Annotated in this window: 51 protein-coding genes and 1 tRNA gene (1 of these 52 running past the window's edge); 30 read left to right on the top strand and 22 right to left on the bottom strand. The window is 64.0% G+C overall.

Annotated features, from left to right (window positions below):
* Positions 1-583, bottom strand: partial view of a DNA polymerase III subunit delta gene (gene holA, locus OHD62_RS00260; protein WP_263780198.1) — the 5' portion only. Its footprint begins 464 nt before the window's first position; 583 of the gene's 1,047 nt are visible here — the first part of the coding sequence; the start codon lies at positions 581-583; its stop codon lies off the left edge, out of view.
* Positions 584-1,062: 479 nt separating this feature from the next.
* On the opposite strand from holA, the gene OHD62_RS00255 reads away from it, so the two are divergent.
* From OHD62_RS00255 to lpdA, 4 genes are all read left to right on the top strand, one after another.
* On the top strand, positions 1,063-2,295 hold the full coding sequence (locus OHD62_RS00255; protein WP_263780197.1) for a 3-methyl-2-oxobutanoate dehydrogenase (2-methylpropanoyl-transferring) subunit alpha: 1,233 nt from the start codon (positions 1,063-1,065) through the stop codon (positions 2,293-2,295).
* Positions 2,296-2,297: 2 nt separating this feature from the next.
* Entirely contained in the window at positions 2,298-3,311 is a 1,014-nt protein-coding gene (locus tag OHD62_RS00250) for an alpha-ketoacid dehydrogenase subunit beta (protein ID WP_263780196.1), read from the top strand.
* Between the two features lies 1 nt (position 3,312).
* Positions 3,313-4,638, top strand: a complete 1,326-nt coding sequence (locus OHD62_RS00245; protein ID WP_263780195.1) for a dihydrolipoamide acetyltransferase family protein — start codon at positions 3,313-3,315, stop codon at positions 4,636-4,638.
* Positions 4,639-4,884: 246 nt separating this feature from the next.
* The gene (gene lpdA / locus OHD62_RS00240) at positions 4,885-6,282 is read left to right on the top strand and encodes a dihydrolipoyl dehydrogenase (protein WP_263780194.1); all 1,398 of its coding nucleotides are present in this window, start codon (positions 4,885-4,887) and stop codon (positions 6,280-6,282) included.
* A gap of 196 nt (positions 6,283-6,478) precedes the next feature.
* On the opposite strand, the gene OHD62_RS00235 is transcribed toward lpdA, so the two are convergent.
* A complete protein-coding gene (locus tag OHD62_RS00235; protein ID WP_263780193.1) occupies positions 6,479-7,582 on the bottom strand; it encodes a saccharopine dehydrogenase family protein in 1,104 nt (367 codons plus the stop codon).
* Positions 7,583-7,704: 122 nt separating this feature from the next.
* Here OHD62_RS00235 and OHD62_RS00230 point away from each other — a divergent pair, with 122 nt between their 5' ends.
* Positions 7,705-8,133, top strand: coding sequence for an Lrp/AsnC family transcriptional regulator (locus OHD62_RS00230; RefSeq protein ID WP_263782244.1), 429 nt, complete (start codon positions 7,705-7,707; stop codon positions 8,131-8,133).
* Positions 8,134-8,484: 351 nt separating this feature from the next.
* Here OHD62_RS00230 and OHD62_RS00225 read toward each other — a convergent pair whose 3' ends face one another.
* Positions 8,485-8,832 carry a lysozyme inhibitor LprI family protein gene (locus tag OHD62_RS00225; protein ID WP_263780192.1) on the bottom strand — a complete coding sequence of 116 codons (348 nt, stop codon included), beginning with the start codon at positions 8,830-8,832 and terminating at the stop codon, positions 8,485-8,487.
* A 266-nt stretch (positions 8,833-9,098) separates the two neighbouring features.
* On the opposite strand from OHD62_RS00225, the gene OHD62_RS00220 reads away from it, so the two are divergent.
* From OHD62_RS00220 to OHD62_RS00195, 6 genes are all read left to right on the top strand, one after another.
* The gene (locus OHD62_RS00220; protein ID WP_263780191.1) at positions 9,099-9,983 is read left to right on the top strand and encodes a dihydrodipicolinate synthase family protein; all 885 of its coding nucleotides are present in this window, start codon (positions 9,099-9,101) and stop codon (positions 9,981-9,983) included.
* A 27-nt stretch (positions 9,984-10,010) separates the two neighbouring features.
* Positions 10,011-10,670 carry a GntR family transcriptional regulator gene (locus OHD62_RS00215; RefSeq protein WP_263780190.1) on the top strand — a complete coding sequence of 220 codons (660 nt, stop codon included), beginning with the start codon at positions 10,011-10,013 and terminating at the stop codon, positions 10,668-10,670.
* Positions 10,671-10,733: 63 nt separating this feature from the next.
* Positions 10,734-12,071, top strand: a complete 1,338-nt coding sequence (locus tag OHD62_RS00210) for an ABC transporter substrate-binding protein (protein WP_263782243.1) — start codon at positions 10,734-10,736, stop codon at positions 12,069-12,071.
* A complete protein-coding gene (locus OHD62_RS00205) occupies positions 12,071-13,009 on the top strand; it encodes a carbohydrate ABC transporter permease (RefSeq protein WP_263780189.1) in 939 nt (312 codons plus the stop codon). The genes OHD62_RS00210 and OHD62_RS00205 overlap by 1 nt, the downstream gene beginning before the upstream one ends.
* Positions 13,010-13,831 (top strand): carbohydrate ABC transporter permease, encoded by an 822-nt coding sequence (locus OHD62_RS00200; protein WP_263780188.1) that lies wholly within the window; start codon positions 13,010-13,012, stop codon positions 13,829-13,831.
* Between the two features lie 41 nt (positions 13,832-13,872).
* Positions 13,873-14,937, top strand: coding sequence for an ABC transporter ATP-binding protein (locus OHD62_RS00195; RefSeq protein ID WP_263780187.1), 1,065 nt, complete (start codon positions 13,873-13,875; stop codon positions 14,935-14,937).
* Positions 14,938-14,943: 6 nt separating this feature from the next.
* On the opposite strand, the gene OHD62_RS00190 is transcribed toward OHD62_RS00195, so the two are convergent.
* Entirely contained in the window at positions 14,944-15,702 is a 759-nt protein-coding gene (locus tag OHD62_RS00190) for an SDR family NAD(P)-dependent oxidoreductase (protein ID WP_263780186.1), read from the bottom strand.
* A 262-nt stretch (positions 15,703-15,964) separates the two neighbouring features.
* Between OHD62_RS00190 and OHD62_RS00185 the strand changes: the two genes are divergently transcribed.
* From OHD62_RS00185 to OHD62_RS00175, 3 genes are all read left to right on the top strand, one after another.
* The gene (locus OHD62_RS00185) at positions 15,965-16,330 is read left to right on the top strand and encodes a RidA family protein (protein ID WP_263780185.1); all 366 of its coding nucleotides are present in this window, start codon (positions 15,965-15,967) and stop codon (positions 16,328-16,330) included.
* A gap of 49 nt (positions 16,331-16,379) precedes the next feature.
* Positions 16,380-17,873, top strand: a complete 1,494-nt coding sequence (locus OHD62_RS00180) for a M81 family metallopeptidase (protein WP_263780184.1) — start codon at positions 16,380-16,382, stop codon at positions 17,871-17,873.
* Between the two features lie 66 nt (positions 17,874-17,939).
* Complete coding sequence (locus tag OHD62_RS00175; protein WP_263780183.1) at positions 17,940-19,169, top strand: amidohydrolase/deacetylase family metallohydrolase; 1,230 nt, start codon at positions 17,940-17,942, stop codon at positions 19,167-19,169.
* A 154-nt stretch (positions 19,170-19,323) separates the two neighbouring features.
* Here OHD62_RS00175 and OHD62_RS00170 read toward each other — a convergent pair whose 3' ends face one another.
* Together OHD62_RS00170 and OHD62_RS00165 are read right to left on the bottom strand one after the other, a co-directional pair.
* Entirely contained in the window at positions 19,324-21,102 is a 1,779-nt protein-coding gene (locus tag OHD62_RS00170) for an NAD(P)/FAD-dependent oxidoreductase (protein WP_263780182.1), read from the bottom strand.
* A 198-nt stretch (positions 21,103-21,300) separates the two neighbouring features.
* Positions 21,301-22,251, bottom strand: coding sequence for a MurR/RpiR family transcriptional regulator (locus OHD62_RS00165; RefSeq protein ID WP_263780181.1), 951 nt, complete (start codon positions 22,249-22,251; stop codon positions 21,301-21,303).
* 306 nt (positions 22,252-22,557) lie between these two features.
* Between OHD62_RS00165 and OHD62_RS00160 the strand changes: the two genes are divergently transcribed.
* From OHD62_RS00160 to OHD62_RS00145, 4 genes are all read left to right on the top strand, one after another.
* Positions 22,558-23,385 carry an ABC transporter ATP-binding protein gene (locus OHD62_RS00160; protein ID WP_263780180.1) on the top strand — a complete coding sequence of 276 codons (828 nt, stop codon included), beginning with the start codon at positions 22,558-22,560 and terminating at the stop codon, positions 23,383-23,385.
* Positions 23,382-24,227, top strand: a complete 846-nt coding sequence (locus OHD62_RS00155) for an ABC transporter permease (protein ID WP_263780179.1) — start codon at positions 23,382-23,384, stop codon at positions 24,225-24,227. Before OHD62_RS00160 ends, OHD62_RS00155 begins: the two co-directional genes overlap by 4 nt.
* 68 nt (positions 24,228-24,295) lie before the next feature.
* Complete coding sequence (locus OHD62_RS00150) at positions 24,296-25,462, top strand: ABC transporter substrate-binding protein (RefSeq protein WP_263780178.1); 1,167 nt, start codon at positions 24,296-24,298, stop codon at positions 25,460-25,462.
* Positions 25,463-25,592: 130 nt separating this feature from the next.
* A complete protein-coding gene (locus OHD62_RS00145) occupies positions 25,593-26,684 on the top strand; it encodes a Gfo/Idh/MocA family protein (protein WP_263780177.1) in 1,092 nt (363 codons plus the stop codon).
* Positions 26,685-26,855: 171 nt separating this feature from the next.
* Here OHD62_RS00145 and OHD62_RS00140 read toward each other — a convergent pair whose 3' ends face one another.
* The 5 genes from OHD62_RS00140 to OHD62_RS00120 all read right to left on the bottom strand — a co-directional run bounded on the left by OHD62_RS00140 (position 26,856) and on the right by OHD62_RS00120 (position 33,280).
* Positions 26,856-28,901, bottom strand: a complete 2,046-nt coding sequence (locus tag OHD62_RS00140) for an aldo/keto reductase (RefSeq protein ID WP_263780176.1) — start codon at positions 28,899-28,901, stop codon at positions 26,856-26,858.
* 107 nt (positions 28,902-29,008) lie between these two features.
* Positions 29,009-30,094 carry an ABC transporter ATP-binding protein gene (locus OHD62_RS00135; RefSeq protein ID WP_263780175.1) on the bottom strand — a complete coding sequence of 362 codons (1,086 nt, stop codon included), beginning with the start codon at positions 30,092-30,094 and terminating at the stop codon, positions 29,009-29,011.
* Positions 30,095-30,102: 8 nt separating this feature from the next.
* On the bottom strand, positions 30,103-30,939 hold the full coding sequence (locus tag OHD62_RS00130) for a carbohydrate ABC transporter permease (RefSeq protein ID WP_263780174.1): 837 nt from the start codon (positions 30,937-30,939) through the stop codon (positions 30,103-30,105).
* Entirely contained in the window at positions 30,936-31,796 is an 861-nt protein-coding gene (locus OHD62_RS00125) for a carbohydrate ABC transporter permease (protein ID WP_263780173.1), read from the bottom strand. The genes OHD62_RS00130 and OHD62_RS00125 overlap by 4 nt, the downstream gene beginning before the upstream one ends.
* A gap of 212 nt (positions 31,797-32,008) precedes the next feature.
* Positions 32,009-33,280, bottom strand: a complete 1,272-nt coding sequence (locus tag OHD62_RS00120; RefSeq protein ID WP_263780172.1) for an ABC transporter substrate-binding protein — start codon at positions 33,278-33,280, stop codon at positions 32,009-32,011.
* A gap of 106 nt (positions 33,281-33,386) precedes the next feature.
* On the opposite strand from OHD62_RS00120, the gene OHD62_RS00115 reads away from it, so the two are divergent.
* Positions 33,387-34,256 (top strand): helix-turn-helix domain-containing protein, encoded by an 870-nt coding sequence (locus OHD62_RS00115; RefSeq protein WP_263780171.1) that lies wholly within the window; start codon positions 33,387-33,389, stop codon positions 34,254-34,256.
* A gap of 140 nt (positions 34,257-34,396) precedes the next feature.
* Here OHD62_RS00115 and OHD62_RS00110 read toward each other — a convergent pair whose 3' ends face one another.
* Entirely contained in the window at positions 34,397-35,332 is a 936-nt protein-coding gene (locus tag OHD62_RS00110) for a hypothetical protein (protein ID WP_263780170.1), read from the bottom strand.
* A 428-nt stretch (positions 35,333-35,760) separates the two neighbouring features.
* Positions 35,761-35,835 (bottom strand) — tRNA-Gly (locus OHD62_RS00105).
* Positions 35,836-36,055: 220 nt separating this feature from the next.
* Between OHD62_RS00105 and OHD62_RS00100 the strand changes: the two genes are divergently transcribed.
* From OHD62_RS00100 to OHD62_RS00085, 4 genes are all read left to right on the top strand, one after another.
* The gene (locus OHD62_RS00100) at positions 36,056-36,553 is read left to right on the top strand and encodes a prolyl-tRNA synthetase associated domain-containing protein (protein WP_263780169.1); all 498 of its coding nucleotides are present in this window, start codon (positions 36,056-36,058) and stop codon (positions 36,551-36,553) included.
* A gap of 104 nt (positions 36,554-36,657) precedes the next feature.
* A complete protein-coding gene (gene trxA, locus OHD62_RS00095) occupies positions 36,658-37,650 on the top strand; it encodes a thioredoxin (RefSeq protein ID WP_263780167.1) in 993 nt (330 codons plus the stop codon).
* A gap of 227 nt (positions 37,651-37,877) precedes the next feature.
* Positions 37,878-38,549: an LON peptidase substrate-binding domain-containing protein gene (locus tag OHD62_RS00090; protein WP_263780166.1), complete on the top strand. Its 672-nt coding sequence runs from the start codon at positions 37,878-37,880 to the stop codon at positions 38,547-38,549.
* Between the two features lie 84 nt (positions 38,550-38,633).
* Positions 38,634-38,882, top strand: coding sequence for a Trm112 family protein (locus OHD62_RS00085; RefSeq protein WP_263780165.1), 249 nt, complete (start codon positions 38,634-38,636; stop codon positions 38,880-38,882).
* A 223-nt stretch (positions 38,883-39,105) separates the two neighbouring features.
* Here the strand turns inward: OHD62_RS00085 and OHD62_RS00080 are convergent, their stop codons facing one another.
* The 3 genes from OHD62_RS00080 to OHD62_RS00070 are packed head-to-tail and all read right to left on the bottom strand — an operon-like array spanning position 39,106 to position 44,871.
* On the bottom strand, positions 39,106-42,390 hold the full coding sequence (locus OHD62_RS00080; protein ID WP_263780163.1) for an error-prone DNA polymerase: 3,285 nt from the start codon (positions 42,388-42,390) through the stop codon (positions 39,106-39,108).
* Entirely contained in the window at positions 42,387-43,874 is a 1,488-nt protein-coding gene (locus tag OHD62_RS00075; protein ID WP_263780162.1) for a DNA polymerase Y family protein, read from the bottom strand. The genes OHD62_RS00080 and OHD62_RS00075 overlap by 4 nt, the downstream gene beginning before the upstream one ends.
* Positions 43,816-44,871: an ImuA family protein gene (locus tag OHD62_RS00070; protein ID WP_263780161.1), complete on the bottom strand. Its 1,056-nt coding sequence runs from the start codon at positions 44,869-44,871 to the stop codon at positions 43,816-43,818. Before OHD62_RS00070 ends, OHD62_RS00075 begins: the two co-directional genes overlap by 59 nt.
* 182 nt (positions 44,872-45,053) lie before the next feature.
* On the opposite strand from OHD62_RS00070, the gene OHD62_RS00065 reads away from it, so the two are divergent.
* Complete coding sequence (locus tag OHD62_RS00065) at positions 45,054-45,476, top strand: metallopeptidase family protein (protein ID WP_263780160.1); 423 nt, start codon at positions 45,054-45,056, stop codon at positions 45,474-45,476.
* 293 nt (positions 45,477-45,769) lie between these two features.
* Here OHD62_RS00065 and OHD62_RS00060 read toward each other — a convergent pair whose 3' ends face one another.
* Positions 45,770-45,976, bottom strand: coding sequence for a DUF1737 domain-containing protein (locus tag OHD62_RS00060; protein WP_263780159.1), 207 nt, complete (start codon positions 45,974-45,976; stop codon positions 45,770-45,772).
* 45 nt (positions 45,977-46,021) lie between these two features.
* A complete protein-coding gene (locus tag OHD62_RS00055; RefSeq protein ID WP_263780158.1) occupies positions 46,022-46,900 on the bottom strand; it encodes an HpcH/HpaI aldolase/citrate lyase family protein in 879 nt (292 codons plus the stop codon).
* A gap of 542 nt (positions 46,901-47,442) precedes the next feature.
* Between OHD62_RS00055 and OHD62_RS00050 the strand changes: the two genes are divergently transcribed.
* Genes OHD62_RS00050 through OHD62_RS00035 form a run of 4 tightly spaced genes read left to right on the top strand, consistent with a single transcriptional unit; the run spans position 47,443 to position 52,478 of the window.
* Entirely contained in the window at positions 47,443-48,996 is a 1,554-nt protein-coding gene (locus OHD62_RS00050) for a DUF4173 domain-containing protein (protein WP_263780157.1), read from the top strand.
* A gap of 2 nt (positions 48,997-48,998) precedes the next feature.
* On the top strand, positions 48,999-49,691 hold the full coding sequence (locus tag OHD62_RS00045) for a response regulator transcription factor (RefSeq protein ID WP_263780156.1): 693 nt from the start codon (positions 48,999-49,001) through the stop codon (positions 49,689-49,691).
* Positions 49,679-51,283, top strand: a complete 1,605-nt coding sequence (locus tag OHD62_RS00040) for a sensor histidine kinase (RefSeq protein WP_263780155.1) — start codon at positions 49,679-49,681, stop codon at positions 51,281-51,283. The genes OHD62_RS00045 and OHD62_RS00040 overlap by 13 nt, the downstream gene beginning before the upstream one ends.
* Positions 51,284-51,311: 28 nt before the next feature.
* A complete protein-coding gene (locus OHD62_RS00035) occupies positions 51,312-52,478 on the top strand; it encodes an NAD(P)/FAD-dependent oxidoreductase (protein WP_263780154.1) in 1,167 nt (388 codons plus the stop codon).
* A 171-nt stretch (positions 52,479-52,649) separates the two neighbouring features.
* Here OHD62_RS00035 and OHD62_RS00030 read toward each other — a convergent pair whose 3' ends face one another.
* The 4 genes from OHD62_RS00030 to OHD62_RS00015 form a co-directional block, all read right to left on the bottom strand.
* Positions 52,650-53,210 carry an SRPBCC family protein gene (locus tag OHD62_RS00030; RefSeq protein ID WP_263780153.1) on the bottom strand — a complete coding sequence of 187 codons (561 nt, stop codon included), beginning with the start codon at positions 53,208-53,210 and terminating at the stop codon, positions 52,650-52,652.
* A gap of 43 nt (positions 53,211-53,253) precedes the next feature.
* On the bottom strand, positions 53,254-53,700 hold the full coding sequence (locus OHD62_RS00025; protein ID WP_263780152.1) for an SRPBCC family protein: 447 nt from the start codon (positions 53,698-53,700) through the stop codon (positions 53,254-53,256).
* Entirely contained in the window at positions 53,700-54,011 is a 312-nt protein-coding gene (locus OHD62_RS00020; protein WP_263782242.1) for an ArsR/SmtB family transcription factor, read from the bottom strand. The genes OHD62_RS00025 and OHD62_RS00020 overlap by 1 nt, the downstream gene beginning before the upstream one ends.
* Positions 54,012-54,120: 109 nt before the next feature.
* Positions 54,121-54,546 (bottom strand): GNAT family N-acetyltransferase, encoded by a 426-nt coding sequence (locus OHD62_RS00015; RefSeq protein ID WP_263780151.1) that lies wholly within the window; start codon positions 54,544-54,546, stop codon positions 54,121-54,123.
* A gap of 157 nt (positions 54,547-54,703) precedes the next feature.
* Between OHD62_RS00015 and leuD the strand changes: the two genes are divergently transcribed.
* On the top strand, positions 54,704-55,309 hold the full coding sequence (leuD, locus tag OHD62_RS00010) for a 3-isopropylmalate dehydratase small subunit (RefSeq protein ID WP_263780150.1): 606 nt from the start codon (positions 54,704-54,706) through the stop codon (positions 55,307-55,309).
* Positions 55,310-55,387: 78 nt separating this feature from the next.
* Complete coding sequence (locus tag OHD62_RS00005) at positions 55,388-56,323, top strand: hypothetical protein (RefSeq protein WP_263780149.1); 936 nt, start codon at positions 55,388-55,390, stop codon at positions 56,321-56,323.
* The last annotated feature ends 199 nt before the right edge of the window (positions 56,324-56,522 follow it).

The raw sequence follows: 56,522 nt of genomic DNA, 5'->3' as shown, positions 1-56,522 counted from the left end.
GGGCAAAGAGCACCAGCTTCTCGATCTCGCCGCGCGAGGCCAGCCGGTCGCCGCCGAGATTGCGGCGCAGAGCCTGCCTTGCGTCGAGCGCCATCGACATGCCGGCCTTGCGCAATTCGTCGTCGATGACCCCGTCGATGTCCCGTGCCTCGTCGGCATAGCAAGGCAGCGCCATGGCGCTGTCGGCCGCCTCGACGATTGAGCGCAGGCCGACGCCCTTCTTCAGGTCGCCGGCCTCGATGAGAATGATCGCGTCGCGCGCGGGCTCCGTGACAAGCGCCTTGACGTCTTCGGCCAGCGCCTTCTGGCCGCTGGCATTGCGCACCCATAACAGGCGGCGATCCGAAAACATCGGCACGGTGCGGGCCTCGTCGAGCAGGCGGCCCTCGTCGCGGTCGATCTCCGAGCCGTCGAGCCTGACCACCGAGAACGGATCGTCGAGCGGCAGGCCGGTCTTTTCAGCAAAGGCCTTGGCGCGCTCGGCGACCAACCCGCGATCGGGACCGTAGATGAGGACGATCGAGACGCGCGGATCGGGCTTCGCCAGCCAGGAATCGACCTCGTAAGCTTTCTTCTGTGCCATGGGGGATGGTTAGCATGGTGTGGAGGCGGGGTGAATGGAGGAGAGCGTGATCTTCCCCCTTGTGGGGGAGATGTCCGGCAGGACAGAGGGGGGCGCTGTCCCGCCGACCTCTCAACGATTGCGATGACGCCCTCAGGCAATGCTCGCGGCTGGTTGCAGGTGAACAAGGTTGGCGTTCCTTCACGCCCCCCTCTGCCCTGCCGGGCATCTCCCCCACAAGGGGGGAGATTGGCAGCTCCGGCCGCCCAACAGCCGCCAATTGTCTTATCTGGCGGGAAGCCCGGCGCAATCTTATGTCAAGTTGCGCCTCCCGGTGGAAGTTAGACAGGAAATTACGGGCACTTGTCTTCATTTTACGTCACTGAAGAGGGGTCTCGTCGGGCTGACGCTATCCGGCGGCATTTCGATCGAAGCATGCCAACGAATTGGCACTGGTCTGGCGGTGTGCGAAGATCGGGCAACAGTGGAGGACGAAGGTCATGGCCGATGCTGGAATGTTGCGCTTCCATGTGCCGGAACCGGAAGTGCGGCCGGGCGGAACGCCGGATTTCTCCAATGTGACGATACCCAAGGCCGGCTCGGTGCCGCGCCCGGAAATCGATGTCGATCCGCGCACCATCCGCGACATGGCGTTTTCGATCATCCGTGTCTTGAACCGCAATGGCGAGGCGGTCGGGCCGTGGGCCGGACTGCTTTCCGATGACGAGCTGCTGAAGGGGTTGCGCCACATGATGACGCTGCGCAGCTTCGACGCGCGCATGCAGATGGCGCAGCGCCAGGGCAAGACCTCTTTCTACATGCAGCATCTCGGCGAAGAGGCGGTAAGCTGCGCCTTCCGCAAGGCGCTGACCCCCGGCGACATGAATTTTCCGACCTATCGGCAGGCCGGCCTGCTCATCGCTGACGGCTATCCGATGGTCACGATGATGAACCAGATCTATTCGAACGAGGCCGATCCGCTGAAGGGAAGGCAATTGCCGATCATGTATTCGTCGAAGGAGCATGGCTTCTTCTCGATCTCCGGCAATCTGGCAACGCAGTATATCCAGGCGGTCGGCTGGGCGATGGCTTCGGCGATCTCCAATGATTCGCGTATCGCCGCCGCCTGGATCGGCGACGGTTCGACGGCCGAATCCGACTTCCATGCAGCACTTGTGTTCGCCTCGACCTACAAGGCACCGGTCGTGCTCAACGTGGTCAACAATCAGTGGGCGATCTCGACCTTCCAGGGCATTGCGCGTGGCGGCTCCGGCACCTTCGCCGCGCGCGGCCTCGGCTTCGGCATCCCCTCGCTGCGGGTCGACGGCAATGATTATCTCGCCGTGCATGCGGTGGCCAAATGGGCCGCGGAGCGGGCGCGCAGCAATCTCGGGCCGACGCTGGTCGAATATGTCACCTACCGCGTCGGTGCGCATTCGAGCTCCGACGATCCATCGGCCTACCGGCCGAAGGCCGAATCCGACGCCTGGCCGCTCGGCGACCCGATCGTCAGGCTGAAGAACCACCTCATCCAGCGCGGCGTCTGGTCGGACGAGCGCCACGCCCAGGCCGAAGCGGAAATCCTCGAGACGGTGATTGCGGCGCAAAAGGAGGCCGAGAGCCACGGCACGCTGCATGCCGGCGGCAAGCCGTCGACGCGCGACATGTTCGAAGGCGTCTATGCCGAAATGCCGCCGCATCTCAGGCGCCAGCGCCAGCAGGCAGGGGTCTGACCATGCCAAGACGGACCATGATCGAGGCGATCCGCGACGCCATGGACGTGTCGATGGCGCGTGACGAGCGCGTCATCGTGTTCGGCGAGGATGTCGGCTTTTTCGGCGGCGTCTTCCGCTGCACGCAGGGCCTGCAGGCGAAATACGGCAAGAGCCGCTGCTTCGACGCGCCGATCAGCGAGGCCGGCATTGTCGGCTCAGCCATCGGCATGGCGGCCTACGGCCTGAAGCCTTGCGTCGAGGTACAGTTTGCCGACTATGTTTATCCCGCCTACGATCAGATCGTCTCGGAGGCGGCGCGGCTGCGCTACCGCTCGAACGGCGATTTCACCTGCCCGATCGTGGTGCGCATGCCGACCGGCGGCGGGATCTTCGGCGGCCAGACGCACAGCCAGAGCCCGGAGGCGCTGTTCACCCATGTCTCCGGCCTGAAGGTCGTCGTGCCGTCCAATCCGCACGACGCCAAAGGCCTGTTGATCGCGGCGATCGAGGATCCCGACCCGGTGATCTTCCTGGAGCCGAAGCGGCTCTATAACGGTCCCTTCGACGGCCACCACGACCGCCCGGTAACGCCATGGTCCAAGCATGAACTCGGCGAGGTCGCCGACGGCCATTACACGGTCCCGCTCGGCAAGGCCGTCATCCGGCGGCCGGGCGCTGCCGTCACCGTGCTTGCCTATGGCACCATGGTCTATGTTGCCGAGGCCGCCGCCGCCGAAACCGGCATCGATGCGGAGATCATCGATCTGAGAACACTGCTGCCGCTCGATCTCGACGCAATAGTCGCCTCGGTGAAGAAAACGGGGCGCTGTGTGGTGGTGCATGAGGCGACGCTGACCTCCGGCTTCGGCGCCGAGCTGTCGGCGCTGGTGCAGGAGAGTTGTTTCTATCATCTCGAAGCACCGGTGGCTCGCGTCGCCGGCTGGGACACGCCCTATCCGCATGCGCAGGAATGGGACTATTTCCCTGGGCCCGCGCGGGTTGGCCGCGCTCTGCTTGAAACCATGGGAGCTTAAGATGGGCGAACACATCATCAAGCTGCCGGATGTCGGCGAAGGCGTCGCCGAGGCGGAACTGGTCGAGTGGCACGTCAAGGTCGGCGATCTCGTGCGCGAGGACGCCGTGCTTGCCGCCGTCATGACCGACAAGGCGACGGTCGAAATCCCCTCGCCGGTCGATGGTGAGGTCCTGTGGCTGGGTGCGGAGATCGGCGACACGGTGGCGATCGGCTCGCCGATCGTGCGGCTGAAAGTGGCGGGTGAGGGCAATGTCAAGGCCGGGAGCGAGCCGGCGGAAGAGGGCGTCCGAGCGGAGCCTCCGGCGAAGCTGGCAACGCCGAAACCCGAAGCCGTGCCGGCAACTGCGAAACCGGCGCCAAAGGCCGAAGAGGCAAAGGCGAAACCATCTCCTTCCATTGCGAACAGCGCGGCGCGGCCGTCCGTCTCCGGCGCGCCGCGTCCCGAGGGCGAAAAGCCGCTGGCCTCGCCCGCCATCCGGCTGAGGGCCAAGGAGGCCGGCATCGATCTCAGGCAGATCGCCGGCAGCGGCCCGGCCGGGCGCATAAGCCATGAGGACATCGACGCCTTCCTGGCGCGGGGACCGCAGGTCGCCAGGACATCCGGCCTCGCCCGCAACGAGACGATAGAAGACATCAAAGTGATCGGGCTCCGGCGCAAGATCGCCGAGAAGATGGCGCTCGCCAAATCGCGCATTCCGCACATCACCTATGTCGAGGAGATCGACGTCACCGCGCTGGAGGAACTGCGCGCCGCGCTCAACAAGGAGAAACGTCCGGCCGGCGCGGAAAGGCCGAAGCTGACGCTGCTGCCGTTCCTGATGCGGGCCATGGTCAAGGCGATCGCCGACCAGCCCCAGCTCAACGCGCTGTTCGACGACGAGGCCGGCATCATCCACCAGCATGGCGGCGTCCATATCGGCATTGCCGCGCAGACGCCATCGGGGCTGGTGGTGCCGGTGGTCAGGCATGCCGAGGCGCGCGACATCTGGGATTGCGCCGCCGAGCTCAACCGGCTGGCCGAGGCCGCCAAATCCGGCACCGCGACGCGCGACGAGCTGTCCGGCTCGACCATCACCATCACCTCGCTCGGCGCCATGGGCGGCGTGGCGACGACGCCGGTCATCAACCACCCGGAAGTGGCGATCGTCGGCGTCAACAAGATGATGGTGCGGCCGCTGTGGGACGGCACGCAGTTCATCCCGCGCAAGATGATGAACCTGTCGTCGAGCTTCGACCATCGCGTGATCGACGGTTGGGACGCTGCGGTGTTCATCCAGCGCATCAAGACGCTGCTGGAGACGCCGGCGATGATTTTCGTGGATTAGGGGAACGATCGAAATGATGGCGGGACAGCGCCCCCCTCTGCCTTGCCAGGCATCTCCCCCACAAGGGGGGAGATCGGACGTCACGCCGGCCTTCGCCGATCTTCACCGTTGGAGCAGTGAGCGGAGCGCCGAAGCTGCCAATCTCCCCCCATGTGGGGGAGATGTCCGGCAGGACAGAGGGGGGCGCGAAGGATCGCTACAGAACGTTCCTTCGGATCTAGTGCGGCGACGAGTTAGGGTCACACCATGAAAGAAATCTCCTGCAAGCTGCTCGTTATCGGTGCCGGCCCCGGCGGCTATGTCTGCGCCATCCGCGCCGGCCAGCTTGGCATAGATACGGTTATCGTCGAGTTCGGCAAACCGGGCGGCACTTGTCTCAATGTCGGCTGCATCCCGTCAAAGGCGCTTATCCATGCGGCCGAAGAGTTCGAGAAAGCGTCGCACATGGCCGGCGGCAAGAGCCTGCTCGGCATTTCAATCGCAACACTATCCATTGATCTCGAAACGACCGTTGCCTGGAAGGACGGCATTGTTAGCCGACTGAACAGCGGCGTCGCCGGCCTGCTGAAGAAAGCCGGGGTCAAGACCGTGCACGGCTGGGCGAAATTCCGAGACGGCAAGACCGTCGAGGTCGAGACGGAGACCGGCATGCAAGTCGTCCGCGCCGAGACGGTGGTGATCGCCACCGGCTCGGCGTCGGTCGAGCTGCCGTCGCTGCCGTTCGGTGGGCGGGTGATCTCGTCCACCGAAGCGCTGGCGCTGAGCGAAGTGCCGGAAAGGCTTGCCGTTGTCGGCGGCGGCTATATCGGGCTCGAGCTCGGCATTGCCTTCGCCAAGATGGGCGCCAGCGTGACCGTGGTCGAGGCGTTGCCACGCGTGCTGGCGCAATATGATGCCGAGCTGACCCGGCCAGTCGTGAAGCGGCTCACTGACCTCGGTATCGAGGTGCTTGTGGGCGCCAAGGCCAAGGGGTTGTCGACCAAGGGCGACGCGCTGCTGGTCGAGACGAAGGACGGCAAGAATACCAAGATCGCTGCCGACAGGATTCTGGTCACCGTCGGGCGCAAGCCAGTGACCGAAGGCTGGGGGCTCGAGCAGATCGACCTCGACATGGCAGGCAAATTCATCCGCATCGACGATCAGTGCCGCACCTCGATGCGCGGCGTCTTCGCCATCGGCGACGTCACCGGCGAGCCGATGCTGGCGCATCGGGCGATGGCGCAAGGCGAAATGGTCGCCGAGATCGTCGCCGGCCACAAAAGAAGCTGGGACAAGCGCTCAATCCCCGCCATCTGCTTCACCGATCCCGAGCTGGTCACCGCAGGCCTGTCGCCGGAGAAGGCGAAGGCGCTGGGCGGCGAGATCAAGGTCGGCCAGTTCCCGTTCGCCGCCAATGGCCGGGCGATGACGAAGCTGGGCGAGGAAGGGTTCGTTCGCGTCGTTGCCCGCGCCGACAACCACCTGGTGCTCGGCATCCAGGCGGTCGGGCAAGGTGTTTCGGAGCTGTCGGCGGCCTTTGGCCTAGCGCTGGAAATGGGGGCGCGGCTGGAAGACATCGCCGGCACCATCCACGCTCATCCGACGCAGGGTGAGGGTTTTCAGGAAGCGGCGCTGAAGGCGCTGGGGCACGCGCTGCATATCTAGGGATGGCGGTGTGATGGTGGGTGCCGCCCTCGGAGCGCGTGATCTCCCCCTTGAGGGGAGATAGCCGGCAGGCCAGAGGGGGTCGGTTCGACTGGACGCGACCTCCCTTGCGACAGATGGAGGTTGGCGCTCTACGCGAGGCGACCCCCTCTGTCGCCTTCGGCGACATCTCCCCCTCAAGGGGGGAGATAGGCGCTCAACTCGCCAGCCGGCTAACCATCTCGTGCTGCGCGTAGGCATTCCCAAAACGGTTGGCGAGGAAGGCGTCGAGCGCGATGTCCTCCTGCCTGATGAAGCCGGTCGCCGGCAGGCTGCCATCGGCCAGCATGTCGAGCACGGCGCAGATGGCGGAGGCCGTGGTGATCTGGATGGCGCTGCGCACGGTCTCACCGACGCGCTTCGAATAGATCTTGTTGGCGTAGGTCTCCTGCAGCAGGCGGCCGTTCTTCAGGCCGCTGACGGTGACGAAGACGATGACCACGTCCTGCAGCGTTGCCGGCAGGGCGCTTTCGAAAATGTCCTTCAGCACGTCGCGGCGGTGGCGCAGGCCGAGATCGTTGAGCAGCGCCTTCATGATCGCGGCATGGCCGGGGTAGCGGATGGTGCGGTAGTTCAGCGTGCGCACTTTGCCCTTCAGCGTCTCGGCCAAAGTACCCAACCCACCCGAGGTGTTGAAGGCCTCATAGGTGACGCCGTCGAGCGAGAATTCCTCGCGCTCCTCCAGCGGCGGCACTTCCACCAGCTCGCCTTCGACGATCGCCTCGCAAGGCTCGCAATACTCGTTGATGACGCCGTCGGTGCTCCAGGTCAGATTGTAGTTCAGCGCGTTGGACGGATATTGCGGCAGCGCGCCGACCCGCATGCGCACGCTCTCCAGCGTGTCGAAGCGGCTGGCGAGATCGTTGGCGACGATCGAGATGAAGCCCGGCGCCAGCCCGCATTGCGGGATGAAGGCGGTTTTGGCCGAACGGGCCAGCTCCTTGACGCGCCTGGTGGCGGCGACATCCTCGGTCAGGTCGAGATAGTGGACGCCGGCGGTTGCCGCAGCCTCGGCGATGCGCGTGGTCAGATGGAAGGGTGCAGCACTCAGCACCGCGAAACTGCCGGCGAGCGCCATTTCGAGGGCGCCGGCCTCCGCTATGTCGAGTTCCAGCGTTGCAACACTGGCCGGCAGTTCGGCCTGCCCAAGCTGCGCCACTGAACGATCGACAAGGGTGACATGATAGTCGCCGGTCGCGGCAAGCATGCCGGCGATGGTCGAGCCGATTTTGCCGGCGCCAACGATTACGATTTTCTTCATGACGGTTCCCTCGCCCAGACTTGGTTGAGCGCACAGAATCGCAGCTTGCCTGTCGAAAGGAAGCGTGGAATTGTTCGAAACGAAGTCACGAAATGGTCGATATGCCGACGGGGTTGGTCGAAATGCTCAGCGATGCCGAACAAGCTCTTCTCTCCCTCTTGCGCGACAATGCGCGGGCCTCAACGGCGGAACTGGCCCGGCGGCTCGGCGTGTCGCGCACCACCGTGCAGAGCCGGCTCGAGCGGCTCGAGCAGCGCGGCATCATCGCCGGCTATGGGGTGAGGCTTTCGCCGGATTATGAACGCGGCCTGGTGCGGGCGCATGTGCTGCTCACGGTCACGCCCAAGCTTGCCGACAAGGTGGTGCGCGCGCTGCAGGCGCTGCCGCCGGTGCGCACGCTGCATTCGGTCAGCGGCAATTTCGACATGATTGTCATCGTCGACGCGCCGTCGATCAGGGATCTCGACACGCTGCTCGACGAAATCGGCGCGATGGACGGGGTGGAGCGGACTTCGTCCTCGATCATTCTGTCGACGCGGATCGATCGGTGAGGGGGCACGGCGTCGCCATTCTCCAGCGCTGGTGGTTAGCGCCGACCACCATGGCTTCGTCATCCTAGGGCGGAGCGAACGCGAAGCGGAGCGCAGACCCTGGGATCCATCCCGTGACCTCGGCCGAAGAATGCAGCGGTTCCGAATGGCGCCTTTATCCGCTGCGACGAGCACTCGGTTCTGGCCCGCCGGAGCACTACCGCTAGGCTGCGGCATGGATCCTAGGGTCTGCGCCGCGTCGCTACGCTCCTTGCTTCGCCCTAGGATGACGAAGAGGGAGGTTTTCGGCCAATCTCACAAGGCTGCGACTTGCCCAAGGGAACTATCGCCGACCTTGACTGAGGATAAGACCTACTGCGCGGCGTTCTTCAGCCAGTCGTCGACGCTCTGCTTCAGGCTGTCGATGCGCGCCGTATAGTGGCTTTGCAGGCACTGGACGTTCGGCCCGCATTTCGTGCGGCCATCGAGGAACGTTTTGGCGTCGTCGTCGATCTGCTGGCGCCCGCTCATCCCCCAATCCAGCCTTTGCTGGACGTGCCAGTAGGCGCCCATTTCGCTGTCGAGCGCCGACAGCACGATGCTTTGACAGATGGCGATCTCGTCGGGCGCACTTGCCTTGGCGCAGTCGAAGCTTGCCGCCTGCCCGCCGCCGCTCGCAGCCATCAGGACGAGGGCCGCCAGCGCCATGCTTGTCTTCATCGGGATGTCCTCGCTGGATGCCTTGTTTCGGGCGACCTGGCGGACAATCGGGGACATGTCCGGCGACGTAAAGGGCAATGCCGCGACATCGTAAACAATGTACGACAAAGCGAAATGGCATACGAATTTTGGCCACGGAAGGAGGCCCGTTTGGCTGAAAAATTACGGGGTGGCCAACGTTCATTCGAAAACTTCAGCGGGGTGGTTTACTACTAACATGTTAGTGTGATAGTGCTGACCACGAGCTTCCTTTCGGAGATTGCCCGGTGACATCACGCTTTGGTCTTTCGGCCGCCCTCGCCACGCCTTTCGATGCCTCCGGGCAGATCATCATGTCCGCGATGGTCGCGCAGGCGCGCAAATGCCTGGCCGCTGGCTGCGGCAGCGTGACGCTTTTTGGCACCACCGGCGAAGGCGCGTCGGTGGGTACGCAGGAACGGCGGTCCGTCACCGAGGCTATGCTGGCCGCCGGCATCGCGCCAAACCAGCTCGTTGCCGGGGTGCTGGTGGATGCTGTCGAAGATGCCGCCGGGCAGGCGCGCGACGCCTTGCGGCGCGGCGCCCGCAACATCCTTCTGGCGCCGCCGAGCTATTTCAAGAATGTCGGCGACGACGGCCTGTTCGGCTGGTTCTCGGCGGTGTTCGCAGCACTCGGGCCGCTCGGCCGCGACGTGCTCGTCTACAACATCCCATCCGTTACCATGGTGAAGCTGTCGCTCGACCTGATCGGCCGGCTGCGCGCCGCCTTTCCGGGCGTGGTGGCTGGGGTCAAGGATTCCAGCGGCGACTGGGATTACAGCCAGGCGCTGCTTGGCGCCCATGGCGACCTGGTGGTCCTGATCGGCGACGAAAGGCATCTGGCGCAAGCGGTGAGGATTGGCGCCCAGGGCGCGATCTCCGGCATGGCCAATTTCGTAACCAGCGAAATCCGTGCCATGGCCGAGGACGGGCGTGACGATGCCCGCGTCGAGAACTTCGTGCTTGAATTGCTCAAATACCCGGTCACGGCCGCGGTGAAGGTCATGGTGGCGCGCGAGACCGGCGACGAACGCTGGCTGGCGGTCCGTCCGCCGCTGGAACCGATCGCTTCGCCGGGGCAGCGACAGCTTGCTGCGGCCTATGACAGGCTGTTTGCAAAAGAGCCGGTCTGACCGGCAACAAGGAAGAAACGCGCTGAAATGGACGACAGCAGCGAACCAGCAACCCTTAGGGAAAAAGCTTATGCCAGCTTCACCCGGCATTTGCTGGCCCGTGATCTCAGGCCGGGACAGTTCGTGTCGCAGCGCGAACTGGTCGCCTTTACCGGGCTGCCGCTTGGCGCCATCCGCGAAATCGTGCCGCGCCTCGAGGCCGAGGGTCTTCTGACAACGATCCCGCAGCGCGGCATGCAGATCGCGCATATCGACATCAGCCTGATCCGCGAGGCTTTCCAGTTCCGCCTGTTCATGGAGCGCGAAGCGGTCGCGCTGTTCACCACCAGCGCGTCCGACGCCGAGCTTGCCCGCCTGCGGCGTGAACATGAGGACATGCTGGCCCAGGCGCAGGCCGAAACGCCGACACCGGAAATGGAAGCCAAGGCCCAGAATATCGACTGGGCCATGCACGACACCTTCATCGATGCGCTCGGCAACGAGATCATCGCCAAGGCCTATCTGGTCAATTCGGTGAAGATCCGGCTGATTCACCAGGAGCGTTTTCGCATCGACGGCCGCGTCGTGCCGGTAATGCGCGAGCATCTGGCGGTGATCGAAGCCATGGAGAGTCGCGACCCGCAGAAGGCGGTCGAGGCGATCAGCCTGCATATCGACAATGCGCGCCGGCTGGCGCTCCAGATCTGAGGAAGCATGAACCGTGCCGCGGTCCGCGGCGCAATCGACAACGACAGCAACCGGGAGGAAGAAATGTCGTCCAATCTGTTCAACCCAACCAGGAGGCAATTGCTTCAGGGAACCGCGGTACTTGCCGCCGCCGGATTTGCCGGCCTGCGCCCCGGCTTTGCCGCTGATGTCGACTGGAAGCGCTTTGCCGGCACGACGCTCGACGTCAATCTGGTGAAGAGCCCGCGCAGCGACACCATCCTGAAGTATCTCGCCGAATTCGAGGAATTGACCGGCATCAAGGTCAATGCCGAGGCGACGCCAGAGCAGCAGCAGCGCCAGAAGACGGTGATCGAGCTGAGCTCCGGCAAGCCGAGCTTCGACGTCGTGCATCTGAGCTATCACGTGCAAAAGCGGCAGTTCGAGAAGGGTGGCTGGCTGGCCGACATTTCCGGCTACCTTGCCGACCCCAGCCTTACCGATCCAGGGCTGGTCGAAGGCGATTTCGCCGAGGCCGGCATGCTGTTTGCCAAGGACGGCCAGGGCGTGCTGCGCTCGCTGCCGTTCTCGGTGGATTACTGGATCCTCTACTGGAACAAGGAGCTGTTCGAGGCCAAGGGCCTCAAATACCCCGAGACGTTCGAGCAACTGGTGGCCGCCGCCGAGGCGCTGACCGACCCCTCGAGCAATACGTTCGGTTTCGTCGCCCGCGGCATCAAGAACGCCAACACGCCGGTGTGGACGTCGCTGATGCTCGGTTACGACATGACGCCACTCGACGCTCAGGGCAAGCTGCGCACCACCTCGCCCGAGGCGATCGAGGCCGCCGGCCTCTATCAGCGGCTGATGACCAAGTCGGCGCCTCCGGGCGTCACCGGCTTCAACTGGGCCGAGGCGCAGTCGGCCTTTCTGCAAGGCAAGATCGGCATGTGGTTCGATGGCGTCGGCTTTGCCCCACCGATGGAGAATCCGGAGAAATCGCGTGTGGTCGGCAAGGTCGGCTATGGCGTTATGCCCAAAGGCCCCAAGGCGCATGCCGCCGGCACCTTCGGCGACGGCATCGGCGTGACGGCCGCCAGCGAAAAGAAGGAGGCCGCCTATCTCTTCTGCCAGTGGGCGGTCTCGCCTGCCATGGGCGCGCGCCTGCTGCAGGCCGGCGCCGGGGTGCCGTTCCGCAAATCGGTGCTGGAGAATCCCAAGGTGCGCGAAGGCGTCACCATGCCGGCGAGCTGGCTGGACGCCGTGGTCGGCTCCGGCAATGTCAGCCGGCTGTCGCTGCCGGTCATCATCCCGGTCACCGAGTTCCGCGACATCTATGGCGTGGCGTTGACCAACATGATCGCCGGCGCCGATCCCGCCGATGAGTTGAAGAAGGCCACCGAGCAATTCCAGCCGGTTCTCGACAGGAGCGAGCAAGGCTGATGTCGGCCATCACCCCAGACCGCACCGGGGTCACGACGCAGACAATCGAAGGGGGCCAGCCGGTTCGGCTGGCTCCCAACTATTGGCCTTTCGTCGTTCCGGCCCTCATCGTCGTCGGCGCCGTGATCGTCTTTCCCTGGGCGTTCACGCTGTGGATGAGTGTCAACCGCTGGACGCTCGGCCAGTCGCGGAGCTTTGCCGGGATGGAGAACTATCTGCGCCTGGCAAGCGATGCCCGGTTCTGGGAATCCCTTTGGCATACATTGACCTACACGTTCCTGTCGGTTGCCGCGCCGATGTTCCTCGGCACCGTCGCCGCCCTGATCTTCGACGCCAGATTTCCACTGCGTGGCCTGCTGCGCGGCGTCTTCGTAATGCCGATGATGGCGACGCCTGTCGCCGTGGCGCTGGTCTGGACGATGATGTTCCATCCGCAGCTCGGCGTGCTCAACTATCTCCTGTCGCTGGTCGGCATCCCCGCCCAGGAATGGATCTTCAACGCCAACACGGTCATCCCTTCGCTGGTTGCGGTCGAGACCTGGCAGTGGACGCCGCTGGTGATGCTGATCGTGCTTGGCGGGCTGGCCTCGGTACCGCGCGAGCCCTTCGAGAGCGCCGAGATCGACGGTGCCAATGCCTGGCAGCAATTCCGCTACCTCACTCTGCCGATGATCGCGCCGTTCCTGATGATCGCGTTGATCATCCGTACCATCGATGCGCTGAAGAGCTTCGACATCATCTATGCGATGACCCAGGGCGGGCCGGGCACCGCCTCGGAAACCATCAACATCTATCTCTACAACACCGCCTTCTCTTATTACGACATCGGCTATGGCTCGGCCATGGCCGTGGTGTTCTTCATCGTCATCGTGGCGCTGTCCTTCATCCTGCTGATGCTGCGCCAGCGCTCCCAATGGATCGACGCGGAGGGCAAATAGATGAGTTCACGGTTGCTCAATCAGATCGGCCTGTTTTTCGCGGCTCTGGTCATCGTCTCGCCGGCGATCCTGTTCTTCCTCTGGATGATCTCGCTGTCGCTGAAGTTCGAGATCGACAACGGTGCCTATCCGCCGATCCTGATCCCCGAACATCTCGCCTGGTCGAACTACGCAAAGGTGTTCGAGGAGAACAATTTCCTGCTCTATCTCTGGAATTCCGTTCTGGTGACCGGCACGGCGACACTGCTGGCGCTGCTCATCGGCGTGCCGGCCGGCTATGGCATCGCCCGGCTCAAGGCTGAAAGATCGGCGGTCGTCATCATGATCGCCCGCATGACGCCGGGGCTGTCCTATCTCATCCCGCTGTTCCTGCTGTTCCAGTGGATCGGGATTCTCGGCACGCTGTGGCCGCAGATCATCATCCATCTGGTGGTGACGGTGCCGATCGTCGTCTGGGTAATGATCGGCTATTTCGAGACGACACCGATGGAGCTGGAAGAGGCCGCCAACATCGATGGCGCCAGCTCCTGGCAAGTGTTCCGGCTGGTCGCCCTGCCGATCGCCAAGCCGGGCATCGTCGTCGCCTTCATCCTGTCGGTCATCTTCTCGTGGAACAATTTCGTCTTCGGCGTGGTGCTCGCCAGCCGCGAGACGCGGACATTGCCGGTCGCCGTCTACAACATGCTGTCCTACGAGCAGGTGAGCTGGGGACCGCTCGCTGCCGCAGCACTTGTGGTGACGCTGCCGGTGCTGGTCCTGACCATGTTCGCGCAAAGGCAGATCGTCGCGGGACTGACGGCGGGCGCCGTCAAGGGCGGCTGAGGGCGGCCCGAGCGGACATCACTCTTTTTTGGAGACATCCAATGGCATCGGTAACCATCAACAACGTGCAGAAGGCTTTCGGAGCCACCCGGATCATTCACGATGTCAGCGTCGATATCGCCGACGGCGAATTCGTCATCCTGGTCGGGCCGTCGGGCTGCGGAAAGTCGACGCTGCTGCGCATGATCGCGGGACTGGAAACGATCTCGGGCGGTAAGATCGCTATTGGCGAGCGCACCGTCAACAATCTCAGGGCACGGGACCGCAACATCGCCATGGTGTTCCAGAACTACGCGCTCTATCCGCATATGACGGTGGCCGACAATATGGGCTTCGCGCTCAAGATCAAGAAAGCCGATCCGACCGATACCGCCAGCCGCGTCAACCGGGCGGCCGGCATCCTCGGCCTGGAAAAGCTGCTCGACCGCTATCCGCGCCAGCTTTCCGGCGGCCAGCGCCAGCGCGTCGCCATGGGCCGCGCGATCGTGCGCGACCCGCAGGTCTTCCTGTTCGACGAGCCGCTGTCCAATCTCGACGCCAAATTGCGCGTGCAGATGCGCGGCGAGATCAAGGCGCTGCACCAGCGGCTGGGCACCACCACCATCTATGTCACGCACGACCAGATCGAGGCCATGACCATGGCCGACAAGATCGTCGTGCTGCATGACGGCCTGGTCGAGCAGATCGGCGCGCCTCTCGATCTCTACGACCGTCCGGCCAACCTGTTCGTCGCCGGCTTCATAGGCTCGCCGGCGATGAACTTCATCCATGGCCGGATCGAGGAAGGCGTGTTCCGCAGCACGGGCGGACTGACGCTGCCCCTGCCTGAAGACGTTCATCCGGCCAATGCCGCCGGGGGCGAGCTCGTCTACGGCATCCGCCCCGAACATATCAGGGCCGCGGCGCAAGGGATCTCCGGTACGGTCACGCTCCTGGAAGCCACGGGTTCGGAGATTTTCGCCAGGGTGGATTGCGCCGGCGAAGAGATCTCCTGCCTGTTTCGCGAGCGGCTGGCGCTGAAGCAGGGCGAGCCGGTGCGGATCGAGATCGATCGCGCCTGCGCGCATCTGTTCGACGCCAAGACCGGACGGCGGCTTAATCAGTGAACGCGCTCAGCCGCCGATCTGGTCGAGAAACGGCAGGTTGCCGGCCATCAGGCCGGCATCGACATTGAGCGTCGCGCCGGTGATGCCGTTGGCAAAGGGCGATGCAAGGAAGACCGCGGCGCGGGCGACCTCGACCGGTTCGACCAGCCTGCCGAGCGGGTAGAGCTTGCCGACGGCGGCGAGGATTTCCGGCTTCTGCGCCAGGCGATGTTCCCAGGCCCCGGTGCGGATCGAGCCGGGAATGACGGCATTCGCGCGGATGCCGTTGCGGCCCTCCTCTGTGGCGATGGCGCGCATCCAGGCGTTGAGTGCGGCCTTGGCGGCGGCGTAGGCCGGATTGCCGAAATGGGCCTGCGCGTTAACAGAGGAGATGAAGACGAAGGCAGCGCCCTGCGGCTGGTTGCGCATGGCGGGCAGCAGCGCCTGCGACAGGAGTGCTGCGCTGCGGAAATTCAGGTCCATCTCATCATCGAGCGCGGCAAGCGAGACATCGGCGAGCGTTTCCGCCCGTGTCCAGCCGGCATTCGAGATGACCGCCGCCGGCGCATTGCCTTTGCCAACGTTGCCGGCAAACGATGCAACCGCTTTGTCATCGAGCAGGTCGAAATGATGCGCCTCGGCGATACAAGCTGCGGTCAGGTCGGTCCCCTCGCGATCGCAAGCGATCACCCGGGCTCCGCAGGCCGACAGCACCGTGACCAGGGCGCTGCCGACGCCGCCGGCGGCACCCGTCACCACCACGTTGCGCCCGCCGAAATCAATCATATGGCTCCTCGCTTGCCCCTCATCCAATCTTCCCCTGCCGCATGTCCTGATGCAATCGCTTCATAAAACACCTGCCACAACCGCTTGGCGTGCAGGATGCTGACGCTCTTGTAATAAAGCAACATGAATTCCAAAAAATGTTGCTTTCCTACAAAGCCTGTATGAGAATCGTCTGGACAGGCGTAGACCGTCGGGGAGGAAACGGGCAAATGGCGCTATAAGAAGATCGCGCGGTGTCGCGGCATGAACAGGAGGCTTTTCCTTGCCCAAGCAATGCTTTGGAACGTCGCATGTGCCGCTGTCGCCGGCGGTGCGGGCCGGCGACTTTGTCTATGTCTCCGGCCAGGTGCCGGTCGGCAGCGACGGCGTGGTGGTCAGGGGCGGCATCGTCGAGCAGACCGAGCAGGTGCTTTCGAATGTGAAGGCAGCGCTGGCGCTGGCTGGGTGCGTCATGGACGACGTGGTCAAGACGACGGTCTGGCTGGAGGATGCGCGCGATTTCGGCGCCTTCAATGCCGTCTACGCCAGGCATTTTCCAAAGGATCCGCCGGCGCGCACCACGGTGGAATCGCGGCTGATGATTGACATCAAGATCGAGGTGGAAGCGGTCGCCTACCGGCCGCTCTGACCGGCGCCGACAAAGACAACCGACAGGGACAGAACGGGAAACAGTCGCCATGCGTGTCTTCACGGCTTCGCTCGCAACCGAGACCAATACTTTCTCGCCGGTCTCGACCGACCGCTCGTCCTTCGAGATGGCGTTTTACGCACCGCCCGGCAAGCATCCGGAAACCCCGACGCTGTGCTCCGCGCCAATCCCCGTCCTGCGCCGGCGGGCCAAGGCCGAGGGCTTCACCCTGATCGAGGGCACTGCTACCTGGGCCGAACCCGGCGGCTATGTCAGGCTCGATGTCTATGAGGCGCTGCGCGACGAAATCCTCGACCAGTTGCGGGCCGCGATGCCTGTGGATTGCGTCGTGCTCGGCCTGCATGGCGCGATGATCGCGCGCGGGCTGGACGATTGCGAAGGCGATCTGCTGGCGCGGGTGCGCGAGATCGTCGGCCCTAATGTGATCGTCGCCGCCGAACTCGATCCGCACAGCCATCTAACAAAGAAGCGCGTCGCGGCGGCCGACATATTGGCGGCGTTCCTGGAATTTCCGCACACCGATTTCGTCGAGCGCGCCGAGCATGTCGTCGAACTGGCGCTGGCGGCGGCGCGCGGCAGGATCCGGCCTGAGATCTCGACCTTCGACTGCCGGATGATCGACGTGTTCCCGACCAGCCGCGAGCCGATGCGCTCCTTCGTCGACCGGATCAAGGCGCTGCAGGGCAAGGACGGCATCCTGTCGGTGTCGCTGATCCACGGGTTTCTGGCCGGCGACACCGCCGAGACCGGCACGCAGCTTCTGGTGGTCAGCGACAATGACCGCGCCGCCGGCAATGCGCTGGCCGAGCGGCTTGGCCGGGAGGTTTTCGCCATGCGCGGCTCGACGGCGATGCGCAGCGTGACGGTCGGCGAGGCCATCGAACGGGTCAGAACAGGCGGCCATGGCGACAAGCCGTTCGTGCTCGCCGACATGTGGGACAATCCCGGCGGCGGGACCGCCGGCGACAACACCGTCCTGCTGCATGCGCTGGTCGAAAGCCGTGTCAAAAGTGCAGGCGTGGCCACCATCTGGGATCCGCAGGCCGTCGCGAGGGCGCAAGGCGCGGGCGAAGGCACGGTGCTCGACATCCGCATCGGCGGCAAGACCAGCATTGCCAGCGGCATGCCCTTTGACGGCGCCTTCGAGGTTCGTCGCCTGGCGCCCGACGCCCGGCAGTCGTTCGGGTCGAGCCTGGTGCCGCTCGGCCCCTCGGCTGTGCTGCGCCTGGCGGGCACGGAGATCGACATCGTCATCAACACCAACCGCACGCAGACCTTCGAGCCCGACATTTTCTCCAATCTCGGCGTCGACCCGCTGGGCAAGCAGGTGCTGGTCATCAAATCGACCAACCATTTCCATGCCGGCTTCGTCCCGGTCGCACGCGAAATCATCTATGTCGCGGTCGAGGGCTGCTATCCCAACAATCCCGTCACCACGCCCTATCGCAAGCTCAAGCGCCCGATCTGGCCGATCGTGGCAGATCCCTTTGGGACTGACAGGTCTGGCGAGGCCGCGGCCTGAAGTCGGCTTTGTTTTCCGAAAGCATCTCGGGCCGTCAGCATGGAAAGAACCGGAGGCTAGGCGTCGATGCAATTTGATCTGCTCCTGAAAGGCGGCCGCCTGATCGACCCGGCATCCGGGCTCGACGCGCCGCGCGATCTCGCCATCGCCGCCGGCCGCATCGCCGCGATCGAGGCCGACATCCCGTTCGAACGCGCGGCGCGTGTCATCGACGCCAGCGACTCCATCGTCACGCCCGGGCTCATCGACCTGCACAGCCATGTCTATTGGGGCGGCACCTCGCTTGGCGTCGATGCCGACCGTCTTGCCGCCAAGAGCGGCACCACCACTTTCATCGATGCGGGAAGTGCCGGCGCCGGCAATTTCCTTGGCTTTCGCCGCCACGTCATCGAGCGCTCGAAGGTCCGCATCCTGGCCTATGTCAACATTTCCTTTGCCGGCATATTCGGCTTCTCGCATAGCGTGGCGGTCGGCGAGTGCAGCGACCTCAGGCTCTGCGAGCCGCGCGAGACGGTGGCGGCGGTGCGCGAGCACGCCGATGTCGTCGTCGGCGTCAAGGTGCGTTCCGGCAAGCATGCCGGCGGCACCAGCGGCATCGCGCCGGTCGATCTGGCGCTGGAGGCCGCCGACCAGGCCGGCCTGCCGCTGATGGCGCATATAGACGAGCCGCCGCCCGGCCGCTCGGAAGTCCTGCCGCGCCTGCGCAAGGGCGATATCCTCACCCACTGCTTCCGACCGTTTCCCAACGCGCCGGTCTTCGCTTCGGGTGCGGTCAGGCCCGACATGCTTTTGGCGCGCGAACGCGGCGTCATCTTCGATATCGGTCATGGCATGGGCTCGTTCGATTTCGAGGTTGCCAAGGCGATGCTGAAGGAGGGGCTGGCGCCGGACGTGATCAGCAGCGACGTGCATCTCTACTGCGTCGACGGTCCGGCCTTCGACATACTGGTCTGTATGTCGAAACTGCTGGCGCTCGGCATGCCGCTGGTCGAGGTGCTGCGCGCGGCGACACAGCGGCCGGCGGAAGCGATCGCCAGGCCCGATCTCGGTGCGCTCAAGGTGGGTGGCGTCGGCGACGTCTCGGTGCTGCGCCTGCGTTCAGGCAGTTTTACTTTTGTCGATGCGGTCGGAGCGGCATTGGTCGCCGGTGAGCGGTTGGTATCGGACGGCATTGTGATTGGCGGCGTCTGGTGGCCGAATGAGGCGGCTAACGATCTTGGCGACATCGAGCGCTTCGAAGCGCATGCCCCGCATACGCATGTCGAGGTTGCAGCCCGGCATTTCGGGCGTGTGTGATCTCCCCCCTTGAGGGGAGATGTCGCCGAAGGCGACAGAGGGGGTCGGTCCGACCGGGTTCGCCCTCCTGCAACGGATGAGGGTTGGCGCTCGACGCGCGGCGACCCCCTCTGGCCTGCCGGCCATCTCCCCCTCAAGGGGGGAGATCACAGCTTCACCTCGGCGCTCCATAAACCGGCGTCGCAATCCCTTCCATCCGCGCCTTGATCTGCAGCGCCACATACTTGGAATAGAAACGCGACAGCGCCAGATTGCCGCCGTGGAACCAGAGCGCTTCCTGCGCCGTCGGCTTCCACATGTTGCGCAACTCGCCTTGCCAGGGGCCGGGGTCGCCCTTCACCCCCGAGCCAAGGCCCCAGCATGGGCCGACTTTGTCGGCGACCTCGCGCGAGACGATCGTCGCGACGTTCTCGTTCATCGACTGGTAGCCGGTGCAGGCGATAATGGCGTCGGCGGCGAGTTCGGTGCCGTCGTCGAAGAGGATGCCGGTCGGCGTCAGCGCCTTGATGCCGACGCCGCTGCGCACGCCGATCTGGCCGTCGATGATCAGGTCGCTGGCGCCGACATCGATGTAATAGCCTGAGCCGGTGCGATAGGCCTTCATCAAAAGCCCGGTCTCGTCGTCGCCGAAATCGAGGGCGAAGCCGGAGGCGCGCAAGCGGTCGTAGAAGGCCGCATCGCGCTCCCTGATGATATCGTAGAGCGCACGCTGGCCTTGAGGTACCAGCGCGAATGGCGTCGAGGCGACGATCATGTCGGCCTTCTCGGTGGTGATGCCGCGCTCCAGCGCCTTTTCCGAAAAGATCTCGAAGCCGACCTCCATCAGCGTATCCGATTTGACGACCGTGGTCGGCGAGCGCTGGATCATGGTCACCTCGGCGCCGCTCTCCCACAGGTCGACGCTGACATCATGTCCCGAGCTTGCCGAACCGATGACGGCAACGCGTTTGCCGCGGAATTTTTCGCCGCTGGAATATTGGCTGGAATGCAGCAGCTCGCCCTGGAAGGCCACTGCGCCGGGCAGATCGATCCGCCTTGGCGGACCGTAGGCGCCGGTGGCGAAGACGATGTGCTTCGGCTTCAGCGTGATGCGCCGGCCGACGCGGTCGACGACGACCGTCCAGACCTTCTCGGCTTCGTCATAGCTGGCGGTGACGCATCTGGTGGCGACCCAGTAATTCAGCTCCATGACCCGCGTGTACATTTCCAGCCAGTCGCCCATCTTGTCCTTGGGCGTGAACACCGGCCAGTTCTCCGGAAACGGGATGTAGGGCAGATGGTCGTACCAGACGGGGTCGTGCAGCACGAGCGTACGGTAGCGGTTGCGCCAGGAATCGCCGGGCCGCGCATTCTTCTCGATGACGATGGTGGGCACGCCAAGCTGCCGGAGCCGCGCGCCCAGCATGATGCCGCCCTGGCCGCCTCCGATGACCAGGCAGTAAGGCTGCTCGCTGGCGCCGAGATCACGTGTCTCGCGCGTCCTCACCTCCGACCAGGTCTCGCGGTCCGGATCGGCTTTGTGGCGCACGCCGAGAGGCCGCGCCGGGCCCTTGCGCTCCTCGAACCCCTTGAGGTCGGTCATCGCGGTGAACAGCGTCCGGCATCGTCCGTCCTTGAGGCGCATTATACCCTGGCCCCACGCCGATGCCGTCTCGAAGGTGAACCAGGCTTCTATCGTGCCTTCGTCCGCGCTGGCCTCGCCGCTAAGCTGCCATGCGGTCGGCTTGGCCGTCGCCAGTGTGGTTTGCAGCATGTCGCTTATCGCGGTGCGGCCTTCCATGGTCTTGATGTTCCAGGTGAAGGTCAGGAGGTCGCGCCAGTAGCAGTCGTCGACGAACAGGTTGGTAACTGCCTTGACGTCGCTCGCCTCAAGCGCCTGGGCAAAGGAGGAAAGCCAGGTGGCCGCCTGTTTCGATGGTGCGATCTCGAGCATGTGTCTTCCTTCTACCTTTTCAAGTCGGCGCCGCCCTGTCTTCCCTTCTCCCCCTTGTGGGAGAAGGTGTCGCCGAAGGCGACGGATGAGGGGTGTTCCAGAGAACACCAGCGTCCCACTCCGTCCAACACCCCTCATCCGTCTTGGCGCTACGCGCCAATCCACCTTCTCCCACAAGGGGAGAAGGGAACTGCCCCCTCAGTCCCCCAGCGGTTCCATTTCCTTGCCCGTCCTGTGGATCTGGGCGTTGTACTTGATGCGGCGGACCGTTTCGCGGGCCGAGCCGTCGAGCTTGTAGGCGGCAGCCACCGCCATCAGGTCGATCGCCGCCAGGAAGGCGAAGCGCGAGGCCGTCGGCTTCAGCGTGTCGGGGTATTCGGGCACCGCCACTGTCAGCCTGACGTCGCAGGCGCGCGCGAGCTCGGTGTCGGGCGCGGTGATGCCGATCGCATTGGCGCGGTAGTGCTTGGCGAGTTCCACGGCCTCGATCACTTCCCGGGTTCGTCCTGTCGCCGAGATGGCTATCACCAGATCGCCGGGCTTCAGGGTCGAGGCGGTCATGCGCATCAGATAGGGATCGCACTGGGCGCTGACGGTGATGCCGTAGCGGAACAGCCGGTACTGGGTTTCCTGCGCCAGCGCCGACGAGGAGCCGCCAAGGCCGAACACCGTGACCTGGCGCGCCTTGGCGATCAGCTCGGCCGCCTTGACCAACTGCGCCGGATCGAGCTGTCGCTCGGCTTCCTGCAGTGCCTGGCGTGCCTCGCCGAACACGGCATTCCAGAACGGCATGCCATTGTCGGCGCTGGCTGGCGGCGGCTTGCTCAGGTAGAGCGCGCCGACGACGAGGCTCTGCGCCAGCTTCAGCTTGAAGTCGCGCACGCCGTCGCAGCCGATGGCGCGGCAAAAGCGGGTTACGGTCGGTTCGCTGACGCCGGCGCGCTCGGCAAGGGCGGCGTTGGAAGCATCGACCGCGTATCTGACGTCGTCGAGCACGACATCGGCGACGCGCCGCTCCGCCGGGCGCAACTCGGCATAGGAATCCTTGATCAGCGAGATGATGTCGGGGATGCGCCTGACATGATCGCGTCCATCGGGGTCGCGCCCGCCAGGATCGCCGCTTGAGGTCCACCCATCAGCTTCGGTCATTGAGCCTTCCCCCAATCGTTCGTGGAGCTGGAATCTCTACCATGTCTGCATGCCGTCATCACGTCTGCAACGCGGGGTGCGAATGTTGCGCTTGCCTGCCGACCGCCGGAGCCACTTTTCAGGAGTATGTAGGAAAGCAACATTCTTTTCAAGCAGCAGAAAATATAATAGAAACAATGCCTTGATAATCGAGTTCACAAACTGTCATGCCACGCGCCGCTCTTCGCTTGACAGTAAAGTAGGATAGTTACAGACTGATTTTCGCGGGATGACCCAGTGGCTCATCGCGCAATCTCCGAGGGGCGCATGAACGCGGGCAGTGCAACCACCCCGAAGCTTGGCGTGCAGGCCGCGACCAAGGTCTATCACACGGCTTCCGGCGACCTTCTGGCGCTGGACCGTTGCAGCGTCGACGTCCATGCCAATGAGATCGTCTCGATCGTCGGTCCCTCCGGCTGCGGCAAGACTACGCTTCTGTGGTCGATGTCCGGCCTGCACCGGCTGACCAGCGGCGGGGTGCGGCTCGACGGCAAGGAAATCACCGGTCCGCATCCCGATATCGGCATCGTCTTCCAGGAAGCCAATCTCCTGCCCTGGCGCAATCTCGATGCCAACATCCATTTTCCCTTCGAGATCAAGGGCGAGAAGCCGGATCGCGCCTGGATCGCGCATCTGATCAACCGCGTCGGGCTCGACGGTTTCGGCGGCAAGTTCCCGCGCGAGCTTTCCGGCGGCATGCAACAGCGCGCGGCGATCGTGCGGGCGCTGGCGCTGAAACCGTCCGTGCTGTTGATGGACGAGCCCTTCGGCGCGCTCGACAGTTTTACCCGCGAGGAGATGAACCGGCTGGTCGAGGAGATCTGGCTCGACACCAAGACCACCATCGTCTTCATCACCCACAGTATCGAGGAGGCGATCTTCCTGTCCGACAGGGTGGTGGTGCTGAGCGCGCGCCCCGGCCGCGTCGCCAAGGAATATCGCGTGCCGTTCGCGCGCCCGCGCTCGCTGGAGATCATGGCGACGAAGGAAGTCTTCGACCTCACCAACAAGATCAAGATGGACATTGTCGGCGAGCGCACCCGGCCGAAGGCGCCGGATCGGCCCACCGCCGAAATCGTGAGGATCAGGCCGTGAGCGGAGGCGACGCCATCCCGGAATTCTCCAAGAAGGCCGGCGACGGACATGACGTCAGCCTGACCAATCTGTCGGCCTTTGCCAGCGGTCCCGGCATCAAGTCGGGCAAGGAGGTGGCGGCCATCATCGCCGTTGCCGTGGTCATTATCGGCGGCATCGAGTTGGCGCTGCGCCTGTTCCATGTGCCGCTCTACATCATGCCGCCGCCAAGCTCGATCGCCTACGCGCTGTTCGACGAATTCCCGCTGATCGCGCCGCATCTCGGCTACACGCTGGTCGAGCTTATGTCCGGCTTCACCATCGGCGCCATCATCGGCCTGGTGCTGGCCGCCGTCATCACGCAGTTCCCTTTCGCCGAGAAGATCGTCGCGCCCTACATCCTGATCCTGGTCACCACGCCGATGCTTGCGCTGGTGCCGCTTTTGATCCTGCGTTTCGGCTTCGGCTACACGCCGCGCATCATCGCGGTGGCGCTCGCCGCCGGCCCGATGGTGATGATCAATGCCGCGACCGGATTTCGCCGCGTCGACAGCGCCAAGATCGCGCTGGCGCGCTCCTATGGCGCCAGCACCTTGCAGATCTTCTGGAAGATCCGCGCGCCAATGGCGCTGCCGATGATCCTGGTCGGGCTGATGATCGGCGCGATCTTCGGGCTGTTGACCGCCGTCGGCGCCGAAATGGTCGGCGGCGGCTTCGGCCTCGGCAACCGGCTGACCACCTATTCGTCGATGATCCAGATGCCGCAATTCTTCGCGGTGGTGCTGATCCTCTCGACCCTCGGCATCCTGATCTATGTGCTGTTCTTCCTGATCGGCAAGAAATGGGCGAGCTGGGAGGCATAACAGCAAACAGGTGAGCCGCCCGGGAGGCGGGCGGACAAGGCAGAGCAATCAACAAAAAGGGGAATGCCATGACCAAAGAAAGTTCGATCAGCCATAGTGCGGGGATCAACCGCCGTTACTTCCTGCAAGTGACCGCCGCCGGGCTGGTGACGGCGACCGCGCTCGGCGCTTCCGGCCTCAGAGCCAAGGCCGAGGCTTACGGAAAGTTCACCTGGATCTCGCCGCGCGGCACGCTCGAAGTGCTGGACGACTATCCCTATTGGGCGGCCAAGAAGGCCGGTTATTTCGGCGACCTCGACACCGACATGCAGCCGGGACCGTCGGACGGCACCGCAACGGTGAAGTTCGTCGATGTCGGTCAGGCCGATATGGGTTTCCCCTCGCCCGGTGTGTTCTCCTTTGCCATCCAGAACGGCATGAAGCTCAAATCCGTGTTCCACATGGGCGCGCGCGATACGTTCAGCATCGCCTTCCGCAAAGGCGAGGGCACGAACGACCTGAAGACGCTGGAAGGCAAGACCATCCTGCTCGGCTCCGCCGCCTGGCAGTCGATCACCGACCCGCTGCTGGCCGCGCAAGGCGTCGACATCAAGAAGGTGAAATATGTCGAGGCCGGCTGGCCGACCTGGGGCACCGCACTTGCCGGTGGCCAGGGCGACGCCGCCTTGTCATGGGAAGGCCTGCGCGCCGAATGGATCGCCAAGGGCCTCGACTTCGAATATTGGCTCGGTGTGCGGAACTCGAAACTGCCGGCCAACACCTTCGTCGTGCGCACCGCCGATCTCGAGGACCCGGACCGCAAGGCGTTCCTGGAAAAGTATCTGCGCGGCTGGGCGATGGGGTTGGAGTTCGGCTACCAGAATCCACGTGCCGCCGTCGAGGCGGTGTTCGAGCAGTTCCCGACATTGGCCAAGAATCTCGGCCCCGAGCTCGGCACCACCTCCATCCTGCAGCAGATCAATGTCTTCCGTGGCGATATGGACAAGCGTGGCGGCTGGGGCTCGCACGACATGGCGAGCTGGCAGGGCTTCTTCGACGAGATCCACAAGATCGGCCAGATCACCAATCCGGTGAAGGCCGAGGACGTCTGCACCAACGATCTGATCGGCCCGGCCAATACCTTCGACAAGGCCAAGGTCAAGGCCGATGCCGATGGCTACAAGCTGTCGGAAGGTTTTGCGGCGCTCGACGTCGAGAAGATCAAGGCGCATCTGTTCGACTCGGCGGTCAAGTAGGACGCCGGCAAACGATCAGCGGGCGGCGAACGGATCGCCGCCCGCAGCTATTCAAGACCATGATCCCGAAAAGTGGAAACCGGTTTTCGGATCAGATCATGGTCAAACAAGAGACATGCGGGAGGTGGCGTTGGCCGACAAGGTAAAAGTGCTGGTGGTGGGGCTCGGCAATATGGGCGCGTCGCATGCCAGCGCCTATCATCGCTCTGACGGTTTCGAGATCGTCGGCATCATGAGCCGCTCGATCAAGAGCAACACAAAGATCCCGGCGGAACTCTCAGGCTATCCGCGCTACGAGGATTTCGACCAGGCGCTGAAGGAGACGAAACCCGATGCCGTCTCCATCAACAGCTGGCCCAACACGCACGCCGAATACGCGCTTAAGGCAATCGCCGCCAACTGCCATGTGTTCATGGAAAAGCCGCTCGCCACCAATATCGAGGATGCCGAAAAGGTCGTCGCCGCGGCGCGTGCGAAAAACCGCAAGCTGGTACTCGGCTATATCCTGCGGGTGCATCCCTCCTGGATCAAGTTCATCGAGGTCGGCAAGACACTGGGCAAGCCGCTGGTCATGCGGCTCAACCTCAACCAGCAGAGCAGCGGCAGCGCCTGGCACTGGCACAAGAACCTGATCGATTCGCTGATCCCGATCGTCGATTGCGGCGTGCACTATGTCGATGTGATGTGCCAGCTGACCGGCGCCAAGCCGGTGCGCGTGCATGGCATCGGCGCCAAATTGTGGGCGGAAGCCGACAAGCAGAATTACGGCCATCTGCATGTCACCTTCGACGACGGCTCGGTCGGCTGGTACGAAGCCGGCTGGGGCCCGATGATGAGCGAGACTGCCTATTTCGTGAAGGACGTGGTCGGTCCCAAGGGCGCGGTCTCGATCGTCGCCGGCCAGACGGCAAGCAGCGCGGCTGACACCGCCGAGGTGTCGAACTCCGCCGACATCGACCGTCACACCAAGACCGATGCGCTGAAGATCCACTATGCGCAGGTCGACGGCGACAAGAACTTCAGCAAGCCCGACGAGATCGTCAGCATGGAGGACGAGCCGGGCCACCAGGAGCTTTGCGACCGCGAGCAGGCGTTCTTCCTGCGCGCCATCCGCGAGGATCTCGATCTGACCGAACAGATGGACGCGGCGGTCAACAGCCTGCGTATTGTGCTGGCCGCCGAGCAGAGCATCGAGCTGGGACGAACTGTGGAGCTGGCGTGAGACAGGTTCTGCCTTCTCCCCTTGTGGGAGAAGGTGGCCGAGCGAAGCTCGGTCGGATGAGGGGTGTTCCAGCTTGACTCCGACGGCGATCCGTCCAACACCCCTCAACCGTCTCGGCGCTGCGCGCCGATCCACCTTCTCCCACAAGGGGAGAAGGCAGGACCGCTGATCTCACCCCCTGCTTCGCGCGCGGGGCCGGTCCGAACCGCTGTCCAGCCAGGCGAGATCGTCCGGCGATAGCGCGATGTCGAGCGCCTGCAGGCTGTCGTCCAGTTCGCCGAGCGTGCGCGGGCCGATCAGCGGCGTGGACGGAAACGGCTGCGCCAGGACATAGGCGAGCGCGACATGGATCGGGGCCTTGCCCAGCCTGCTGGCGAGCTCGATGGCGCGGTCGCGGCGGCCGAAATTCTTCTCCGAATACCAGACCCGCACCAGTTCCTCATTGTCCCGCCTGTCGCGCCCAGCGCGTTCGGTGAAGAAGCCGCGGCCCTGGCTCGACCAGGCGAAATTCGGCATCTGACGGGCGGTCAGCCACGCCTTCCAGTCGTCACTGGAGGCGGTGACGCAGCCGGCCCAGATCGGCTCCAGCATCTCGGCCAGCGAAAAATTGTTGGAGAGCGCGCCGGGCTTTTGCTTGCCGGTCCGCTCGGCATAGGCAATCGCCTCGTCCATGCGCGCCATCGTCCAGTTGGAGCCGCCGAACGGACCGCGGATGCGGCCGGCGCTCGCCTCCTGGTCCATGGCGTCGACGAACTCGCCAACCGGCACATCCAGATTGTCGCGGTGCATGAAGTAGATATCGACATGGTCGGTCTGCAGCCGGTCGAGCGATTGGGCAAGCTGCTTGCCGATGACATCGGGGTAGCAGAGCGGCGAATGCGCGCCCTTGGCGATGACCACCGATTGCTCGCGCACGCCGCGATTCCTTAGCCATTGGCCAAGCAGCGTCTCGGTATAGCCGGCGCCGTAGACATAGCCGGTGTCGAACAGATTGCCGCCGGTCTCGAAAAAGGCATCGAGCAGGATCGCGCCCGAGGAAAAAGTACGGAAATCCTCGAAGCCGAGCGCCAGGCACGAAGCCGGTCGCCGCAGGCCCGGAATCTGGCGTTTCGGAATCGTGGCGCCATCGCTGCGCAGCCGCCGGCCGGAAATCGTGTTGAGGCGTTTTGCCGGCTTTTCGATTTCGTATTCCAGCCCGACCGCCGCGCGCCATCTGTCGAGCACGCGCAGAGTGCCGAGGCTGTCGGCCCAGCCCATGCCCGGCCAGGCAAATTCTTGCTTGCCGGCGAGAATCGCTTCGCCGGCGGCGTCGACCTCGAAGGAATAGACATGGCGGGTTTCGTTGACGCTGATGATTTCACGCGTGCCGTCAGGCTGGACGATGTCGATCCTGCCCAGGCCGACATCGCGGTTGCCGCCGGCGAACCAGAAGTCCGGCACTTCGATGCTGCCCCTGGTGCCGAGGATGCGCAGCACATTGTCCTGCGTCAGCGAGATGCTGCAGGAAACCTCGGCAACGATGCCGCCGGGGAAATGCAGCAGCGCCGAGGCCCATTCGTCGACACCGGACTGGCCGAGATGCGCGGTACCCATCACCTTGTCCGGTTCGGCGAAAGGCATGCCCGCCGCGGCGCCTGCAATCAGCCGCACCATGGAGACGGGATAGCCGCCGACATCGAGGATGCCGCCGCCGGCGAGATCGTTGGCATAGAGCCGGTGCTCCGGCATGAAACCCGGCATGGCGAAGCCGAAGCTCGACTTGATCATTCGGATCTCGCCGATCGCGCCGGACTTGACCAGCTCGACGAGCTTCAACGTCTGCGGATGCAGCCGGTACATAAAGGCCTCGCCGAGGAACGTGCCGGCCTTGCGTGCCGCGTGGATCATCGCGTCGGCCTCGAAGGCGGTCAGCGCAAGCGGCTTTTCACAAAGCACATGTTTGCCGGCTTCGGCCGCCTTGATCGCCCATTCGGCGTGGCCGGGATGCGGTATCGAAATGTAGACGGCATCGACGTCCGTGTCCGCGAGCAAGGCGTCATAGCCGTCGAGAATGCGGGCGCCGGGAAAAGCTTCGGAGAGGCCCGGCCTGCCCGGGTCGCGGGCGCCGAGTGCCACCAGCGCTCCGGTGCGCGATTGCGCCACCCCGCCGGCAAAGGATCTGGCGATGCTGCCAGGTCCGAGAATGCCCCAGCGAACTTTTCTTGATACGGAACTCATTTCAAATCTCCTTGGGGTCGCCTCGACGCATTCGGATCGGGCAAAGAAAGTTCTGGTTTATGCATGTCGTTGCCCCAAAACCGCAGGGCACTTTTGGGCGACATGCACTAGCGGATCCTCGCGCCTGACGTGTCGAAGAGCAGCGACTTGCCGGCCTTGATCGACACCACCAAATGGTCGCCGCTCGCCCGCTGCCGCGAGGCCTCGCGCTCGATGATCAGTTCCCCGTCTCCGGCATCGGCGTAGACGTAGCTCACCGACCCCAGGTGCTCGGCGACATCGGCCTTGACCGATATGTCGCAGTCGCCCTGTCCGGCATCGAAAAAGTGCTCTGGCCGGACGCCGAGCACGACATCGCTGCCGACCTTGGGTGGAGCTTGATAAAGCGTCTTGCGCAGCCGGGCGCCGCGATGGTTGGCGAGCTCGACGGTTGCCACGCCGTTTTCGATAGCGATCACTTTCGCCGCCATGAAATTCATCTTCGGCGAGCCGACGAAACCGGCGACGAAGCGGTTGGCGGGGTCGTCATAGAGATCGAGCGGCGCGCCGATCTGCTCGATATGACCGGCCTTGAGCACGACAATCCGGTCGGCCAGCGTCATCGCCTCGGTCTGGTCGTGCGTCACATAGATCATGGTGACGCCGAGCTCCTTGTGCAGGCGCGATATCTCGACCCGCATCTGCACCCTGAGTTCGGCGTCGAGATTGCTCAGCGGTTCGTCGAACAGGAACACTTGCGGTTCGCGCACGATGGCGCGGCCGATGGCGACCCGCTGGCGCTGGCCGCCCGACAATTGCCTGGGGCGCCGCTGCATCAGTTCGTCGATGCACAGGATCTCGGCCGCGCGCTTGACGCGGCGGTCGGTGTCGGCCTTCGGGTTGCCGTTCATCCTCAGCCCGAAGCTCAGATTCTGTTCCACCGTCATGTGCGGATAGAGCGCGTAGGACTGGAACACCATGGCGATGCCACGATCGGCCGGCTCGACATCGTTCACCACCTTGCCGCCGATGGCGATCTCGCCGCCGCTGATGTCCTCCAGTCCGGCGATCATCCTGAGCAGTGTCGATTTCCCGCAGCCGGAGGGGCCGACGAAGACGACGAATTCGCCGTCTTTGATGTCGATGCTGGCGCCATGGACGATCTCGTAGACGCCGAAGCGCTTGATGACATTGTTGAGTGTGACTGCTGCCATGCCGACCCTTACTTGACCGCGCCGGCGGCGATGCCGGCGATGAAATGACGCTGCAGCAGCACGAAGACGACCAGCATCGGCACGGTCAGCATGACGGCGCCCGCCATGATGCCCCCCCACGACACCTTGGTCAGGCCGATCAGCGTGCCGAGCGCCACCGGAGCCGTCATCGCGCCGGGTTGGCTGTTGATCAGCAGCGGCCAGAGGTAGTTGTTCCAGGAAGCGAGGAACAGGATGATGGCGAGCGCTGCCAGCATCGGCCGCGCCAGCGGCAGCGCGACGAAGAGGAAGATGCGCCATTCCTTCACGCCTTCGACGCGGGCGGCATCGAACAGTTCATGCGGCATCATCGAGAAGGCTTGCCGCATGAACAGCACGCCCAGGGAATTGAACAGCGGCGGGACGATCAGCGCCACCCAGGTGTTGGCGAGCTGGAAGTCGCGCGCCACCATGATGAATTGCGGGATCAGCACGACGGCGTAGGGCAGCGTGATGGTGCCGAGGATGATGGCGACGACCAAGCCCTTGCCGAAGAATTGGTAGCGCGCCAGCGCCCAGCCGGCCATCGAGGTGAGCAGCACGGACAGGAAAGTGTAGGTCACCGCCACCGACACCGAGATGCCGATGGCGCCGACGAAATTGGTGCCGCGCTGCAGATTGTTGAAATTGTCGAGGAAACCGCCATGCGGCAGAAGCTCGATGCCGGGGCTGAAGATGCCGTTGTCGGGCATGGTCGAGAACACCACCATCATCCACAGCGGAAACAGCCAGATCAGCGCCAGCGGCGTCAGGAACAGATGCAGCGCGATGCTGCGCCCGAGCCGGGCCTGGGACAGCGAGCTCATTTCGGGTCCCTCGTCAGCCATAGCTGCACCAGCGTGATGGCGATGGCGAGGCCTGCCATGGTGTAGGCGACGGCCGAGGCGTAGCCGAAATTGAGCGAGCGGAAGCCTTGGCGGTAAAGCAGCAGGCCGAGCGTCTCGGTGCCGCCGCCGGGTCCGCCGCGTTCGGTGATCAGGAACGGCTCGGTGAAGAGCTGCATGGTGCCGATGATCGACAGCACGGCGCAGAAGACGATGACCGGCTTGAGGAGCGGCAAGGTGATGTAGAAGAACTGCCTCACCTTGCTGACGCGGTCGAGCGTCGCCGCCTCATAGACATCGTCGGGGATCGACTGCAGGCCGGCGAGCAGGATGATAGCGTTATAGCCGGCCCAGCGCCAGGTCACCGCGATCATGATGACAGCCATCGCCGGGGTGACGTTGGAGAACCAGTCGATCTTGGGCAAGCCGACGCCGTTCAGCAATTTGTTGATGATGCCGAAATCGAGGTTGAACATCAGCCGGAACACCGCCGAATAGGCGACCTCGCCGACCACCACGGGGGCGAAGAAGGCAAAGCGGTAGAGGCCGCGCGCCTTCAGCAGCGGCGAGTTCAGCAGCACCGCCATGACGATCGCCAGCGAGATCATCACCGGCACCTGGATGACGAGGATGAGCAAAGTGTTTTTCAAGGCGTTGAAGAAGGCAGGGTCGCCGATCAGCCGGCCCCAGTTGAAGGTGGGCGCGAACCGCCACGGTACGGTGCGCGTCGCCTGGAAGGAGATCAGGAAGGACGAGATGATCGGCCAGACCCAGAAGACCGAGAAGATCAGGAGATAGGGCGCGAGGAAGCGGTAGGCCGTGGCATTCTGAGTGCGCATTGTTACCTCCTTTCCTCACCTGTCCTTCTCCCCCTGTGGGAGAAGGTGGATTGGCGCACAGCGCCAAGATGGTTGAGGGGTGCTGGGCGGATCGCCGTCATTGCCAAGCTGGAGCAGCCCTCATCCGTCGCCTTCGGCGACACCGCCCGGGGGCGAGCCACTGGTCTCGCCCCGTCCTTCGGACCCCACAAGGGGAGAAGGGAGAGCGGCGCTCACTCCTTGATCGGCAGGCCGGTCGCCGAGGCGATCTGGTTCGCGGCATCGTCGAGTGCTGCCTTGGCGTCGGGATAGCCGCCGCCGAGATACTTCGTCTGCACCGCGCGCATGATGATCTCGGCGTCGCTCTGGAACGGCGTGCCGCGGCTGGGGACAACCTTGGGCAGAGTGGCGAGAATGTCCTTCCACACGGCCTGGCCGCCCCAATAGGGCTGGCCCTCGGAAACATAGGGGTCGTCGAGCGCCGAGATCAGCGAGGGCACCAGGCCGAAACCCTTCAGCATGGCTATCTGGCCTTCATTGGTTTCCAGCGTGTATTTCAGGTAGGCGTAGGCGGCTTCCTTGTTCTTCGACGCTTCGGTGATGGCGAGCGAGGAACCGCCGAGATTGGCGGCGCGGGGACCGTCGGCGGTCAGGCTCGGCATCGGATAGACACCCCATTTGCCGTTTTCGCCGGCCGATTCGGTGCGAATGGTGCCCTCATACCAGCCGCCATAGACCTGGGTGGCGACGGTGCCGGCGGTGTTGTTGGTGATCTTGGTGCTCCAGTCGGCAGAGGTGATGATGCCGGCGTCCTTCATCTCCTTGATCTTGGCCAGCGTATCGACGCATTTGGGCTGATTGACCGTGATCGACTGGCCGTCGGCGGCGAAATAGGCGCAGCCCTGTTCGTTGGAGATCATGCGGAAGAATTCGGTGTCGCCGTTGAAGTCGGCGTTGGTCATGGTCACGCCCGGATTGGCGGCCTGGATCTTCTTGCCGGCGGCGATGAAATCGTCCCAGGTCTTGATCGAGGCGGGATCGACGCCGGCCTTCTCATAGAAATCGCGGCGGTAGAAGGCGGCGACCGGCCCGGAATCCCAGGGCATGGCATAGGCCTTGTCGCCCACTTCGAGTTCGGTGCGCTTGAAATCGGGGAATTTTTTCTGGTCCTCGGCGCTGTAGCCGAGCGTGTGCAGGTCGACGAAGCAGTCGGGGAACTGGCTCCAGTAGTTCTCGGCCTCGCCGTTCTCGATCGAGACGATGTCGGGCAGGCCGACGCCGCCGGCGGCGCAGCCGGCGATCGACTTGTCATAGGTCGGCTGGTTGCCGAGATCCTGGACCGTGACCTCGATGTCGGGGAATTGCTTGTTAAAGCCTTCGACGGTGGCCTTCAGCGACGAAGCGGCGATGTTCCAGCTCCAGATCGTGATTTCGCCGGATTGAGCCAAGGCCGGGCCGGAGCCCAGGGCAAGCACGAGCGCGGCGCAGGTCAGTGTGGTGCGCATTGAAATCCTCCCATTTCATTTGCTCTCTCACTGTGAGCATGGCTAGACTAAGCAGCGTGGAGGGCTTGTCCCCGTCAAAGGGAATAAGAAATTGGCGGAAAGTAAGATGCCGGAACGGCCGTTTTACCAGCCTGGTGCCAGCAGCGTGGAAGGCCTGCCGCTGGCCCTGCAGATGTTCCACAACCATCCGCTGGTGATGCTGAAGCCGCATTGGCATGCCCAGGTCGAGGTGAACTTCATCGTACGCGGCACTGTCCACTACCGGATGAACGATCACGAGATCTCGCTTTCGGCCGGCGAGATGTGCCTGTTCTGGGGCGGGCTGCCGCATCAGATGGACGATCTCAGCGACGATGCCGTCTATGCCGGCGCGCATCTGCCGCTGGTGCATTTCTTCCGGCTGCATCTGCCCGCCGATATCAGGCACCGGCTGATGACCGGCGCGACGCTGGTGACATCGGCCACCGACCGCTCCGACAATGACAGTTTCGAACGCTGGAACCGCTATGCCCGTTCAGGCGATCCGGCCAGGGCCGAGCACGCCGTGAACGAGCTTCTGCTGCGGCTGGAGCGGGTGCGGTTCGAGCCCTACCGGCTGGTGCCCGAAACGCCGACGGGTCAGGAAACCGGCAGCCCTTTCGATCAGCAGTCGTCGCGCAATGTCGGGCGCATGTGCGACTTCATTGCCGAGAATTTTCTCTACGACATCGACTGCGTGACCATCGCTGCCGCCGCCGATATCCATCCCAAATACGCCATGAGCCTGTTCAAGAAATCGACCGGGATGACGCTCAACGAATATGTCAACCTGTTGCGGCTAAGCTACGCGCAGGCGCTGTTGATGCACCAGGACGCCAACGTGCTGCGCGTCGCCATGGAGAGCGGCTTCGGCTCGCTCAGCGCCTTCAACAAATCGTTCCGCAAGCTGGCCGGCATGTCGCCGTCGGATTTTCGCCGGGGCGTCGGCGCCAGATAGCCCGATCCGTGCATGGCGCCCAGCCTGCAGCGGAGTTATCTGGCGGCACCAAGCCGCTGTTTGCTTGGCGAGTCGTCCAAATTGCGTACCTCGGTATGCAGCCGCAAATCGGTGTCGCCTGATTGACCTTGCGCCTTCGTTCAGGGACCGAATATCACAAGCTCGGTGAACGTCAGATCTCCAAGCGAGGGTGGTCTGGGCCCCTTGAAGTATTTCAGCCCCCTGTTGGGGCGGTACCACCCGAACAGACCTGCAATCGGCTCCTTGGCGTCGACGACACAAAGCAGGATTCCGCTTCGCAAGAGAAAGCGCCCCACGGCACCAGCGCTCCGGCTCAAATCCGCGAGGGAGCGGCAATAGATGATCTGATAGCATGGGATAAGACCGCGCAATGTTCGGCGCGGCATCAACACCAAAGGAAACGCTGCTCCGTCGCAAATGCAAATCAATGACAGACAGCCCAGCGCGGCGTGTTCCGAGAGTATGTATCTCTCACCGTCGGACAGCATCGCCATTTCCGCAAGGTCGGGACGAACTTCGAGCACGCGACATGACCGCTGCACCGAATTCAAAGCCGGCAAGAAGGCAAATTGTCCGCTGGAAAAGAGGCGAAAGCCGAGCGCCCGGTTGGCCTTTAATGTTGCGGGCGCCGGCGAGATGTTCGTGTAGGTCACATCCCTTCGCTTGAGAACCGTCGCAACCAACATGGCGCCGTAGGGACGGAATTCTGCGTCGACGGACCAGCTTGAAAGGTTGCAGCGGATTTCGTCGCCTTCCTGCCCCTGGTAACGGGTATAAAGGGTCAGCACGACGCCGACGATCCGACCAGCCTTCTCCAAGGCAAAGCCATATTTTTGGAATTCGGCGACGGCAGGCCGCTGCGACAAACGAGTCAGCGCCTGTATCCAGTAACTCCGATCACGCTCCGGAAAGCCCCTGCACAGGCAGTCGACCACTCCTTCCCAGTCAGCTTCGCGAATTGGCCGACAACGAAGATCGGAAGGGAGAGCGCCAAGTACGGCCAAAAAAATCAACTCCAGAATACGATAAAGCCAACAGATATTGTTGGTGAACAACGATTAATAATCTGTGCCGCATTTAGACACGATTTTCCGCACTGGGGTGGCCTGCCGCTCCAGATGGACGATATGGCGGACGGACCCCGGTTGGCGTATCAAGTCATTGTTTTCATGCCTGTCGCTGTCCCAAAACCACTGCGGGGCGACGTGCAAAAAGCACCGCCGGCCGGAGCCGGCGGTGCTCCCTGGACAGTCATAAAGGGGCAGGACAGTCCAATGATCCCCAAGGGATCGGTTTCAATGTCGGATCTTCCTTGGCCAGGGACATCGGCCGAACGGATGAATGATCGGAATATCGGATTCGATTTTCGGCAAGGACGCGCGGCGCGGCGCCGTAGCGCTCGATCTGTGGCGCCCGCTGAAAACGAAAAAGGCCGGAAGGGGATCCGGCCTGTTCGCATCTGCTTGATTTCCCTGAAGGAAACTGGAGCGGGTGAAGCGATTCGAACGCTCGACCCCAACCTTGGCAAGGTTGTGCTCTACCCCTGAGCTACACCCGCTCGCGCGGCTTTTGGGCCGCAAGCCGCGCCTATATGGCTGAAGAGCGCGGCGATTGCAACAGGGAAATCGCAGGCTTTTTCGACGGCGCCCGGCGGCGCAAACAAGGCCCTCGCAACGGTGGCGGCTAACGGAATCATGGTCCCCTGGCGCAACGGTCTTGTCTCGGCCACGTCATTGGCCGTAAACGGCTTGACCGGAACCGCGTCGACAGGAAGCCTGATGCCGAAAACCGAAGCAGAGCTTTTCGCCTTTCTCGCCGATCTCGGCATCGACGTCTCGACGCGGCGCCATCCGCCGCTGTTCACGGTCGCCGATTCGCAGGCGCTGCGCGGCGAAATCGCCGGCGGGCATACGAAGAACCTGTTCCTCAAGGACAAGAAGGACAATTTCTTCCTGGTCAGCGTCGACGAGGAGGCGGAGGTCGACCTTAAGCAGATCCATCATGTGATCGGCGCCGCCGGCCGCGTCTCCTTCGGCAGGCCGGAGATGCTGATGGAGCTGCTCGGCGTCGTTCCGGGCGCGGTCACGGTTTTCGGGCTGATCAACGATACGAAGCTGCGGGTCAAGGTCGTTCTCGACCAGGAGTTGATGAGCCATGCGGTGATCAACGCCCATCCGCTGACCAATGAGGCAACGACGTCGATTGCCGCCGCCGATCTCGTCAGATTCGTCGAGGCAACCGGGCATGATGCTGCTATCTTGAAAGTCTCGGCATAAGCGCCACATGGATGGCGGAAAAGCCGGATGGCTGAAAAACCGACTTCTGGAGACAAGACGTTGCGCCAGGCCGAAGCCGGCGGCGCGACCGAAAGGGCGATAAGATGAGCGATAACAATCCATTTGGCGGCCAATTCGGCAGCAATAGCGGCCAGTACGCCACATCGGTGCAGTATGGCGGCGCCGAGGCGGCGCCCGCGAAAGTCGCGCTTGGCGAGGCGCCAGCCGACGTCATCAAGGACACAACCACCGCCACATTCGCCGCCGACGTCATCCAGGAATCACGCCGTCAGCCGGTGCTGGTCGATTTCTGGGCGCCGTGGTGCGGCCCCTGCAAGCAATTGACGCCGCTCCTGGAAAAGGCGGTGAAGGCCGCCGGCGGCAAGGTCAAGCTGGTCAAGATGAACATCGATGACCATCCGTCGATCGCCGGCCAGCTCGGCATCCAGTCGATCCCGGCGGTCATCGCCTTCAAGGACGGCCAGCCGGTCGACGGCTTCATGGGCGCCATTCCAGAGAGCCAGATCACCCAATTCATCCAGAAGGTCGGCGGCAAAAATGGCGGTGCGCCGCAGGTCGCCGAGGCGCTCGCGGCGGCGGTGGAGGCGCGCGAGGCCGGCGACGCGCAGACAGCCGCCGACATCTACGAGGCGATCCTGGAGCAGGCGCCGGAAACGATCGAGGCGATCGCCGGGCTAGCCGACCTTCTGTTCGAGGCCGGCGATGCCGAGGGCGCGGAAGTCGTGCTGGCGCGGGCGCCGGAGGCAAAGAAGGATGCACCGCCGCTCGCCGCGGTGCGCGCCAAGATGGCGCTTGCCGCGCAGGCATCGGCGCTTGGCAATCCGGCCGAGTTCGAGCGGCGCCTGGCCGACAATCCCGGCGATCACCAGGCACGGTTCGATCTCGCCATGATCCAGAACGCCCAGGGTGAGCGCATGGCGGCGGCCGACAATCTGCTGGCGATCGTCAAGGCGGATCGCACCTGGAACGACGATGGCGCCAGGAACCAGTTGCTGCAATTCTTCGAGGCCTGGGGAATGACCGACGAGGCGACGCTATCGGCGCGGCGCAAATTGTCGTCGTTGCTGTTTTCCTGAGCCGGCGCTGTTTTTGACCGTTGGCCTTGCGGCCGGCGACGGCTGCGCCAGATAGGACCGGTAGGTCGGGCCGATGGTCCGTTTCGTTCTCCCGACGACAGGCTTGCGCGTGTCGGGTGGGAGACGTACGGGTTTGATGCGCTGTTCTTGTTTTTATGCATGTCGCTATCGCAAAAACCGCTACGCACTCTTGCGCGACATGCATTGGAAGCGTCGGGAGGATTGAGGTGCAAGCGGGAAACGCGCATTACCGGCTGGGCACGGATCTGCCGTCGACCATTCCGATCTTTCCGCTCGAAGGCGCGCTGTTGCTGCCGGGAGGCCGCATGCCGCTCAACATCTTCGAGCCGCGCTATCTGCAGATGGTGGACGAGGCGATCGCCGGACCGCGGCTGATCGGCATGATCCAGCCCAGTCTCGACGGGGCGCTGCGCGCCGATGGCGATCCAGAGCTCTGCAGCGTCGGCTGCGCCGGGCGCATCATCGCGTTTTCCGAGAGCGGCGACGGCCGCTATCTGATTTCGCTGCAAGGCGTGTGCCGGTTCCGCATCGTGCATGAACTCTCCGCCAAGACGCCGTTTCGCCAGTGCCGTTTCGCGCCCTTTCTCACCGACCTGGACGAAGACCAGGCGGAGGCCGGGATCGACCGGCCGGCACTGCTCAGGGCGTTCCGCGCCTATTTGCAGGCCAATGATCTGGAAGCCGACTGGGAAAGCGTCAGCCGCGCGGAAAACGCCATGCTGGTCAATGCGCTGTCGATGATGGCGCCCTATGGACCGGCCGAGAAACAGGCGCTGCTCGAAGCGTCGGATCTGAAGACGCGCGCCGAAACGCTGATCGCCATCACCGAAATGGCGCTGGCGCGCGAGAATGAGGATTTTGGTTCGAGTTTGCAGTAAGGTGCGTCGATATTCAGGTGACGCCGGCCTGACCTGAATCTCAACACACCTTAGGCTCTCAGTTGGCTGAGAAAGAGGAAGTCGATGGCGGCGGACGGGCGTGACGGCAAGAAGATCGATGTCGATCCCAAACTGCTGGAATTGCTGGCCTGTCCGCTGACCAAGGGGCCGCTGGCCTGGGATCCGGAACGTGGCGAACTGATCTCGAGGGTGGCAAAGCTTGCCTATCCGGTGCGCGACGGCATCCCGATCATGCTGCCTTCGGAAGCGCGCTCGATCTCGGCCGAGGATGTGCTGTCGCCGCCTCCGCCGCGCCTGGGGGGGCCTGCTTGAAGCGTCGCGGCGGTACAGAACCCCTGATGCCGGTGGGACAGCACCCCCCTCTGCCTTGCCAGGCATCTCCCCCGCAAGGGGGGAGATTGGCTGTCCATTCTGCTTTCGCCAATCTCCGACGTTAGAGAAGGAGCGCGGCCAGCGAAGCTGCCAATCTCCCCCCTTGCGGGGGAGATGTCCGGTAGGACAGAGGGGGTGTGAAGGATCGCTACGTCTCCATATCCTATTGAAAATTGCGCCCCCTGGGCATGACCCTTTCCGCCTTCCCCGACAGCGTTGCGATATTCTGCCGGTCGTTTTGCACGACAGGTGCGTCGGACTTCTCCTCCAGTAGCGTTGCCAGCCAGGGCGTCAGGTCCTCGATCTTTTCGGCGACGATATGGATGACGTCCGATTCCGACTGCAATTTGCCAGTGACGCGGACGAACCTTGCTCCCATGACAATGGGCCGGTAGCGGGCAAAGGTCCGTTCCCAGAAAATGACGTTGGCGACCGCCTGCTCGTCTTCCAGCGTCAGGAAAATCGCATTGCCTTTGCCCGGGCGCTGGCGCACGAGCACGAGGCCGGCGACGGAGACCCGCCTGCCATCGCGCACCGAAGGGAGGCGCGCATTCGGCGTGACCCCGGAGCGGTCCAGCCGCTCACGCAGAAAGGCGACCGGATGGGCTTTCAGCGACAGGCCGAGCGAACGGTAGTCGTGGATGACATGCTCGCCGAGCGGCATTTTCGGCAGCTTCGTCTCGGGCTCGAGATCGCGCAGGCGGATATCCTTCTGGTCGAACAGCGGCAGCATCTCGGCGGCACTCTTGCCGTCAAGCGCGCGGACCGCCCAAAGGGCTGCGCGACGGTCGAGGCCGATCGAGCGGAAGGCATCTGCTTGCGCCAGTTTTTCGATCTCGTCGACGTCGAGGCCCGAGCGCAGCCAGACATCCCTGACACTCTCGTAGCCTGAACCGCGCCTTTGGACAAAAGCCTCCATGCGGTCTTTCGAAAGCCCCTTGATCTGACGGAAACCCAGCCGCACGGCATGATTTGTCTCGATCACGCCGCGCATCCCGGCGTGGCGCGCGAGAATGCGGCCAGGATCGAAGGCCGATGCCTCCAGGGCGCAGTCCCAGCCGGAGAAATTGACGTCGGCCTCGCGGATGTCGACGCCATGGTCGCGCGCATCGCGGACAAGCTGCGCCGGCTGGTAAAACCCCATCGGCTGCGAATTCAGGATCGCGGCGCAGAACACGTCAGGATAGAAGGTCTTGAACCAGCAGGAGGCATAGACGAGCAAAGCGAAGGAGGCGGCGTGGCTTTCGGGAAAGCCATATTCGCCAAAACCTTCGATCTGCTTGAAGCAGCGCTCGGCGAAGTCCTTTTCGTAACCCCTGCCGACCATGCCGTCGATCATGCGCTGGCGGTAATTGCCGATGGTGCCGGTGCGCTTGAAGGTGGCCATGGCGCGGCGCAATTCATCGGCCTCGCCCGGCCGGAAGCCGCCGGCGACGATGGCGATCTTCATCGCCTGCTCCTGGAACAGCGGAACGCCCAGCGTCTTGCCGAGGATCTTTTCCAGTTCCGGCTTGGGGTATTCGGGTTTCTCCTTGCCTTGCCGGCGGCGCAGATAGGGATGCACCATGTCGCCCTGGATCGGGCCCGGCCGCACGATCGCCACCTCGATGACGAGATCGTAGAAGGTGCGCGGCCTGAGCCGCGGCAGCATCGACATCTGGGCGCGCGATTCGATCTGGAAGACGCCCAGCGTGTCGGCGCGACAGATCATGTCGTAGACCCTTTCGTCCCTTTCCGGCAGCGTCGCCAGCCCGAGCGGACGGTCATATTCATCCCGGACATCGTAATGGCTGTGCAGAAGGGAGAAGGCGCGCTTCAGGCAGGTCAGCATGCCGAGCGCCAGCACGTCGACCTTAAGGATCTTCACCGCGTCGAGATCGTCCTTGTCCCACTCGACCATCTTGCGCTCGTCCATCGCGGTCTTGACGATGGGCACGATCTCGTCGAGCCGGTCCCTGGTGATGACGAAGCCGCCGACATGCTGGGACAGATGCCGGGGAAAGCCCATGATCTCGTTGGCGCGTTCGATCACCTGCCTTGCCAGTGGATTGGTGCGGTCGATGCCGCCGGCGTGGGCCTCCTTCTCGCCGAGCTCCGAGGTCGACCAGCCCCAGATCGAGCTGGACAGCGCGCTGCGGACATCCTCGGACAGGCCCATCGCCTTGGCCACTTCGCGCAACGCCGAGCGGCCGCGATAGCTGATGACGGCGGCGGCCAGCGCAGTGCGCTTGGCGCTGTATTTCGAATAGATGTACTGGATCACCTCCTCGCGCCGCTCATGCTCGAAGTCGACGTCGATGTCGGGCGGCTCGTTTCTTTCCTCGGAAATGAAACGTTCGAACAGCGTGTCGATCCTGTCGGGCCCGACTTCGGTGATGCCGATGCAGAAGCAGACGATCGAATTGGCGGCGGAGCCGCGCCCCTGGCAGAGAATGTCTTGGCTGCGGGCGAATTTGACGATGTCGTAGACGGTCAGGAAATAGCGGGCATAGTTCAGGCGCTCGATCAAGGCGAGCTCTTCCTCGATGCGCTGCGTTACGGAAGCGGGGACGCCCGCCGGATAGCGCGTGGCGGCCCCCTCCCTGGCCAATCGTTCGAGCTCGGCCTGTGGCCCGAGGCCCGATTCCGTCGGCTCGTCGGGGTAGTTGTATTGGAGGTCGCTGAGCGAGAAGGTCAGCTCGCCGGCAAAGCGCAGCGTTTCCGCCAGCGCCTGCGGATGGCGGCGGAAAAGGCGGGCCATCTCGACTGGCGGCTTCAGGTGACGCTCGGCATTGGCCGCCAGCTCCAGCCCGACCTCGCCGACGGGCACATTGAGGCGGATCGCCGTCAGCACGTCCTGCAGCGACCGTCGCTCGGCGGTGTGGTAGAGGATATCGTTGGTCGCCATCAGCGGAATGCCTGACACCTCTGCCATCGCCGCCGCCTGCTCGATGCGGAAGCGGTCATTGCCGCGATAATCCGGCGCAACGGCAAGCCGCAGGTTCCTGCCAAAGCGATCCTTAAGCTGGCTAAGCAAATCGAGACTATCGCCAGCGCCTGCCGTCAATTCAGGCAGGACAGCGAGCGACAGCAGATCGCCCCATTCGAGAAGGTCGCTTCGCCTCAAAAGGGTCGCGCCCTTCTCGTTCTCGTCGCGCAGATTGGCTTGCGTCAGCATGCGGCAGAGATGACCCCAGCCCTTGCGGTCCTGCGGATAGGCGAGAATATCCGGCGTACCGTCGCAAAAAACCAGGCGGCAGCCCGGATGATAAGGAAGCTTCTCCACCTTGGCCTGTTGCCAGGCGCGCACGACGCCGGCCACCGTGTTGCGGTCGGCCAGCCCGATCGAGGAGAAGCCGAGGAACTTGGCCGCGACCACCAGTTCCTCCGGCTTGGAGGCACCGCGCAGGAAGGAGAAATTCGACTGGATGCCGAATTCGGCATAGGGAACGATGGTCAGCGCGTTCATGCGAAAACCCCATGCATGAACCAGCGCGGCGAGGTTTGCGATGCGCCGTAGAGGCCTTGGCGGTAGAGCCAGTAGCGGCGACCGTCGCTGTCCTCGATACGGAAATAATCGCGGGTCGGCGCATCTTCGCCGCACTGCCCCCGCCACCATTCCGGCGCGATGCGTTCAGGCCCTTCGGCGCGTGCGACGCGGTAGAGCGCGCGCCGCCAGCGAAAATTCATCGGCGGTCCCTCGGGCATTTCGGTGGCCGGCACCTCGATCGGTTCGGGCGAACGGAACAGCCGGATCGGGCGTTCCGGCGGGTAGATCGTGGTCGGCGGGTAGATCGTCATGGGCGGATTTCTGCCCGACTTCCTCGGTGGCGAGCTCCTCTCCGGAACTTCCGAAAAAGGGACGGTGGCGACGGCACGCTCCGGCAAATGGCTCTCGACAATGACCGGCCGCAGGACCGCGCCGTCGCCGAGGCGGGCGCGGATGCGGTCGGCGAACAGCGCGATATCGGCGTCGCAATCGTCCGTCTCGCCGGTCAGATCCGCCTGCTGCATGTCGAAGGCAGCCGCCGTCAGCACCGAGAGACGCACGAGGTCGAAGCCATAGCCGGCATCGATATCCTGTTCGAGCGCGGCCAGCCTTTCGTGAAACAATTTCTGGATCATCAGCGGTTCGCGCAGGGGACGCGAGGTGCCGACAGCGATGCGGCTGACGGCGCCGTCGACGCGGAAAAGCAGCAGCGCCAGCCTTCTCGCGCCCTCGCCGCGGCGTTCCAGATCGGCCTTCAGCGTCGTCGCCAGCAGCCTCACCAGCCGCTCTATGTCGTCGGTCAGCATGATTGGTTCGGCGAGGTGGCGTTCGACCGAAAGCGGTGCCACCGGCAGGCGCGGCGAGACGGCCTCGTCGAGACGGCCGAGCGCCTGGTCGAGGCGCAAAAGCAGGGTTGCGCCGAAGCGGCGGGCAAGCGGCGCGCGCGGTGCCGCCATGACGGCGCCCGCCGTGCGCAGGCCGACGCTTTCCAGGCTGGCGCGGATGTCGGGCTCGATGCGCAGCGCCGCCAGCGGCAAGGGGGAAAGAAGCGCCTCCTCCTCGCCATTCTCAACGATGCGGTCACCGGCAAACCGCGCCGCCGCCCAGGCCGCACCGGGCGTGGCGGCAAGGGCGGCGCGGACGTCAAAACCCTGATGGAAAAAGCGCGCCAGGATGTCGTCCAGCATCGCGCGTTCGCCGCCGAACAGATGGGTACAGCCGGTGACGTCGAGGAATAGGCCATCGATCCCGTCGAGCGCCACCAGCGGGGTGTAGCGGTCGCACCAGTCGGCAAGGCCTTCGAGCAGGCGGCGGTCGGCCTCCGGATCGGCCTCGACGACGTCGATCGAGGGATGCATGGCGCGCGCGTCGGCAATGCCCATGCCGCGCTTCAGGTGAAGCGCCTCAGCCCGCTCGTCGAGGGCCGATATGCGCTGGGCGTTGCGGTCGCGATGGCTGATCACGAGCGGTGGGTGAGATGGCGGCAGGTGATGCGACGGCCGGGAACGCCACGACCGCCCCAGACGCTGGCGCAGGATCCTTTCGGCGGCGAGATGCGGGAACCACAGGGACAGGATTCTTTGTCCGGTGTTCCCCGGCCCTTCTTTCCTCGAAAACATGTTCATCGGGGTTCCACTCCAGTGAGAATTGGCCAGGCAGAGCGGTGCGGCTCTTGCCGATGCTGACGGTGAAGGCGGGCCGGCCGATCGAGCCGGCGAGCGGCCCGGCGATCGTGGCGCGGCTTGCGGAAGAAGCCGCCGATACGATGAGCCGGACGGGCGCGGCGGTCGGCTCGGCCTCGCCGGCCTGGCGCAGCAGGAACAGCGGCCGGCCGGCACTCTGCGCGCGGGCGTGCAGGCGCCGTGTCGCGGTGAGGTCCAGCCGCTGCGGACTGCCACGGATTTCGAGGATGACGGCGGTGAGCGCCGTCATTCTTGCAGCCTCCTCCGCGACCCACAGCGCATCGACAAGCCGCGGCGCCTCGGAAAACAGCAATTCTCCCGGTTCGATGCCGAAGGAGGTGTGAAGCCCCCTGGCATAGGGAAAGCCAGCCTCGCGAAAAATCTCCGATGTGCCGATCCACAGGACCGGCAAGCGCGGCTCTCGCTTCAGGATCAGACTGACAAGCGCGAGGGTGAAGCCGGCAACGGCCCCGGCGCCACGGGTTTCAGCGCCATGGATCTCGGTTAGCGCCGCTTTCGGCAGGCCGCCACTGAGCGCGGCATCGAGAGGCGCGGCGCCGGTGCGCAGAAAGGCATCGGGCGGCGCCACGGCGAGACCGCGCCGGACGATGGTGACATCGATCTCCGGCGTGATCCCGGAGCCGACATCGTTGTCAGCGCGCGCGCCCGGCCGCTCGCCGACCGGCGCCTGCAGGCGCTCGGACAGCGTTCCCTCGATCTTCGCGATCTGGCGGCGCAGGGCAAAAACAGTCTCCCGCGCCACGGCGGTCATCGCCATGACGGTCAGCTTCCACTCACAATTGTTCCTGTTATGTTCCTATTGATTCCAGAGGGGGGCGGAAGAGTCAAGCGGAGTCATGGGGAATTTATTCCTGTCCGGCCCGCACGCATCCGGCGCCCCTGCCCCGCTCATTTGCCTCCCCCGGCGCGAAAGCCTATATGGCCGGGAAAGGACAAAGCATGGCCCGCATCTACAAGACCCGCACCTGGCACGCCGAGCTTTCGCCGTCGATGGAGGAAATCGAGTTCCTGGCGCTGGAGGCCTATGCCCATCTGCCGGAGGATTTCCGCAAGCTGACCGGCGAGATCGTCATCCAGATCGCCGAATTCCCGACCGACGAGATCATGGACGATCTGTCGCTGGAAACGCCGTTCGACTTGCTCGGCCTGTTCGAGGGGCGCGGCATCGCCGAGCGCTGGAATCCGCAGACCGGCGAGGGGCCGAACCGCGTCACGCTCTACCGCCGCGCCATCCTCGACTACTGGGCCGAGAACGAGGAGACGCTGGGCGACATCGTCACCCATGTGCTGATCCACGAAATCGGCCACCATTTCGGCCTGTCGGACGATGATATGGAGAAGATCGAGGAGTCGGCGGAGTAACCCCACGCTTCGTCATCCTGGGGCGGAGCAAGGAGCGAAGCGACGCGGCGCAGACCCCAGGATCCATGCCGTGACGCTGGTGCAGTGCTCTGGCGGTGCAGAAACGAACGCTCACCCATCCGGTTCCGGGGGTAAACGGGCAAACGGCCATCCCGATCGGTCGGTACGATCGCACTAATCCTGATCCGCCGTGCTCTTCGACAAAGGTAACGGCATGGATCCTAGGGTCTGCGCTCCGCTTCGCGTTCGCTCCGCCCTAGGATGACGAAGGACGAGCACTCAACGACATGATGTCACCAATCGCTGAGCTTGGTGTCCGGCCCGTATTCCTGGCCCTCGACATCCTTCACTATGGCCTGGCCGCAGCGCATGGTCTTGGTCCTCTTGTCATAGGCATAGGTCGGCGATCCGAACAGGTGCCAGCCCTTGTTCAGTGCCGCCGTCACCTTGTGGCAGAAGGTGGTATCGTCCGGAGCGCTGAGAAAGCGGTAGAGTTTCATTTTTCGACCCTGTCGTGAATTGAAGTCGCATCCGTCGAGCGCGCATCATGCGCCGACGGCGGCCGCCTTCGCCAGCAGTTTTTCGGCCTGCGCCAGATGCAGCCGCTCGACCATTTTGCCATTCAGCGCAATCACGCCCTTGCCGGCATTTTCGGTCCGCGAAAAGGCGTCCTTGACCGCGCGCGCCTCGGCCACCGCCTCGGCGGACGGCGCAAAGGCCCGGTTCGCGGCCTCGATCTGGGCGGGGTGGATCAGCGACTTGCCGTCAAAGCCCATGGCGGCCGCTTCCGCGCATTCGCGCGCCAAGGCATCGGCATCGCGAAAATCGTTGAAGACGCCGTCGAGGATATCGAGGCCGCCGGCACGCGCGGCCAGCACCATCTGCATCAGCCACGGCACGAGATAGCGCCGGTCCGGCGTGGCGAGAATGCCGGTTTCCTTCACCAGATCGTTCGTTCCGGGAACGAAACAGTCAAGCCGCGAGGCCGGATCGCGGCCGAGTTCAGCAATGGCGCCGATGTTGAGCAGCGCCTTGGGCGTCTCGATCATCGCCCAGAGTTTTACTTCGTCCGGGACAAAATTGTCGTCGAGGACATCGCCGGCCTCCAGAATGTCGCGCGGCGTGCCGACCTTGGGCAGAAGGATGCCGTCGGGCTCACATTTCGCCGCGGCCAGCAAATCGTCGGCGCCCCATTCGCTGGACAGCGCATTGACGCGTATGACCATCTCGCAACGCCGGTCGGGGCGGTCGGCGAAGATGCCGGCAAGTTTTTCCCGCGCGGCGATCTTGTCGGCCGGGGCGACGGCATCCTCGAGATCGATGATGACGGCATCGCAGGCCAGCGACGGCAGCTTGGCCAGCGCCTTGTCGTTCGAGGCCGGGATGTAGAGCACAGAGCGGCGCGGGCGATAGGTTTGCGTCATGTCCGATCTATGCCGCCTGAAGCGGGCCGAGGCAAGCATGCAGGGAAATCGGGCTTGCGTTCTTGGTTCCTCGCCCCCGCGAAAGCGGGGGAGAGGTGGCCCGGCGAAGCCGGGTCGGAGAGGGGGACGACACTCGTGAAGCCAAACCCGGTGAGGGATAGGGCGCGAGACTGAAGCCTATCAGGAACTACTGAGACAACGAGACGCCGCGAAGGCCTCCCTCCGTCCCGGCTTCGCCAGGCCACCTCTCCCACTTCGTGGGGCGAGGAATCCAGGTCCTGCGAAGGCAGCGCTCCTGCACGAAAACTGCACGTCATTGCAGGAAATCTCCTCCAGTCCGCCCCGCCGCGTCCTTGCCGGCACGCGAAAGAGGCGGGCATGCAAGAGCAAAAAAATCCCCGCTGGCACCTGCCGTATCGGCTCCGAAACGAAGGCTGGTGGCTCACCGACCCACCTGGGACGCGCCCTGTCGCCACCCTGCTCCCTTTCATCCAGAGGTCCGCGCCGAGATATCCCGGCCGGGCCATCACGAAAGCCTGGTCATGACATCCTACCTTCCGGGCGCGCCGAGCTATTGCAGCCGCTTCGGCGTCGCCATCCTGCTTGCGGCACTGGCGGATTTCCTCTTCTACGGCCAGCCCGCCGGCATCAATTTCTTCCTGTTCGCCATCCTGATTGCCGGTGCGGTCGTGGCCGTGCATCCCTCCGCCTTCGGCGATGCCAGGCTCTGGCTCAAGCCCACCGTCTTGCTGGTCGCGTTGCTGCCGATGGTCGAGAATGCCAGCCCCCTGTCCGTCTCGATCGGGCTTGCGGCCCTGGCCATCTTTGCGCTTTCGCTGACCGGGCGGCTGCGGCATAACCTTGCCCGCATTGCCGGTCAGCTTCTGGCCTTCGTGCTCATCGCGCCCTTTCGGTTCGTCCATGACTTCTTGCGCTGGCGCATGGCGGTGCGGTGGCTTGGCCAGCGCCGCATACGCTTCGCGGCAATCGCCGTCTGGATCATGCCGCTGGTGCTTGGCATGGTGTTCCTCGCGCTGTTCGGCGCCGCCAATCCGGTCATCGAATACTGGTTTTCGCTGATCGATCTCTTCGCCCTGCTCAAGCTCATCCAGCTGCCGCGGCTGATCTTCTGGCTGGTCGTGCTTGCCGGTGTCTGGGCCTTTTTGCGGCCGCGCCTGCCGCGAGTTCTCCGGCGCATTCCGCGTCTGGCGGCGGCCGTGACCGCCAAGGCGCCGCCGCCGGCAAAAACCGCCACCACGATCGAGGACATCGTCTTCGGCAAGGCCGCCATTTTGCGCGCGCTCATCGTCTTCAACATGCTGTTTGCGGTGCAGACCGCGCTCGACGCCGCCTATCTCTGGGGCGGCGCGGCACTGCCCGATGGCCTGACCTATGCCGCCTATGCGCATCGCGGCGCCTATCCATTGATCGTCACGGCGCTGCTTGCCGCCGGCTTCGTGCTGGCGGCGCTGCGACCCGGCAGCGCCACATCGGGCGATCCGCTGATCCGCACCCTGGTCTATGCCTGGGTGGCGCAGAACATCGCGCTGGTCGTCTCGTCGATCCTGCGGCTCGACCTCTATATCGGCATCTATGCGCTGACCTACTGGCGTGTCGCCGCCTTCGTCTGGATGGGGCTGGTGGCGGCGGGCCTTGCCCTCATCATCGCCCGCATCGCGCTGGAAAAACCCAATGAATGGCTCTCTTCCGCCAATCTTCTGACGCTTTCAGCGACGCTCTATGGCTGCTCTTTCATCAATTTCGCCGCGCTGATCGCCAACTACAATGTCGACCATTCCCTCGAAATGACCGGTAAGGGCATTTCACTCGATGTCGGGTATCTGCATTCACTCGGCCCTGCCGCGCTGCCGGCATTCGATCGCTTCATCGAGCGACAGAGCAAGACGATTGCTGTCGGCGAGCCCGCTTACCGCGCACTCATTGCCGTGCATAAATCGGACAAAGCCCGCTACCGCACTGCTCAGGAAAACTGGCGCGCCTGGAGCTTTCGCGACTGGCGGCTTCTTCGCTACCTCGACAGGCAAGGCCCGTTCGTGGTTCCTGACGGTTTCGAACCCTTCGCGCCGGGCCGCTGACAATGCCGCATCACATCCTTGTCGCCGACGATGACCCGCACATCCGCGAGATCATCTGCTTTGCGCTGGAAAAGGCCGGGATGAAGACGCTTCCCGTCGCTGACGGCGCGGCCGCCTTGCAGGCGATCGAACGCCGCGCGCCCGATCTTGTCGTGCTCGACATCGGCATGCCCGAGATGGACGGGCTGGAAGTGTGCCGGCGGCTCAGGCAGCGCTCCGACGTGCCGGTGCTGTTCCTGTCCGCGCGCGACGAGGAGATCGACCGCATCCTGGGGTTGGAAATGGGCGGCGACGACTATGTCACCAAGCCGTTCAGCCCGCGCGAGCTCGTCGCCCGCGTCAACGTCATCCTGCGGCGCGCCCGCCCGGCGCCGGTCGAGATCGACGACCGGCATTTCTCGCACGGCAGGCTCACCTTGGCGCCAGCCAGCCACACCGCCAGTTTTGGCGACAAGACGCTGGCGCTGACCGCAATCGAATTCTCGATCCTGAAAGGGTTTCTGGCGCGCCCGGCGCATGTGCTCGACCGCGAGACGGTGATGGCCAGCGCCTATACCGCCAATATCCATGTCGCCGGCCGTACCGTCGACAGCCATATCCGCAACATCCGCGCCAAGCTGGCGGCGGCCGGCTGCGAGGATGCGATCGAGACCGTGCACGGCGTCGGCTTCCGGCTCGGCAAATGCGGCGCGTGAGCGCGCAAAAATGGATCGGCGGCAAATGGCGGCCGCGGCTGGCCACGATCGTCATTGCCATCCTGATCATGGTGATGGCACTGCCGCTGGTCGGCCTGTTCTTCTTCCGGCTCTACGAGAACCAGCTCATCCGCCAGACCGAGGCCGAGCTGATCGCGCAAGGCGCGGTGCTCGCCGCAATCTATGCTCAGGATGTGCGCGAGGCCGGCATTCCGGCCGAGAAACTCGGCGCCACAATACCCGCCGATGGGAATGAATATTCGAGCAGAAGCGCGGAGCCTGACACACGCTACCGCCCGATCGAGCCCAGCCTCGATCTCGCTTCCGATTACGTTCTGCCGACCCGGCCAGCCGCCACTGCCGCCGCGATCGATCCTGCCTTCGCGGCGATCGGTTCGCGTCTGTCGGGCATCCTTGCCGAGACACAGAAAACCACGCTGGCCGGCTTCCGGCTCCTCGATCCCACGGGCGTTGTCATTGCCGGGCGCGAAGAGGTCGGCCAGTCGCTCGCCGACGTCGAGGAGGTGCGCGAGGCCCTTTCCGGCCGCTATGCCAGCGCGCTCAGGCTGCGGATCCCCAACCAGCCGGCGCCGCCGCTCTACTCGGTCAGCCGCGGCACAAAAGTCCGCGTCTTCGTCGCCTTGCCGGTCACTGTGGCCGGCAAGGTCGCCGGCGTCGTCTACCTGTCGCGGACGCCCAACAACATCGTCAAGCATCTCTATGGCGAGCGCGGCAAGGTGACGCTCGCGGCCATCGCCATTCTCGGCGGCACGCTGCTCATTGCGCTTGTCTTCCTGCGCACCGTCAGCCGGCCGATCTACGCGCTGATGGAGCGGACACAGCGCATCGCCGCCGGCGACCGTACGGCGATCCGGCCGCTCGAGCATCACGGCACGCGCGAGATGGCCGAGCTTTCGGCCGCCTTCCTCGACATGGCGGAAAAGCTGCATGCGCGCTCCGACAGTATCCAGACCTTCGCCACCCATGTCTCGCATGAGCTCAAATCACCGCTGACGGCGATCCAGGGCGCGGCGGAGCTGCTGCGCGATTCGGGCGCCGCCATGGACGAGGCCGAGCGCAAACGGTTCTCGAACAACATCGTCACCGATGCCGGCCGGCTCAATCTTCTGGTGCGCCGCCTGCTCGACCTGGCGCGCGCTGAAAACCTCGCGCCCAGTGGCGAAACCACATCGCTTGGCGCCGCACTGGCGCTGCTGCCCGTGGACAAGAGACTGGCGGTCCATGTCGAGGCGGGCGGCGACATCGGCCTTCGCATCTCCAGCGAAAACGCGGCCATCGTGCTTGCCAATCTCATCGACAACTCCGCGCGGCATGGTGCGAGCCTGGTTTCGCTCCGCGCAACAAGCGCGGGAGGCAAGGCCATCGTCGTGGTGAGCGACGATGGCGCCGGCATTTCGCCGAGCAACCGGGACCGCATCTTCGAGCCATTCTTCACCACGCGCCGCGATTCGGGCGGCACCGGCATGGGGCTCGGTATCGTGCTGGCCCTCCTGAAAGCGCATGATGGCACGATCCGGCTGGTTGACTCCGGGCGCGGCACGCGCTTCGAGATCATTTTGCCGGTTGCGTAGGATGCGGCCGGGCGGATCGGAGAAAAGAGTGCGCTACGACATCGTCATCATCGGCGGGGCCATCGTCGGCTCCTCGATCGCCTACTATCTGCGTGAGGAAGGGTTTTCCGGTTCGATCGCGCTGATCGAGCGCGACCCGCAATTCGCCCATGCGGCGACGACACTGTCCTGCGCGTCCATCCGCCAGCAATTCTCGATCCCCGAAAACATCCGCCTGTCGCAGTTCACGCTAAAACTGTTCCGGCGGCTGACGGAGGTTTTTGGCGCGGATGCCGATATCGGCTTCCGCGAAGGCGGCTATCTCATCCTGGCCGGCGAGAACGGCCTGCCGATCCTCAAGTCCAACCACGAGGCGCAGATGGCCGAGGGCGCCGACATTGTGCTGGAAGATGCCGAGGCGCTGGTGCGCCGATTCCCGTGGCTATCGGCCGAAGGCATCACTGCCGGCGCCTATGGCCGCAGCGGCGAGGGCTGGTTCGACGCGCATGCGATGCTGATGCTGTTCCGCAAGGCGCTGCGCGAGAAAAACATCGATTTCATCACGGCCGATGTCACCGGCATCGAGCGGCAGGGCGATCGCGTCACCAGCGTCAGCCTCGACAATGGCGACAAGCTCGAAGCCGGCATCGTCATCAACGCCGCCGGGCCGAATGCCGGCAAGGTGGCTGGCATGGCCGGGCTTTCGCTGCCGGTCGAGCCGCGCAAGCGCAACGTCTTCGTCTTCGAGGCGCGCGAGAAATATGCCGACATGCCGCTGCTGGTCGATCCCTCCGGGATCTATGTCCGGCCGGAAGGCTCGGTCTACATCACCGGCGGCGCCGAGCCGGAAGAGGGCGACGGCCCGGCCGATCCCATGGATTTCGAGCCGGACTGGCCGCTGTTCGAAGAGGTGATCTGGCCGGTGCTGGCGACCCGTATCCCGGCCTTCGAGGCGATCAAACCGACGCGGGCGTGGGCCGGGCACTATGACTACAACACGCTCGACCAGAACGCGGTGATCGGCCCGCATCCTGAGGTGACGAATTTCCTCTTCGCCAACGGTTTTTCCGGCCATGGCCTGCAGCAGGCGCCGGCGGTCGGTAAGGCGCTGGCCGAACTGATCGTGCATGGCGGCTACAGGACGGTGGACTGCTTGGCGTTCGGGTATGGAAGGGTTGCGGAGGGAAGGGCGTTTCGGGAATTGAACGTGATTTGAGGCTGGCGCTGCGCCCTATTCCTTCGTCATTCCAGGGCGGAGCAGGAGCGAAGCGACGTCGCGGAGACCCTGGAATCCATGCCGTTACTATTGCCCAAGGGCGTTAGCGGTGCAGAATGAAGACTGCGCCGACCCGCGATAAAAGTTCTGCACCCCCGCGACGCTTCGACATCACGGCATGGATCCCAGGGTCTGCGCTCCGCTTCGCGTTCGCTTCGCCCTAGGATGACGAAGATGGGCTAAGCCGCCAGCCCTGCCCGCATCCAGATGCGCCTGCAGCCAGCCCAGCACCCGCGCCCAGCCTTCGGCATGCTCGGCCGCCGCCTCGGTGAGGCCAGCAAAGCCGCCGTGGCAGATGGTGAGGCGCGTGCCGACGGCGGTCGGCTCCAGCAGATAGGCAGCCGTGGTTTCCCGCCGGCCGAGCGTCGGGTGGTCCCAGTCGTAGCGCCTCGTCTGGACGATCCGGCGCGGCGCCTCGATCTCGAGGAATTCGCCGCTGGCCGGCAAGTCCTTGCCGTCAGCCGTCCTGACGATGACGCTCCAGCGGCCGCCGACGCGCAGGTCTGCTGACCAATCAATCATCCCGTCGCTGTCGGCGGAGCCCCACCAGCGCTCGACCTCGTCGGTGACGAGCGCCGCAAAGACCTGCTCCGGAGGTCCGGGAATTTCAGCTGAAGCCATGACCGTCTCGCCATTCGCCATGGCCTGCACCGATGCCTGTTCTAGGATCATCTTCCACTCCGCAAATAGTTGTTTCGCTACCGAAACGAGCGTCTCAGCCCTTGGACGCCGGGCGCGACAGACCTTTGCCGGTCTCCAGCAGGCTCTTCAGGCTCGACAGGACCAGCGGCCAGCCCTTGGCTACATGCTCCAGCAATTTGTGCGGGCCGTCTGCCTCATGGGTGACGGCGAGCTTCATCATGTCACCTTCCTGCTCGATGACGAAGGTGCAGCGTGTGTAGCCGTCGGCCTTCACCTCCGGCATGAATTCATTGCGCCATTTGATGACGATGCGCCTCGGCGGATCGATTTCGAGGATCTCGCCGCTGTCGGTGACGCGGCCGTCGGGGTAGGCCATCGTCCACGCCGAACCCTTTTTCCACTCGCACAGCATCCGGGCGCCGAGGAAATATTGCTGGTGGAATTCCGGCTCGGTCAATGCTTCCCAGAGCTTTTCGGGCGTCGTGCGGATGTAGGTGACATAGACGAAAGCGTTGCTCATCAGTCTTCCCTTTCAAGACGTTTCTTCAGATCGCTGAGGGCGGCGAGACGCCCCCGCTCGAACTTGCCGATCCAGCGTTCGGCGATCTCGTTGATGGGAACGGGGTTGAGGTAGTGCTCCTTCTCGCGGCCCTTGCGCATGGTGGTGACGAGGTTCGCCTCCTCCAGGATCGCCAAATGCTTGGTCACCGCCTGGCGCGTCATGTCCATCTCAGCGCACAGCGCGTTCAGCGTCTGCCCATTCCTGGCATGCAGGCTGTCCAGCAATTGCCGGCGGGTCGGATCGGCCAAGGCGCGAAAGACGGCATCCATGCTCATGGCTTTAATATGCAACCATTTGGTTGCATGTCAAGATGCCATGACAATCACGAAAGTTGCCTGCCGGTCAGCAAGGGCGATTGCGGAGGTCCGGTGGAAAGCGTCAGCGCTTACGGCCGAACCAGAAGGCGTTCGCCATGCGCGTCATGCCGATGCGCTCGTAGAAACCGACGGCGTCGGGCATGGAAATCAGGCTGACGGCGACCGATGGCCCGAGTTGCCGACGTGCCTCGTCCATCAGGCCCTTGCCGACACCAAGCCCTTGCGCCGTCTGGGAAACGGCAAGGTCCGAAATATAGCAGACCCAGGAAAAATCGGTGACGCCTCTGATAACGCCGGCCAGCGGTTTGCCTTCGATATCGAGGCGCGCGGTGAGCACCAGGTTGGCGCCGGCAAGCATCGCCCTCAGCCGAGGCTCGTCATCGACCGGACGCGTCTCGCCAAGGCCGGATTCCACCAGCACGCGGCGGAACTCGGCCGCATCGAGGGTCGGCTCGCTGGCATAAAGGATGCGGGAGTGTTCGCTCATGGCCGCAGATTGCACCAGAGAGCGACGATTTCGAAGCCGTTTTTGCTCGCCTCCTTTTGCTCCATCGACCGCGCACAAACAGTTGCCTTTTATTTGCCCGCGGCTTTGTGTAAACCGGCGGCAGTCAATCTCCCGCAACGGAACACGGGCAAAAACCATGGAAAAATTCACCAAGCTCACCGGCGTCGCCGCGCCCATGCCGATCGTCAATGTCGACACCGACATGATCATCCCCAAGGATTATCTCAAGACGATCAAGCGCACCGGGCTCGGCAGCGGCCTGTTTGCCGAGATGCGCTACAAGGACGACGGTTCGGAAAACCCGGACTTCGTGCTCAACAAGCCGGCCTACCGCAAGGCGCAGATCCTGGTCGCGGGCGACAATTTCGGCTGCGGCTCGAGCCGCGAGCATGCGCCGTGGGCGCTGCTCGATTTCGGCATTCGCTGCGTCATCTCGACCTCGTTCGCCGACATTTTCTACAATAACTGCTTCAAGAACGGCATCCTGCCGATCACCGTCAGCCCCGAGGATCTGGAAAAGCTGATGGACGATGCCTCGCGCGGTTCCAACGCGACGCTGTCGATCGACCTCGAGGCCAAGGAAATCCGTGGCCCGGATGGCGGCGTGGTCAGGTTCGACCTCGACGACTTCAAGCGCCACTGCCTGCTCAACGGGCTCGACGATATCGGCCTGACCATGGAGAAGGCCGGCGCCATCGCCGCGTTCGAGAAGAAGAACGCCGAACAGCGCCCTTGGGCCTGAACAGCAGGATCTGAGCCAATCGGCGCCGCTGGCGGAGCGGCGCCGATGGCCACGCGCGGCGGTTAACGGAGGACAGTCATGACACGTTCGCTTCTTGCTGCCACCAGTGCGCTGGCGCTGATGCTCCTATCCGCGACAGCCGCCTATCCCCAAACCCAGACGCCCGCCACCGGACAGGCGCCAGCGGACGAAAAGCCTGCCGCCGACCAGGATAAGGGAACGGATGCGGCCGACGCTGGCGACGACGACAAGCAGGCGCCGGTCCCGTTCGAGGGCGGTCAGCTCACCATCACGCAGCCGGAGCAGGACGGCGAGAGGGTGCTGGCCTATGACGGCAAGCAGCTGGCCAGCAACTACGACGTCTTTTTCGACAGGATCGTCAAGATCGGCGACGTCAGTGTGGCGCTGGTCGATGTCGGCGACGGCGGCAACCAATGCGGTCCGGCCAAGGTGATCGTCTGGAAGCCGGAAGGCGGCGAGATCCAGACCACGACCGTCGAGCAGGACGAATGCGGCGCGCCACCTGCGGCTGTCTCCGACAACGCCATCTATTTCGTGCCTTATCTGCTGCCGGGAGATTCCAAGCCGGCGCTGCAATGGTCGCCCACTGGCGGCCTGTCGACCTCTGGCAATCTCACCTACACGCCGGAACCCGGCACCGACTGGAAGGACGTCGATCCGGCGAAATACGACAACATCATCGATGCCTTCCACAATGAGGCCGTCTACAAGGAAGCCGAGAAACTGCTTGGCAAGGACATGCCCGACATGGCGACCAGCCTGCTGGTCGGCGGCGGCACCGAGAAGACCGCGTCGGGCGCCTTCTATGCCAGCGGCTGCGTGCCGCATGATTGCGGCGGCAATGACGGGTTCATGGCGGTCGACCCGGTGAAGCATACACTCTATTTCGCCCGCCGCGGCGACAATGGCGAACCGGATGCGTGGCCGGCGGTGACGACATGGCCGGCCGATGTGAAGGAAGCGCTCGACAAGGCGCTGGGGTCGGCGAACTGAGGTTCGGTGACCCTGCGCCTTCGTCATCCTCGGGCTTGACCCACTGCTGTCCGGTTAAACTGAAGATAGGCTGAAGATCATCTGTCTGTCGTCATGTTTGGGCGGCGGCGGGGTCTTGAGGGCGTCGATTGAGCGCCTGTGCATGATGTTGAGCCGCACAAGGCGGGCAAAGGCGAGCGGCTGTCTGACGGTTTTCTGT

It is taken from the genome of Mesorhizobium sp. YC-39, from assembly GCF_025753795.1.
Lineage (GTDB): Bacteria > Pseudomonadota > Alphaproteobacteria > Rhizobiales > Rhizobiaceae > Mesorhizobium.
Note: the sequence above shows the minus strand (reverse complement) of the source record. Positions and strands in the feature narration are given on the sequence as shown.

What these genes read in the sequence shown, in the direction of transcription:
- OHD62_RS00115 (WP_263780171.1), top strand. Translation starts at nt 33,387, where the DNA reads ATGCCGGAACGGCCGTTTTACCAGCCTGGTGCCAGCAGCGTGGAAGGC.
- OHD62_RS00205 (WP_263780189.1), top strand. Translation starts at nt 12,071, where the DNA reads ATGTCGGCCATCACCCCAGACCGCACCGGGGTCACGACGCAGACAATC.
- OHD62_RS00175 (WP_263780183.1), top strand. Translation starts at nt 17,940, where the DNA reads ATGCAATTTGATCTGCTCCTGAAAGGCGGCCGCCTGATCGACCCGGCA.
- OHD62_RS00085 (WP_263780165.1), top strand. Translation starts at nt 38,634, where the DNA reads ATGGCGGCGGACGGGCGTGACGGCAAGAAGATCGATGTCGATCCCAAA.
- OHD62_RS00195 (WP_263780187.1), top strand. Translation starts at nt 13,873, where the DNA reads ATGGCATCGGTAACCATCAACAACGTGCAGAAGGCTTTCGGAGCCACC.
- OHD62_RS00210 (WP_263782243.1), top strand. Translation starts at nt 10,734, where the DNA reads ATGTCGTCCAATCTGTTCAACCCAACCAGGAGGCAATTGCTTCAGGGA.
- OHD62_RS00015 (WP_263780151.1), bottom strand. Translation starts at nt 54,546, where the DNA reads ATGAGCGAACACTCCCGCATCCTTTATGCCAGCGAGCCGACCCTCGAT.
- OHD62_RS00100 (WP_263780169.1), top strand. Translation starts at nt 36,056, where the DNA reads ATGCCGAAAACCGAAGCAGAGCTTTTCGCCTTTCTCGCCGATCTCGGC.
- lpdA (WP_263780194.1), top strand. Translation starts at nt 4,885, where the DNA reads ATGAAAGAAATCTCCTGCAAGCTGCTCGTTATCGGTGCCGGCCCCGGC.
- OHD62_RS00065 (WP_263780160.1), top strand. Translation starts at nt 45,054, where the DNA reads ATGGCCCGCATCTACAAGACCCGCACCTGGCACGCCGAGCTTTCGCCG.
- OHD62_RS00250 (WP_263780196.1), top strand. Translation starts at nt 2,298, where the DNA reads ATGCCAAGACGGACCATGATCGAGGCGATCCGCGACGCCATGGACGTG.
- OHD62_RS00050 (WP_263780157.1), top strand. Translation starts at nt 47,443, where the DNA reads ATGACATCCTACCTTCCGGGCGCGCCGAGCTATTGCAGCCGCTTCGGC.
- OHD62_RS00255 (WP_263780197.1), top strand. Translation starts at nt 1,063, where the DNA reads ATGGCCGATGCTGGAATGTTGCGCTTCCATGTGCCGGAACCGGAAGTG.
- OHD62_RS00040 (WP_263780155.1), top strand. Translation starts at nt 49,679, where the DNA reads ATGCGGCGCGTGAGCGCGCAAAAATGGATCGGCGGCAAATGGCGGCCG.
- OHD62_RS00140 (WP_263780176.1), bottom strand. Translation starts at nt 28,901, where the DNA reads ATGAGTTCCGTATCAAGAAAAGTTCGCTGGGGCATTCTCGGACCTGGC.
- OHD62_RS00020 (WP_263782242.1), bottom strand. Translation starts at nt 54,011, where the DNA reads ATGGATGCCGTCTTTCGCGCCTTGGCCGATCCGACCCGCCGGCAATTG.
- OHD62_RS00150 (WP_263780178.1), top strand. Translation starts at nt 24,296, where the DNA reads ATGACCAAAGAAAGTTCGATCAGCCATAGTGCGGGGATCAACCGCCGT.
- leuD (WP_263780150.1), top strand. Translation starts at nt 54,704, where the DNA reads ATGGAAAAATTCACCAAGCTCACCGGCGTCGCCGCGCCCATGCCGATC.
- OHD62_RS00230 (WP_263782244.1), top strand. Translation starts at nt 7,705, where the DNA reads ATGCTCAGCGATGCCGAACAAGCTCTTCTCTCCCTCTTGCGCGACAAT.
- OHD62_RS00200 (WP_263780188.1), top strand. Translation starts at nt 13,010, where the DNA reads ATGAGTTCACGGTTGCTCAATCAGATCGGCCTGTTTTTCGCGGCTCTG.
- OHD62_RS00170 (WP_263780182.1), bottom strand. Translation starts at nt 21,102, where the DNA reads ATGCTCGAGATCGCACCATCGAAACAGGCGGCCACCTGGCTTTCCTCC.
- OHD62_RS00060 (WP_263780159.1), bottom strand. Translation starts at nt 45,976, where the DNA reads ATGAAACTCTACCGCTTTCTCAGCGCTCCGGACGATACCACCTTCTGC.
- OHD62_RS00190 (WP_263780186.1), bottom strand. Translation starts at nt 15,702, where the DNA reads ATGATTGATTTCGGCGGGCGCAACGTGGTGGTGACGGGTGCCGCCGGC.
- OHD62_RS00235 (WP_263780193.1), bottom strand. Translation starts at nt 7,582, where the DNA reads ATGAAGAAAATCGTAATCGTTGGCGCCGGCAAAATCGGCTCGACCATC.
- OHD62_RS00080 (WP_263780163.1), bottom strand. Translation starts at nt 42,390, where the DNA reads ATGAACGCGCTGACCATCGTTCCCTATGCCGAATTCGGCATCCAGTCG.
- OHD62_RS00130 (WP_263780174.1), bottom strand. Translation starts at nt 30,939, where the DNA reads ATGAGCTCGCTGTCCCAGGCCCGGCTCGGGCGCAGCATCGCGCTGCAT.
- OHD62_RS00165 (WP_263780181.1), bottom strand. Translation starts at nt 22,251, where the DNA reads ATGACCGAAGCTGATGGGTGGACCTCAAGCGGCGATCCTGGCGGGCGC.
- OHD62_RS00005 (WP_263780149.1), top strand. Translation starts at nt 55,388, where the DNA reads ATGACACGTTCGCTTCTTGCTGCCACCAGTGCGCTGGCGCTGATGCTC.
- OHD62_RS00245 (WP_263780195.1), top strand. Translation starts at nt 3,313, where the DNA reads ATGGGCGAACACATCATCAAGCTGCCGGATGTCGGCGAAGGCGTCGCC.
- OHD62_RS00180 (WP_263780184.1), top strand. Translation starts at nt 16,380, where the DNA reads ATGCGTGTCTTCACGGCTTCGCTCGCAACCGAGACCAATACTTTCTCG.
- OHD62_RS00025 (WP_263780152.1), bottom strand. Translation starts at nt 53,700, where the DNA reads ATGAGCAACGCTTTCGTCTATGTCACCTACATCCGCACGACGCCCGAA.
- OHD62_RS00120 (WP_263780172.1), bottom strand. Translation starts at nt 33,280, where the DNA reads ATGCGCACCACACTGACCTGCGCCGCGCTCGTGCTTGCCCTGGGCTCC.
- OHD62_RS00135 (WP_263780175.1), bottom strand. Translation starts at nt 30,094, where the DNA reads ATGGCAGCAGTCACACTCAACAATGTCATCAAGCGCTTCGGCGTCTAC.
- OHD62_RS00225 (WP_263780192.1), bottom strand. Translation starts at nt 8,832, where the DNA reads ATGAAGACAAGCATGGCGCTGGCGGCCCTCGTCCTGATGGCTGCGAGC.
- OHD62_RS00070 (WP_263780161.1), bottom strand. Translation starts at nt 44,871, where the DNA reads ATGGCGATGACCGCCGTGGCGCGGGAGACTGTTTTTGCCCTGCGCCGC.
- OHD62_RS00125 (WP_263780173.1), bottom strand. Translation starts at nt 31,796, where the DNA reads ATGCGCACTCAGAATGCCACGGCCTACCGCTTCCTCGCGCCCTATCTC.
- OHD62_RS00215 (WP_263780190.1), top strand. Translation starts at nt 10,011, where the DNA reads ATGGACGACAGCAGCGAACCAGCAACCCTTAGGGAAAAAGCTTATGCC.
- OHD62_RS00030 (WP_263780153.1), bottom strand. Translation starts at nt 53,210, where the DNA reads ATGATCCTAGAACAGGCATCGGTGCAGGCCATGGCGAATGGCGAGACG.
- OHD62_RS00160 (WP_263780180.1), top strand. Translation starts at nt 22,558, where the DNA reads ATGAACGCGGGCAGTGCAACCACCCCGAAGCTTGGCGTGCAGGCCGCG.
- OHD62_RS00045 (WP_263780156.1), top strand. Translation starts at nt 48,999, where the DNA reads ATGCCGCATCACATCCTTGTCGCCGACGATGACCCGCACATCCGCGAG.
- OHD62_RS00055 (WP_263780158.1), bottom strand. Translation starts at nt 46,900, where the DNA reads ATGACGCAAACCTATCGCCCGCGCCGCTCTGTGCTCTACATCCCGGCC.
- trxA (WP_263780167.1), top strand. Translation starts at nt 36,658, where the DNA reads ATGAGCGATAACAATCCATTTGGCGGCCAATTCGGCAGCAATAGCGGC.